Genomic DNA, 57,671 nt, shown 5'->3' with positions numbered 1-57,671 from the left:
TGGCCGTTGCCTCTTCCGTTACGCTTACCACGGTGTGGCCGTCGCTGGCCAGGCTGGATTTCACCTGCTCCGACGGGTCACCTGAGACGAACAGGAATTCCACTTCTTCACCCGAGCGGTGGTCGCGCAAGGCGTTGCGCGCCTTGATGTAGTGCAGCGGACAACCATAGCCGGTAAGGTCAATCACCGGCGCGGTGGCAGGGCCACCGGTGTCCAGGGTCGGCAGGGAGGCGGAAAGGTCCAGTTGCTGGTCCACCGCCTGGCAAGTGGCCGCGGCGTCCAGCATCCACTGGTCCATGCGGACGGACAGGGCTTTCATGGCGTGGTCCTCGAAATGCTGGCGCTGCGCGTTCAGGGCGGAGACGAGTTCGGCCAGCTGAGCACCCAGAGAGTTGTCGGGCAGGGCTTCGGCGAGCAAGGTGGCCATTTCCGCCAGGCTCCCGGGCGCTTCCCGGCCGGCCAAGAACAGCACCGACTGGGCCAGCAGGCGCAGCATCTGCTCGGCGCACTCGATAGCGTCCTCGGGCTGGCGCTGGAGGCGGAAGGCGTCGCGGTAGCTGCGCTCATGGGCGGCCTCGGCAAAATTGGCGGATACCAGGCTCTGCGCTGCGCCGGCACACTCGCCGCCACCCAGTTGCAGGACGCGGAACTGCTCTTCTTCGCCGTGATCGCGGGCCAGGACGGTGACCTCGCTCTCTGCCACGGTTTTGAGATCGGCCAGGAGTTCGGTCACGTGATCCATGCCGCGGCGGCGCAGCCAGTGATAGAAGCTTTCCTCACCGTTGCGGTCTTCGCGGTAGTGGCTGCTCAGGCGTGCCACGGCCTGCTCGATGCGCATGACCGGAATGGAGGGGCCCTTCAGCGCCAGCCCCCCTCCACTGCGGCCGTCGCCACCCAGGTACATTTGATAATGAGGGACGAGTTTGCCGTGCAGGCGTTTGCCCTCGCCGTAAATGCCGATGTCCCCGGTTTCCGGCTGGGCGCAGCCGTTTTGGCAGCCGCTGACGCGAATGCGCAAATCCAGGGGACCAGCGCTGAGTTTGGGGGCGATCACTTTCGACGACGTAATACCCAGACGGCAGGTGGACGTGCCGGGGCAGGCAACGATGTTGTCGCCCGTTTTCGGCTCGCCCAGACCCAGCGCGGTCAGGCCCTGGCGCAAGGGATCCAGTTTGATTTTCGCCACCCCCACCAGCATGAGCTGTTGGTCTTGGCTGGTGCGGATTTCCTTGATGCCGTGGTCCGTCATCAGTTGGGCAATGCCCCTGAGCTGCGGCGCCGTGATATCGCCGGTGGGCAGGCTGATGGGGAGCACGAACAGGCCCGCCTGCTTTTGCTCCAGAGTGTGGCGGGGCGCGCCGGGCAGGGGCAGCTCACCGGTGGTGGCGCCGGCCTGCCACTGGCCCTTGGGAGTATCGTAGTCGGCATAGGCCACCTTGGTACGGGCCAGTTCCTCGCGGTATTTCTCCAAAAAGCCTTCGGCGCCGAATTTGTCTACCAGGAATTTGATTCGGGCGCGGGCGCGGCGCTTGCGGTCGGAATATTTGTTGTGCAGGGTCAGCAGGGCTTCCATGGAGGCCAGCAGATCGCGCTCTTCGATGAATTCTTCCACGGTGATGGCGTGCCGGGGTTTGTGACCCAGGCCCCCTCCGGCGAGGATTTTGAAGCCGAAGCGGCCGTTGTTGTTCACTGCCACCACGCCCAGGTCGTGCATCAGGCCCTGGGCGCAATCGGTCTCGCAGCCGGAGAAGCTGATTTTGAACTTACGTGGCATCTGCTGGGTGAGGGGGTATCGCAAAAAGCGTTGCACAGCGCCCATGAGGTGGGTGGTGATGTCGGTGTGTTCCCTGGGGCACACCCCGGCCAGGGGACAGGCGGTGATGTTGCGGACGGTGTTGTTGCAGGCCTCGCGGGTGGTGAGCCCCGCTTCACCCAGGGCGCGCATGACCACTGCAGTCTCCCGTATGGGGACATGGTGGATTTGGATATCCTGGCGCGTGGTGACGTGGGCGCAGTCGTGTTGGGAGTAGCGCTCCAGGCAATCGCCGATCACGCCAAGCTGCGCCGCGTTCAGGCCACCGCCGGGCACTTTGATACGCACCATGTGCACGCCGTCCTGACGCTGGCCGTAAATGCCGTGCTGCAAACGGTAGGACATGAAACGGTCGCCGTCCATGCGCCCGTCCATAAATGCCTCGACCGACTCTTCATAGCGGCTGATTTCTTCGTCATCAACCAGGTTGGTGTTCGCGTTCATAATGTTGTTCACGCCCCAGGGGCGTTACTCTCCTTCATCTTCATCTGGATCTTGTTGCCACAACGCAGATTATTGACCCGGCAATCAAACAGCTCGTCCTGGGCTGTTTGATGGTCACCTGCGAATCCGCCCGCCGTTTGGCAACATGGCGGGTGTTTCGCGGGCTCCCAGTGGCTGGCCCCAATGGCGGCACCTCCCTGTGCCGCGACGTTCACCCGACAATGGTTGTGTTGCCGGCTTGAAAACGCCGCTGGACAGCGTGCGGGCCGTGGTGCGAGCCGGAAATTGTAATTCACAGGCGGCTGCTGCCCAAAGCCTCAGGCTTTGCCCCGCAAGGGAAAGCGGTCTGTCGGACATGCCGGAAAAGACAATACGCCCATTGAGCCGGTCACAGTAACAAGGCTTGTATAGTATGAAAAATAATATAATCTTATAGTTTAATCACAATTGGGTATATTTTGCCATGACCCTGCGCCAATTGCGTTACATCGTGGAAGTGGTCAAAAACGGCTTCAATGTATCCCAGGCCGCGGCCAGCCTGCACACCGCCCAGCCCGGCGTGAGCCATCAGATCCAGCTTCTTGAGGATGAACTCAAGGTGCAGATCTTCGAGCGCAAAGGCAAGCGTTTGATGGGGCTCACCCACCCCGGCCGGGCGGTGGTGGAGATTGCCGAACGGGTGCTGGGAGAGGTGGATAACATCAAGCGGGTGGGGGATGAGTTTTCCAGCGAGACCCGGGGCACCTTGTCCATTGCCACCACGCATACCCAGGCCCGCTATGCCCTGCCGGCGGTGATTCGAGCATTCACGCAGCGATACCCCGAAGTGCGCCTGGACATCCATCAGGGCAATCCGGCCCAGGTGTCGGAGATGGCCGCCACGGGCAGCGTTGATTTTGCCATCGCCACGGAGGCCATTGAGCAGTTTGCCGAGTTGGTGATGCTGCCCTGCTACCAGTGGAACCGCTGTGTGGTGGTACCACCGGGACATCCCCTGACGGAGGTGAAGCCGCTCACCTTGGAGGCCATCGCCCGCTATCCCGTCGTCACCTACGATTTCGCCTTCACCGGGCGATCAAAGATCAACAGCGCCTTCGAGGCCAGGGGTTTGCAGCCCAATGTGGTGCTGACGGCCATCGATTCCGATGTGATCAAAACTTATGTGGAACTGGGGCTGGGGGTGGGAATACTGGCGAAAATGGCCTACGACCCGAGCCGGGATGCCCACCTGGTGGCGCTGGATGCGGCCCACCTGTTCGAGCCCAGCACCACCCGTATCGGCATCCGCCGGGGGCGCTTCCTGCGTGCCTACGCCTTCGAGTTCATCCATCTTTTCGCGCCCCATCTGGATCGCGATGCCATAGTGGCGGCCTTGCAACAATAGGCCGGACGCGCTCAGCTTGCAGCGGCCTGCTCCGCATTTTCAGCGGGCACGGCATAATCGCATTCTTTTTGGGGGCAGACTTTCTCCGTGCCCCGCCGCTTGGTGGTTTTGATGGTGAGAATGGGCCAGTTGCATTTGGGGCAGGGCTCTTTCACCGGAAGATTCCACACGGCGTACTTGCACTCAGGGTAGGTGGAGCAGGAATAGAAAATCTTGCCGTAGCGGGATTTTCGCTGCAGCAGCGTGCCCTTGCCGCATGCCGGACAGGTCACGCCGGTGTCCTGGGGTTTTTCCAGTGGCTCGATGTGCTTGCATTTGGGATAGGCGCTGCAGCCGATGAATTTCCCGTAGCGCCCTGTGCGGATGTATAAATCGGCGCCGCATTTGGGGCACTCGCGTCCTTCCACTTTCTCAGGTTCAGAGGGACGCTCTTCGCCGCCCAGGCTGCGGGTATAGTTGCATTCGGGATAACCGCTGCAGCCGATGAAGCGTCCGCGCTTGCCCAGGCGGATACTCAAGGCTTTGCCACACTCGGGGCACTTCTCGTCCGTTATCTCCTGGGTGACGTCTTTGCGCGCGACGTTCTCGTCGATGTCTTTGACCTTGTCCCGGAACGGTTCCCAGAACTTGCGCAGTACCGGGTGCCAGTCCTCTTCACCGCGGGAAATGGCGTCCAGCTCGTCTTCCATGCGGGCGGTGAAGTCGTAGTCCACGTATTGGGTGAAGTAGGTGGTCAGAAAACGGTTGACCACCCGCCCCACATCGGTGGGATGGAAGCGGCGTTTTTCCAGGGTAACGTATTCGCGCTGCTGCAGCGTGGAAATGATGGCGGCATAGGTGGAGGGCCGGCCGATGCCGTGCTCTTCCAGGGCCCGCACCAGGGTGGCTTCGCTGAAGCGCGGTGGTGGCTCGGTGAAATGCTGTTCTGAACGCAGTTTCACCAGCTTCACTTTGTCGCCCTCTTGCAAAGGCGGCAGCATTTTCTCTTCGTCGCCGGTTTTGGCGTCGTCCACCCCTTCCTGGTAGACGGCCATGAAACCCGGCTCGGCAATGGTGGAACCGGTAGCCCGGAAAACGTGGGCGCCGTCGGTGCCGGGGTTTAGATCCACGCTCACCGTGTGCAAAGTGGCGTGGATCATCTGGCAGGCGACGGTGCGCTTCCAGATCAGATCGTAGAGTTTGAACTGATCGGCGCTCAAGTGGGCTTTGACCGAGTCCGGCGTCTGGCTGGCGGTGGTCGGCCGGATGGCTTCATGGGCCTCTTGCGCGTTTTTGGACTTGGTTTTGTAAACATTGGGTTTTTTCGGCACCGCTTTGGCGCCGTAGCGTCCGGCGATAAATTCCCGCAGCGCCGCCACGGCTTCTTGCGCCAGATTCACCGAGTCGGTCCGCATGTAGGTGATCAGGCCCACGGCGGCGCCATTGATGTCCACCCCTTCGTAGAGCTGCTGGGCGATGCGCATGGTGCGCTGGGCGGAAAAGCCCAGTTTGCGGGAGGCTTCCTGTTGCAAGGTGGAGGTGATAAAGGGCGGTGCGGGGTTGCGCTTGCGGGACTTCTTCTCCACCTTGGCGACGGTGAGCTGGCCCTTGGCGGCAGCAGTGAGGGTTTTTTCGATTTCAGCGGCCTGTTCGGCCCTGGTGACGCTGAACTGGGTCAGCTTCTTGCCCGCGTACTGCTGTAGTTTGGCGACGAACTTGTCTTTGCCCCTGGCCGAGTCCGCTTCGATGGTCCAGTACTCGCGCGGAGTGAATTTCTCGATCTCTTCCTCGCGCTCCACGATCAAGCGCAGAGCCGGGCTTTGCACGCGTCCGGCGGACAGGGACGGGCGGATTTTTTTCCATAGCAGGGGCGAAAGATTGAAGCCCACCAGGTAATCCAGAGCCCGGCGGGCCTGCTGGGCGTTGATCAGGGCCAGGCCCAAATCGCGGGGTTGGGCCATGGCCTCCTGGATGGCGCGCTTGGTGATCTCGTGAAACACCACCCGTTTGACCGGTTTGTCCCTGAGCACACCTTTTTCCCGCAGCAGTTCACACAGATGCCAGGAAATGGCTTCGCCTTCCCGGTCCGGGTCGGTGGCAAGGTAGAGGGCATCGGCCTTTTTCAGCGCCTTGGCAATGGCGGCCACATGCTTTTCATTTTTTTCTATGGGCTGATACTTCATGGCGAAATCGTGCTCGGGATCGACTGCGCCCTCCTTGGGCAGCAGGTCGCGCACATGCCCATAGGAAGCGAGTACTTCAAAGTCCTTGCCCAGGTATTTCTTGATGGTTTTCGCCTTGGCCGGCGATTCCACAATGACCAGATTTTTACTCATCAGCCTTAAGGGGTTGGTTAACGGGGTCAATAGGTGACGCGGTCAGGTGCCGTGCTGCAGCCGTCGCGCCGCAGCCCTGTATCGCCACGCCAGGAGAATTAGTTTAGTGCAGCGCGCCGGGGGTGCCTTCGAACACCAGGTCCTCCATCCAGGCGAAGGCCGCTTCCTTGCCGGGCTGGTTGAACAGCACCATGAGGATGACCCATTTGAGGTCGGTGAGGTCAGTGTCTTCCTCCCCCAGCGCCATGACGCGATCAATGACCATCTCGCGGTTGGCGGGATCCAGTACACCCAAGTGCTCGAGAAAGGTCAAAAAGCCGCGGCACTCCACGTCCAGCCTTTCGCACTCTTCCGCGGTATAGATCCTGACCGCATGGCGGGTGGTGAGGGGCGAGGTGGCGGCGCTCTCGCGCAGGCTGGCCAGTTCCTCCAGCCAGGCGAAGGCCTTGTCGATTTCCCCCCCGGGGAAACCCGCCCGCTGCAATTCTGCCTTCAGGGAGGCCTGGTCCGCCTCCTCGTCCATGTCTCCGTACATGTAGTTTTCAAGCAGATACATCAGGATGTCCAACACGTTTTCTTTCATTTTGAGGTCTCTGGTTCGAGCCGGGAATAGAATCCGCCGGGCGCTGCGGCAACGAGTCCATGCAATTCCAGTTCCAAAAGAATGGAGGAAACCCGCTCCGCCGTCAATCCACTGCGCTCCACCACCAGGTCCAGGGGCACAGGCTCATAACCCATGCAATCGAGCAAGTCCTGGTGGGGGATGGCGGCTGCCTGGGCGGCATCGGAGCGGGGCGCCGCCGCAGCCGCGTTCCGGACAAACTGGGCGATGCTGCCCAGTTCCCCGACGATGTCTTCAGCCGATTCGATGAGTTTTGCGCCCTGCCGGATGAGCGCGTGGCAGCCCCGCGCCAGGGGGTTGTGAATGGAGCCGGGAATGGCGAACACGTCCCGCCCTTGCTCCGCCGCCAGGCGCGCGGTAATCAGCGAACCGCTTTGCGGTGAGGCTTCCACCACCAAGGTGCCAAGACTCAGGCCGCTGATAAGCCGGTTGCGGCGGGGGAAGTGCGCGGGACGGGGCGGGGTGCCCAGTGGAAACTCCGACACCAGCGCGCCCTGCCGGGCGATGGCTTCGGCCAGCTCGCGGTGTGCCGAGGGATAGATCCGGTCGGGCCCCGTGCCGATGACGGCCAGGGTGATCCCGCCGCCTGCGAGGGCACCGGCGTGGGCGGCACCGTCTATACCCACGGCCAGCCCGCTGGTGATGGCCAGCCCCTGCCGGGCCAGCTCACGGCTGAAAGCGCGGGCATTGTCCAGCCCGGCGGGGCTGGGGTTGCGGCTGCCCACCACGGCCACCTGGGGATGGCTGAGGCAGGCGGGCTCGCCCTGCACGAACAGCACCGGCGGCGGGTCTTTGAGTTCTTTCAGCAGGGCGGGGTAGCGGGCGTCGTCCAGGGTGATCAAATGATGAGCGGGTTGTTCCGCCCAGCGCAGATCCTGGTCCACACCGGACCGATCGAAGCGCGTCAGCGCGGTCCGCACCCGTTCGGGGAGTTCCCCCGGCCGGGCGGCGGCGTCGAAAATGGCGATGGGGTTCCCACAGCGTTCCAGCAGGCGCTGAACACCCTGCGGCCCCAGGTGTGGGGTGCGCACCAGGGCCAGCCAGTGGGCGAGTTTGTTGTTATTGTCAGGACGCTGCGCCATCCCGGGTGCCTCCAGGTGGCCGCCGCGACGGCTGATAAGGTCAGGGGTTGCCGACGGTGTCGTGCAATCGGATGTCGCGGCTGGCCTGTGTGACCAGGCCATAGCTTACCCTGTCGAAGGTCCGAAATACCATGATAAGGCCGGAGCGGGCATCGGGCAGCGTGACGGTTTGGCCTTTTTTCCTGGCGGTGATCAAATCCCGCACCTTGTCGCCGGAGCGAAAGGCCGCAAACACGTGACCGGGCCGCACGCCGTCGGCGTGGCCGCGGTTGAGCACCACCACCTGGAATTGGCCCACCCTCGCGACGGCATCAAACATGGCGATGATGCGGCCGTGGATGTCCGTTTCCGGGGCGCGGGGGATGAAATGCGTATCGAGGGTTGAATTCTCCGGGAAGGGCAGCAGCCGGTCGCCGATCAGCACTTCCCGCGAGGAATCCAGGAAAGTCAGCGTGGTGGGGTCGCCAAAGGCCTCCACCCGGGCTGTCCCCACCCGGAGCGCTTCGTAGCCGATGATTTCATCATCCTCGGTGTCCGGATCCCGGTAAACCCGGCCGGTGCGGAAGGCCTGGTAGCGGGCGGTGGACTTGTCCATCATGCCGCGGGCATAGACAGTATCGTTGGCGGCGGCCACCAGATGGCCCTCTTCCATGGCGACAATATAGGGGGCGTGGTCGACTTCTTGTTTGCCCACCACATATACGTCCAGGAGAAACTGCTGGATGGCGTCCATGGGTAAAGTGGGGATGGCGCGCTCCAGCTTTTCGATGCGCACCTGGGGGGACAGTTTCTCGGTATTCAGGGCCGGTGACATTTTGAATGCCGGCCGGGCGTTTTCCGGCGCCCGTTCCAGCATCAACACCGGCTCGCCGTTGCGCATGACCAGGGAGATCACATCGCCGGGATAGATCAAATGGGGGTTTTCAATGGCGGGGTTGATATACCAGATGTCCGGCCATTTCCAGGGATTGCGGAGAAAGCGCGCCGCGATACCCCAAAGCGTATCACCCGGAACCACCACGTAGCGGCCGGGGTGATCAGGGTTGAGTACCACAGTGTCGGCCCGCGCCGGGCCCGCCAAAGCCGCCAACATCAGGGCCAGCAATGCGGGGCGGAGCACAAGGGCGAACGGAGAGCGTGGTGGTCTGTCCAAATGATGCCGCGGCACGGTATGACTCCCTGGGTAGCGTGGCGGATACCCCGGCGAGGATGCAGAAAAGCACGCCTGGCTTGGAGTACCGGTCCCTGATTCGATACTATTCGTCGGATTGGCTGCGCGTGCAATACGCGGCCATCCACCGCTAGCAGTATATACGGCAATTTACCCCAGACCTTGACGGAATTCACATGATCCTGCCCATTCTTCATTTTCCCGATCCCCGCCTGCGCTTGGTGTCCAAACCGGTGGCCGCGGTGGACGCTGACATCCGTGGCCTGCTGGACGATATGCTGGAGACCATGTACGCGGCCCCGGGCGTGGGTTTGGCGGCACCCCAGGTGAATGTGCCGAAGCGGGTGATTGTGGTGGATGTGAGCGAAGCCGGCAATGACCCCCACTACTTCGTCAACCCCGAAATCGCCTCCCGCGAGGACGTCTCGGATCTGGAAGAGGGTTGTCTTTCCGTGCCCGGTGTCTATGAAAAAGTGGAGCGGGCCGAACGCATCCGGGTGAAGGCGCTGGGACGCGACGGCAAGCCTTTTGAGATGGAGGCCGACGGCCTGCTGTCGGTATGTATCCAGCACGAGGTGGACCACCTGGACGGCAAGCTGTTTGTGGATTACCTCTCCCCGCTCAAGCGCCGCCGCATCGGGAAGAAAATGGAGAAGCTGCGCCGGCGGACCTTATGATGAGACCCGCTGCGCCGGCAGGGCACACAGGGCGGGGTCGGTGGCCACCCGTTCTTCCACCAGGGTGCGCAAATCCTGCAAACGGCGGTGGAAATAGTGGCAGGCGCCGTCCATAAACGCCACCTCCGGCGCCGGGTAAGTCCGGGCTGACCAGCGCAGCACTGCCTTTGCGGGCACCAACTCATCGTCGGTGCCCTGCACCACCAGCCAGGGGCAGCCGGGGGGCTCCAGGGTGGAGAAGTCGAACAGGTTGATGGGGGGCGCGACGGTAATGAGCCGGTCCACGGCAAAGGCCTGCGCCGCCCGCAAGGCGACGTAGGCGCCGAAAGAAAAACCCGCCACCCACAGCGCCCGGTCCGGATAACGCTCGCGCAGTTGTTCCAGAATACTCAGCAGATCGTCCACTTCACCCGCGCCACCGCCGTAGGATCCGGCGCTTTGGCCCACCCCGCGGAAGTTGAAACGCAGGGCGGGCACGCCCATCTGGCTCAAGGCCCGCGCCAGGGTCAGGGTGACTTTGTTGTGCAGGCTGCCCTGATGCAAGGGGTGGGGATGGCACACGACCGCGAGCGCCTGGGACGTGGCGCCCACCGGCGGATGGCTGAGCACCGCTTCCAGCTCGCCTGCCGGACCGTCCAGCACCAGGGCGCGCTCGCGGCGGGATCGTCCTGGCTCGATGAAGTGATCGGTGCCGAGTATATCCATGCAGTCTCCAGTGTCTGGCTGACGGGCGCTCCCGCGGGGCGGGCGGATCATAAGTGGCCCGCGCCCCCTTTGTCAAAAAAACAGGCCCTGTTCAGCCGAAGTGGTAGTGCTTGCGCACCGCTGCGCGAACATCCCAGGTGCAGCGCAGGCCGGCGCCAAAGGTGACCACATCGCCTGCCCCAAAACGGACCGCTTGGCCCTGTTCCGGGGTGACCACCACCTCACCTTCCAGCAGGTAGCAGGTCTCGCGGCTGTCGTATTCCCAGGGGAAGGTGGACACGTCTTTGGTCCAGATGGGCCAGTCCGCCACGCCCAGTTCCGCGAGCCGCCCAGGCGTTGCGCCCCGTTCGATTTTGATGTTCGCCATTTTGATCCCCCTACTCTTCCAAATACGTGTAGCCGCTCAGTCCCGCGTCCAGTTCCCGGCTGTATTGTTTGCGCGCTGCCCGGCTCACGCTTGCGGCGGCGAGCTTCTGGCGATAGGCCCGGCGCAGATCTTCCGGGGCATAATGCACATAGCGCAGCAGGGCGTCCACCGTGTCGCCCTGCTCGGGCTGGGTGAGGCGGTGGCCCTCGGCGGTGAGTTCCACATTCACCGAGGCCGTGTCGCCGAACAGGTTGTGCATGTCACCCAGGATTTCCTGGTAAGCACCCACCAGAAACAGGCCCAGCAAGTATTGTTCCCCGGCTTTCAGTTCATGCACCGGCAGGGTGGTCTCGACGCCGTCCTCGTCCACGTAGTGCTCGATCCGGCCGTCGGAATCGCAGGTCAGGTCTTCCAGGACGGCGCGCCGCAGCGGCGGCTTGTCCAGGCCCTGCAGAGGCAGGATGGGGAATATTTGTTCGATGGCCCACACATCCGGAGCGGATTGGAAGACGGAGAAATTGCAGAAATATTTATCCGCCATTTTCTCGCTGAGTTCGTCCAGCGCTTCCCGGTGGGCGCGGGTGGCGGGTTTCAGCGCCGCCCGCACTTTGCGGCAGATGGCAAAGTAGAGTTGCTCCGCGTGGGCCCGCTGCGCCAGATTCAACACGCCGTGGGTGTACATGCTTTGTGCCTCGCTGAGCCAGTGCACGGCATCGTGATAGACCTCCAGCACACTGCGTTCCCCCCAATGCTCCAGGGCCCGCCACAAATCGTGCAGGATCAAGGGCGCGTCCGCAGCGGGAGAACCGGGTTCGGCGGCAGGAAAAGGTTCGTGATCGACAACGTCCGTGATCAGCACCGCGTGGTGGGCGGTCATGGCGCGACCGGCCTCGGTGAAGAGGTCGGGGTGGGGCAGGCCGCTTTGCTCGCAGCACTCCCACAGGGTGTGCACCACGTTGTGGGCGTATTCGGGGACGCTGTAGTTCATGGAGCAAAAACTGCGCGAGCGGGTGCCTTCGTAATCCACCCCCAGGCCGCCACCCACGTCCATGACCTTGATGGGGGCGCCGGCAGTGTGCAGCTCAGCGTAGTAGCGGGCTGCTTCCCGCAGGCCCTTTTGGATGTCGCGGATATTGGCGATCTGTGACCCCAGGTGAAAATGCAACAGTTCCAGCGAGGCCGTCAGGCCAGCTTGCTTTAGGTGCGCGAGCGCCTCCAGCACCTGGCTGGCGGAAAGGCCGAATTTGGATTTCTCCCCGCCGGTGTTCTGCCACTTGCCGGCGCCGACGGAGGCCAGCCGCACCCGCAGGCCCAACAGCGGTGTGATGCCCAAATCCGCCGCCTCGTTGATGACGTGGTCCAGCTCCGAGAGTTTTTCGATGACGATGTAGACGCGCTGGCCCAGGGCCCGCCCGATCAGGGCCAGGCGCAGGTATTCGCGGTCTTTGTAGCCGTTGCAGACGATGACCCCCCCCGGCGGCGCCAGGGCCAGTACCGCCATCAGCTCCGGTTTGCTGCCCGCCTCCAGTCCCACCCGCGCACCGCCGTGGGACAAAATGGCCTCCACCACCGTGCGCTGTTGGTTGACTTTGATGGGATAGACCGCCGTGTAGCGGCCGCCGTAGCCGTGGCTGGCGGCGGCGGCATCGAAGGCCGCCACCAGGGTGTCCACCCGGTCGCGCAAAATATCGGTGAAGCGCACCAGTACCGGCAGGGCCAGGCCCGCCCGGTGGATCTCGGCGCTGAGTTCCACCAGGTCGATGGCCTGCCGGCCGGCACGGGGCTGCACGGTGACGTGGCCGTGGGCGTTCACGTCCACATAGCCGTAGCTCCAGTGGCTGATGTTGTAGCGGCGGCGGGCGCGGTCCAAATCCCAGGGCGGCGGCGGTGCATTCATCAGCGGCACTCAACGTGGCAAGGAGGCGGGATTATAGAAGATTTGTTTCGCCGGGGGACTGTCCCGCACAGCTCACCAGCACAGTCGGCGCCGGGCCAGGGCGGCTCAATTTGTCAACAGGCTGCGCAGACTGGCCATGTGGGCCTGGCCCTTTTTCCGGCGTTGGACCGGATCCGCCACCTGGCCCACGCCTTCCCACACCACATCGTCCTGCGGCAGTTCTTTGAGAAAACGGCTGGGCTCCCGTCCGATCCGCTCCCCGCCCCGTTTGCGCCTGGCCGCCAGGGTCAGCGCCAGGGTTTTCCGGGCCCGGGTCAGACCCACGTAACACAGGCGCCGTTCTTCCTCGATGGTGCCGGCTTCCAGGCTGTTGCGGTGGGGCAGCAGCTCTTCTTCCATGCCCACCAGAAACACGTGGGGGAATTCCAGGCCCTTGGCGGCGTGCAGGGTCATCAGGTGCACCCGGCCGCCGGTGTGTTCCTCTTCGCCCCGTTCCAGGATATCCATCAGGCTCATGTGGGCGACCAGATCCGCCAGGGTTTTGTCCGCTGCGTCCTTTTCGGTGAGGCGCTGCATCCAGGCGACCAGCTCCCACACGTTGTTAATGCGACGCTCTGCGACTTTGTCGTCTCTGGCGTTGTCACGCAGCCACAGTTCGTAGTCCGCACCGTGGATCATGTCTTTGACCACGGCGATGGGGTCGCCCCGCCTGCCGCGGTCGCCCAGGTCCACCAGCCATTGGGCAAAGCGGCCGAGCCGGGTCACGGCCCGCTCCGGCAGATGTTGTTTGAGCCCCAGTTCAAAGCAGGCGGCAAACAGCGAGATGTGGCGGCCGCCGGCGTACTCGGCCAGCTTTTCCAGGGTGGCCGGGCCGATTTCCCGCCGCGGGGTGTTCACCACCCGCAAAAAGGCCGCGTCGTCGTCGGGATTCACCAGCAGGCGCAAATAGGCCATCACGTCGCGCACCTCGGCGTGGCTGAAAAAGGAAGTGCCACCGCTCAGATAGTAGGGGATGCGCTGATCCCGCAGGGCCCGCTCGAACAGACGGGCCTGGTGGTTGCCGCGATACAAAATGGCGTAGTCGCCAAAGTCCGTGCGGTGGCGGAACTGGTGGGCGAGGATCTCTGCCACCACGCTCTCGGCCTCGTGCTCTTCGTCCCGGTACTGGATGACCCGCAGGGCGTCGCCGGGGCCGCGCCCGCTCCACAGGCGCTTGGTGAACACGTGGGGATTGTTGGCGATGAGCGCATTGGCCGCATTCAAAATCCGGCCGCTGGAGCGGTAGTTCTGTTCCAGCTTGATCACTTTGAGCTTTGGATAGTCCTGCTGCAGCTGGGCCAGATTCTCCGGCTGGGCGCCGCGCCAGGCGTAGATGGACTGGTCGTCGTCCCCCACCACCGTCAGCGCGCCGCGCACGCCACTCAGCAGCCGCACCAGTTGGTACTGCGCGCCGTTGGTGTCCTGGTACTCGTCCACCAGCAGATAGCGCAGGCGGTTCTGCCAGCGTTCGCGCAGCGCCACATCGTCCCGCAGGAGTTGCACCGGCAGGGCGATGAGATCGTCGAAATCCACCGCATTGTAAGCGCGCAGATGGCGCTGGTATCCGGCGTACAGGGTGGCGGCCAGCAGCTCCACGTCGGTGGCAGCCTCGTTCACCGCCCGGCCGGGATCGAGCAGGGCGCTCTTCCAGCGGGAAATCTGCCACTGCGCCTCTTTCACGCGGCCGTCGTCCAGGGATTCTTTGCGCAGCAGCTCTTTGATGAGCCCGGCACTGTCTTCGGCGTCGAAAATGGAAAAGCCCGCGCGCAACCCTGCCGTTTGCAGCTCCTGGCGCAACATGTTCAGCCCCAGGGTGTGAAAGGTGGAGATTTTCAGGCCCTTGGCCTCAGCCCCCAGCAACTCCCCCACCCGCGCCTTCATCTCCCGCGCCGCCTTGTTGGTAAAGGTTACCGCGGCGATGTGCCGCGGCGCTGTGCCGCATTCGCGAATCAGGTAGGCGATCTTGTGGGTGATCACCCGGGTCTTGCCGCTGCCGGCGCCGGCCAGCACCAGCAGGGGGCCGTCCAGATAGCGCACCGCCGCGCGTTGTTGGGGATTGAGTGGGGGCATGGGCAACCAAAGTGTGGGAAACAGCCAGCCGGCCGGTGCCGAAACCGGGTCCGGGAGCTTAAACGGGGCGGAACGGAAATGCAAAGCGGCCGGGCGCCGACGGACATTGCCGCCTCTTGCGAGGGGCTGTGAGCTGTTTTGCTATCATGGCCCTGGTGTCAAGTCACCGGTGTTTTGGAAATGCGCGCCCCGCCCCTGTCTTTCCGCAAAATGAAAAAAGCTGTTTCTTTGGACGCCGGCGGGCACCGGACCGGGATCTTCTCATGAGGGGCGGGGCGGCGCGTCACCGGAGTTTTGCCCTGGTCCTGGCCGGTGGTGGGGTCCGGGGCCTGGCCCATGCGGGGGCGCTGCGGGCGCTGGAGCACTATGGCTGGCGGCCCCAGGCCATTGTGGGGGTTTCCATGGGGGCCATTGTGGGGGCCACCTACAGTCTGAACGAGGGCTGGTACGGCGCGCTGGCCAATCTGAACACCAGCGGTTTTCCCAAGCCGGTGGCCCGCTCCCACCGCACCCTGCGCGGGCGAATCCGCAACCTGCTGGCCTCGGAACGCGCTTTTGCCGAAATGCTGCTCGGCTGGGGCGTGGGGAGTGCCAGCCTGGAGCAGGGGCGGCGCCTGCTCACAGCGCTGACGCAGGACAAGAATCTGGAGGACGGCCGCATCCCCGTGGTGGCGGTGGCCACTGATCTCATCTCCGGCCGGCGGATGGTGCTGGAGCATGGGCGGGCCGCCGATCTGGTCTATGCCAGCGCGGCGCTGGCGGGCGTGCTGCCCCCCTTTGTCTGCGGCCAGCACCTGCTGGCGGACGGCAGTTACGCCGGCGCCATTCCCGTGGATGTGGCACGCTCCTTCGGGACCGAGCGGGTGATGGTGATCTACCCCAGTCAGGTGCACCTGCCTCACAGTGTGCACAACGGCTTTGAGGCCATGCGGCGGGCTGAAGATATCAGCCTTTCGGCGCAGGCCCAGGTCCACCTCAAAGAGGCCGACTTCGTACTCGTTCCCAATTTTCCCTGCCTTATCGATGCGCTGGATTTTCGCCACAAGCGGCTGTGCGTGGCCAGGGGCGCGCGCGTCGTGCGGGACAATCTGCCGTCGCTGCGCCGCCTGCTTGACCACTGAGCTCCCCCCCCCCTCAAACGTACGCCGGACCGAGTCCTTAGGCCGGGTGTCACCGCCCCGGCAGCGTCAGGCTCAAGGCCGGCCAGTAGGTGATGATGAGTACGGCCAGCAACAGAATGACAAAAAAAGGCAGGGTGGCGCGGTACAGGGTGAGGATGGATTTTTCAAAGCGGTAGCTCGCGATAAACAAGTTCATGCCCACGGGGGGGGTGAAGTAGCCGATCTGCATATTGGCCAGAAAGATGACGCCGAGATGCACCGGGTCGATGCCGTAGCCCACAGCGACAGGCAACAGCAATGGCACCATGATCATCAGGGCCGAAAATATATCCAGCATCATCCCCAGTACCAGCAGAAACACATTCAGCAGCAGCAGAAAGGTCAAAGGACTGCTGATGTGTGCCTTGATGGTTTCAAACAGGCGGGTGGGCACCTCGGCGTCGATGAGGTAATTGGTGGAAGCCAGGGACACGCCCAGTATCACCAACACGGCACCCACCAGGATCATGGACTGGCGAATGATGTGGGGCAGGCGCTTCAGCGGAATGTCCCGGTAGACCAGGAATTCCACCACCAGCACGTAAAGGGCGGTCACGGCCGCCGCTTCCGAGACGGCGAAATAACCGCTGTAGATGCCGCCGAGCACAATGAACGGGAGAGGCAGTTCCCAGCGCGCCTCGATGACGGCTTCTTTGGCTTCCAGCAGGGACCGGTCCGGCAGGGGCAGGCGCCGGCCCTGCCAGTAGCTCCAGGCGCTGAGCAGGGCAATCATCAAGATGCCCGGCAACAGGCCCGCGAGAAACAAATCGTCGATGGTGAAAGGCTCGCCGGTGCCCAGTTGCTGCGCCACCACCCCGTAGAGAATCAAGGGCAGGGACGGTGCGAACAGCACACCCAGGCTGCCCGAGGTGGTGATCAAACCCAGGCTGAAGCGTTCGCGGTAGCCGGTCTGCATCAAGGCGGGAAAGAGCAGCGCGCCCAAGGCGACGATGGTGACGCCGGAAGCGCCGGTAAAGGCGGTGAACAAGGCGCAGGCCACCAGGGCCACCATGGCCAGCCCTCCCGGCAGCCAGCCGAGCAGAGCCTGGGTGAGCCGCACCAGGCGGTGCGGCGCACCGCTTTCGCTCAGCACATAGCCGGCGAAGGTGAACAAGGGAATGGCCAGCAACACCGGCATCTCCGCCAGGCGGTAGATTTCGATGGCGACCACGGAAAGGTCGATACCGGCGGAATAAAAACCCAGCAGGGCACTGGCGCCGATCACGGCAAACAAGGGCGCGCCCAACAGGGCCGCCACCAGCAGGGCGAGCGAAGCGATCAGCATGTCAGTGTTCACCGGCGCTGACCGTCACCACCCTGACCGGCCTCGCGGTCCGCCGCTTCCACGTTCTGGCAGTGGACAGGGCAGCACACACCCAACAGGAAAAACCCCGCGTAGCGCACCCCCATGAGGGCGAAGCCGATGGGAATGATGGCTTCGCACACCCAGGCGGGCACGCCGGCAAAGGCGATAACGCCGTCGGCCTTTTCCATGAACACGAAGCGGGCCGCGTGCCAGGCGATCAGGCCGCAGACCAGGGCGCTGAACAAGTTGGTGATCAAGACGGCGGCGCGTTTGCCGCCATCCGGCAGGAAGCGGGACAAAACGTCGATACGGATGTGGTTTCCGCCGCGGGTGGCCGCCAGGGCGCCGATCATTCCCAACCACAACACGGTGACGCGCAGGAAGGGTTCGCTCCAGGCCGTGCCCGCATCCCAGGCGTTTCGCATCACGATTTGCCCGGTGGCGACCACAATGACGGCGATCAGCAGCAGTGTGATCAGCGCGTTTTCCAGCCAGGTGCTGAGGCGGGTGAGGCGGCTCAGGCGGCGCTGCCTAACGCTGGCCATGGCGGTAAGCGTTCAGATAGCTGTAAAAGGTGTCAGTGATACGTCTGCTGATCGTGCCCTGACGCACCAGCTTGTCCACCGCAGCGCCGACGGCCTCTCGCCAGGCCTGCCGGGCTTGCGGCGTGGGCTCCACGAAGGTGATGCCCTGCGCTTTCAGGGCCGCCAGGGCCCGGCCGTTGTCCTCCCGGTTGAGACGGTCCAGGCGTCTGAACACCTTGCTCATCACCTCCCGCACCACCATTTGGTCGGCCGGGCTGAGGCGGTCGAAATCCCTGCGCTTGAGCACGATGGTGCCAATCAGATACATCAGGGGCATGTCCGTGGCGTACTTCACCTTGGTGTGCCATTGCAGCGCAAGGGCGCCAATGGGGGAGGACGCCACGGTGTCGATCAGGCCGGTCTGCAGGCCGGTAAGCACATCGGCCAGGGGCAGGGGGATGGGTGAGACGTGAACCGCCTCGAAGGCGGCCTGGCTGAACACATCACCCTCAGGTACCCACACCTTGTGGCCGGCCAGATCGGCGATGGTGGTCAGCGGCGCGTTGGACATGAGGTAGGCGAAACCGCCGTCGCTGAAGCCGAAACTGACATAGCCGGCCTGATACAGGGCATCGATGAGCCGGGCATCCATTTTGCCGCGCACATAGTCCACTTCCTCGTGCGAGGTGAAAGCCATGGGCAGGCTGTACACCTGGGCGTCGGGATAAATCAGCGCCAGCCCGCCGCCGGTGAGGGCCCCGCCGCTAAGCTGACCCACCCGCATTTTGCGCACCACGGCCTTGTCGTTGCCCATGACGCCGCCGGGATAGAAGCGAAACCTGACCCGGCCATGGGTGCGCATTTTGATGTCCTCCGCCCCAGCCTTCATTTCCTTCATCCAGCGGGTGCCGTCCGGGACAATGGTGGCGATTTTGAAGGTTTTGGCCTGCACGGCGCCCAGGGGCAGCAGCAGACAGCACAAGGCAACAGCGAACGTTCTCATGGTTGTTTTTGTCCTTTGCGGGTTAGTCCTCGAAATAGTCCGCCGAACCTGCCAGCAGCGACCGGGCTGCGCGCTGCGCCAACACGTTGCTGAGTACCAGGTCGGGGCTGTGGGGATCGGCGGCGAGTACTTCTTGCAGCAGCCGGTCGTGCAGGGCCTGATCGAACATCAGGCGGGCATAGCGGCGGGCGTATTCCACTTTGGCAATCAGATCTTTGCCCTGGGAAATCGAAATGGCCAGGCGGAAGTGGGCGCGGGCCTTGTCCGGCCGGCCGCCCAGGCTGGGGGGGAGCTGGCTGTTGATCACGGCAAGATAAAGATGCGCCCGGCCCCATTCGAAGTCCTCGTCCAGTTCGATGACCCGCTCCATGACCGCCTCGATTTTCGCCAGGTCGGCCACCGCGTTCCAATCATCACTGTGGGTGTCCACCCAGGCCGCCCAGGCGGCGCCGTAAGTATACAGAGTGGCCACATCGTCTTCGTCGATCCGGGCCAGGGTGGGGACGTAGTCCTCGAAAGCGCCGTGTTCCTTTGCGCACACCTCGGGATAATCTTCGCACAGGGCGCGGCGGCCGTAGTCCCGCGCTTTTTCCGTCAGGCGCGCCGCCCGCTCGGAATCTTCGGCAAAGGCGGTGGCGTAGGCGCCGTTCAGGTCGGCCCCGGCGCGCAGCAGGGCCACGTCATCGGGCGCGTCCATCACCAGGGAGTCCAGCAGCAGCAAAAAAGCGGGGGCGCCGCTGCGCACGGTTTCGGGGTCGTCTTCATTGAGAATGGCCGCCCCCAGATTGTGGGCCAGGCGTTCCGACAGGGACGTGCACGCCCCCACCGACAGCAGCACGGCTGCGATCAAAAGGATTTTCACTCTGCCCATAGAGGCCGTTCGGTCAGCGTTGCGGTCGGGCAGTCATCACACCGGGCCCCACGTCTTTGAAGCTGGCGCCTGGCTGCCCCATGTCCACCTTAATGTCGAAAGCAAAGAGGCGATATTACAGCAAATGAGGGCTTGCTGTGAGACAGGCATCCTCAAAAAAAGGCCGTGCAGGTTCAGTCCCGCGCAAGTGCCGCCACGATGGCCTTGACCAGCGGTTTCATGAAGAAGCTGGACTGTGGCATCATCGCAACCGTCACGCCCCTGCTCTCAAGCGCCCGGGCCACCACCGGCCCCACCGCCGCCACCCGGGTTCTGGCCATGCCGCTGGCCAGTGCGTCCTGCAAACCCGCCTCTTGCGCCAGCTGCCATACCCGCTTGACCTGGGGGCCGCTGGTAAAGGCGATGACGTCGATGTTTCCGGCACCCAGGGCTTCGATGAGGTGGATGACCTGCCGGTCTTCCGCCTCGGACGCATAGACATAAGGCGCCACCGGGTCACACTGGGCACCCGCCTCCGACAAAAACGTCATCAGCGCCGGGTTCGGATCGCTGCCGTAGCACTGCACACCGATCCGGCGGCTGCGGAGATCGTCCTGCCGCAGCGCCTCGATCACCCCGGCAGTGGTGGGGGCGGTGGCGCTGAGAGCAGGCTTCAGGCCCAGTTTGCGCAACTCGCGCGCAGGCTTGGGACCGCGGGTGATGGTGCGCACCCGGGCCAGGCGCTCAACAAATGCCTCCTTCGCGCCCAAGCGTTCCGCAAAGCCCAGCAGGCGCCGCAGCCCCTCACCGGTGAGCAGAATCAAATCGTCCATTCCGCCGGCATTGAAGCGCTCCAGCCAGGCATTGACGGGCGCAGCGTCGGGGGCGTCGTGAATGCTGATCAAAGGGCAGCGCAGCGTGGTGGCCCCCCGCTCCTCCAGCATGCGGGCGAACAAATCCAGCTCGCGCTTTTCCGGCAGCGCAATGGTGCGCCCCCGCAGGGGCAGTGGCTTGGCGGCGTTCATGAACGGATACGCTAACCCCTGTCGCGGGGAACGGCAAGCGCCGGGCGGCAATTCCCCTAACATATCCGCCGTTGACGCCGAAACCAATTAGTACCAAAATAGTCCGAAATATGCCATAGGGCTCTTAAGTAAATGTTGCGCGTAGGTAAATTGACAGATTACGCCACGGTGGTGATGACGCATCTCGCGTGCGATCCTGCGCGCCTGCAAAGCGCCGCCGAGATTGCCACCGAGCTGGGGCTGGCCCTGCCCACGGTGAGCAAGATCCTAAAAGCCCTGTTGCAACACGGTCTGTTGGTGTCGCACCGCGGCGCCAAGGGCGGCTACACCCTGGCGCGGCCCCCGGCGGAGATTTCCGTGGCCGCCATCATCGCCGCCATCGAAGGCCCCATCGCCCTTACCGAATGCAGCGACAGTGACGGCCTGTGCGACCAGGAGCGTGGCTGTTCCGTGCGCGGCAACTGGCAGCGCATCAACCGTGCCGTCAGCGCGGCATTGGAAGGGGTGACGCTGGCCGAACTGGCGGAGCCCGGGGTGCAACCGCTGCGTTTCATGCGCCCAGGCGGAAGCCCGGTTTGAACCTTGATTCCACGCGACGTACAGGTTAACCCATGACCAAAAACCAACCCATCGACGCCCTGGTGGGGCGTGAATATGACGCCGGTTTTGTCACCGACATCGAGTCCGACACCTTCCCCCCCGGCCTCGATGAAGACGTGATCCGCGCCCTCTCGGCCAAGAAAAATGAACCGGAATTTTTGCTGCAGTGGCGGCTGAAGGCTTATCACCACTGGCTGGAAATGCGCGAACCCCACTGGGCCCACCTGCACTATCCGCCCATCGACTATCAGGCGCTGAGCTATTACTCCGCACCCAAAAGCAAAAAAGACGGTCCCAAAAGCCTGGACGAAGTGGACCCTGAGTTGCTCAAAACCTATGAGAAACTGGGCATTCCCCTGCACGAACGCGAACGCCTGGCGGGGGTGGCGGTGGATGCGGTGTTCGACTCCGTATCCGTGGCAACCACATTCAAAGACAAGCTGGCGGAAAAAGGCGTGATTTTCTGCCCCTTCTCCGAGGCCGTGCGCCACTACCCTGAGCTGATCGAGAAATACCTGGGCACAGTGGTGCCCCCGGGTGACAATTTCTTCGCTGCGCTCAATTCCGCGGTGTTCTCCGACGGTTCGTTTGTGTACGTCCCCAAGGGCGTGCGCTGTCCCATGGAGTTGTCCACTTATTTTCGCATCAACGCTGCCAGCACGGGCCAGTTTGAACGCACTTTGATCGTGGCCGACGAGGGCAGCTATGTGAGTTATCTCGAAGGCTGCACCGCACCCATGCGCGATGAAAACCAGTTGCATGCCGCGGTGGTGGAGCTGGTGGCCATGGCAGGGGCGCAGATCAAATATTCCACGGTGCAAAACTGGTATCCCGGCGACGAAAACGGCCGCGGCGGCATTTACAACTTCGTCACCAAACGCGGCCACTGCAAAGGCGCGCGCGCCAAAATTTCCTGGACCCAGGTGGAGACCGGCTCCGCCATCACCTGGAAATACCCCAGTTGCATTTTGGAAGGCGACGGCTCCGTGGGCGAATTCTACTCGGTGGCCCTGGCCAACAATTATCAGCAGGCCGACACCGGCACCAAGATGATTCACATCGGCAGGAACACCCGCTCGACCATTGTCTCCAAAGGTATCTCCGCCGGCCACGGCCAGAACGCTTATCGCGGTTTGGTGAAAATCCTGCCCTCTGCGGCGGGTGCACGCAATCACACCCAGTGCGACTCTCTGCTCATGGGCGACCAATGCGGCGCCCACACCTTTCCCTACGTGGAAGTGAAAAACCCCACGGCGAAAGTGGAGCACGAAGCCACCACCTCCAAAATCAGCGCAGACCAGTTGTTCTACTGCAGGCAGCGGGGCTTGTCCGCGGAAGACGCCGTGTCCCTGATCGTCAACGGCTTTTGCAAGGAAGTCATCAAAGAACTGCCCATGGAATTCGCGGTGGAAGCGCAGAACCTCTTGGGAGTGAGTCTGGAAGGCAGCGTGGGATGACAACAAGCCGCGTCGCAAGCCGCAGGCCTCGGGCCCCCTTTCCCGAAGGGGGAGGCCGAGGACGCGCGCCCTTTCAAACCGCATCAATTACTAGCACGAGCAAATATCATGTTGAGCATTAAAGATCTTCACGCCGCGGTAGACGGCAAGCCCATACTCAAAGGCATCAATCTGGAAGTAAACGCCGGCGAGGTGCACGCCATCATGGGACCCAACGGCTCTGGCAAAAGCACACTGTCCAATGTGCTGGCGGGGCGTGAGGGCTATGAGATCACCGCCGGCGAAGTCATTTACAAAGGTGCGAATCTGTTGGACCTGGCACCGGAAGAGCGGGCGCGGGAAGGGATTTTTCTGGCCTTCCAATATCCCGTGGAGATTCCCGGGGTAAGCAACATTTATTTGCTCAAGGCCGCGGTCAACGCCGTGCGCAAACACCGGGGGGAGGCGGAGCTGGACGCCATGGATTTTCTTGCTCTGGTGCGGGAGAAGATCAAACTGGTGGAAATGAACGAGCAATTTTTGCACCGCGCGGTGAACGAAGGCTTCTCCGGCGGCGAAAAAAAACGCAACGAGATCCTGCAAATGGCCCTGCTGGAGCCATCCCTGGCGATTCTGGACGAGACCGATTCGGGGCTGGACATCGACGCCTTGAAAATCGTCTCCGAGGGCATCAACGCCCTGCGCAGCCCCGGACGTGCCTTTGTGCTGGTCACCCACTACCAACGCCTGCTCAGTTACATCGAGCCCGATCACGTGCACGTTTTGGCGGGCGGCCGCATCGTTAAGTCCGGTGGTGCCGACCTCGCCCATGAACTGGAGCAAAACGGTTACGGCTGGATCGAGTCCGGGGCTGCCGCATGAATGCCCTAGACCAGGCCGCTGACCATTTCACGGCAGAATACCACCGCGTCGCCGCCGGCTTGCCGGGCGCAAGCCTGCCATGGCTGGTGCGGCTGCGCGAAGAAGGTCTGGCCGCTTTTCGTTTTCCCACACCGCAGGATGAAGACTGGAAGTACACCCGCACCCAGGTCTTGGCGCGGCGCGGTTTCGTGTTTGATCCCGAGGCCGGCGGTACTTTGGACGTGGCGCGGCTGGACTCGCTGTTGCCAGCGGAGATGCCGTGCCACCGGGTGGTTTTCGTCAACGGCCGCTGGCGTCCCGAGCTGTCTGATCTCAGCGGCCTGTCCGGAGGGGTGAGCGTGTGCGGCCTGGCCGAGGCTCTGGCGACCCGGCCGGACCAGGTGGCAGCAACCCTGGGATGCATCGCTGACGCCCGGCGCCATCCTTTCGTGGCGCTGAACAATGCCTTTAACGCCGACGGTGTTGTCATACAAGTGGCACCGGGCGTTGTGCTCGGCATGGCCATCCATGTGCTGTTGCTTGTCACCCCCGAGCACGGCGGCAAAGTGAGTCATCCGCGCATTGTTGTGGACGCAGGCACGCGCAGCGAAGCCACGTTGATCGAAACATACGCTGCCGACAGCACCGTGGCGAGCTGGACCAACACCGTCACCGAAATCCGCTTGCAGGACAAGGCCTGCTTGAAACACTACCGGTTCGAAGATGAAAGCGCCAAGGCCTTTCACACGGCCGGCGTGCATGTGGACCAGGCCCGCGACAGCCGCTACGACGCCTGCACCTTCACCGCCGGCGGCCTGCTGGCCCGCAGCGATGTGGATGTGCGCCTGAATGCTCCCGGCGCCGAATGTACTTTGAACGGTTTGTATCTGGCGGGCGGCCGCCAGCACATGGATCATCACACCCGGGTCGATCATTTGCAGCCCCATTGCCGCAGCAATGAGTTGTACAAAGGTGTGCTGGACGGCCATGGCCGCGGCGTGTTCAACGGCAAGACCATTGTTCATCCGCAGGCGCAAAAAAGCGATGCGCGTCAGGCCAACCACAACCTGCTTTTGTCCGAGCACGCCGAAGCGGACACCAGGCCCGAGCTGGAAATCTACGCCGACGATGTGAAATGCGCCCACGGTGCCACCGTCGGTCAGCTGAACGGCGACGCTTTGTTTTATTTGCGCGCCCGCGGCCTGTCACTGGACGATGCCCGCGCCGCGCTGACCTACGGGTTCTGCCGCGAGATTGTCGATACCGTGGAATTGCCGGCCCTGCGCGACCACTGGCGCAAAATCGTCCTGGCCCGCCTGCCGGGTGAGGCCCGCATCGAGGAAGAATCATGAGCAGCGCATCCACCCGCCCCCTGGCCGGACACACTTATGACGTGACGCGCCTGCGCGAGGATTTTCCCATTCTGCACCAATCCGTGCACGGCCAGCCGCTGGTGTATCTGGACAACGGGGCAACCACGCAAAAACCCGTGGCGGTGATTGAAGCGATGGCCGAGTACTATCGCAAAGACAACGCCAACATCCACCGCGGCGTGCACACCTTGAGCCAGCGTGCCACCGACGCCTTCGAGGATGCGCGGGAGAAAGTGCGGCGTTTTATCAATGCCGAGAGTGACAAAGAAATCATCTTCGTGCGCAGCGCTACCGAGGCCATCAATTTGGTGGCGCAAAGCTATGCCCGGCCGCGGCTGCAAGCAGGCGATGAAATCCTCATCACCGAAATGGAACACCACGCCAACATCGTGCCCTGGCAAATGGTGTGCGAGCAGACCGGTGCCCGTTTGCAGGTGGTGCCCATCAATGACAAGGGCGAGCTGGTGCTGGACGACTTTCACCGCCTGCTGTCGCCGCGCACCAGGCTCGTTGCCGTGGTGCAGGTGTCCAATTCCCTGGGCACCGTCAACCCCGTGGCGGAGATCATCGAGGCTGCGCACGCGATGGCTGTGCCGGTGCTGGTCGATGGCGCCCAGGCGGTGCCGCACACCATGGTGGACGTGCAGGCCCTGGGCTGCGATTTTTACACTTTTTCCGGTCACAAGATGTATGGCCCCACTGGCATCGGCGTGCTCTATGGCAAAACCGGCTTGCTGGAGGCCATGCCCCCTTACCAGGGGGGCGGCGACATGATCCGGCTGGTCACGTTCGAGAAAACCGAATACAACAGCCTGCCCTATAAATTCGAAGCGGGCACGCCCCACATCAGCGGTGCCATCGGCTTAGGGGTGGCCATCGACTATCTGGACAACATCGGCCTGAGCAACATCGCCGCTCACGAAGACGAGTTGCTCTGCTACGCCACCGGGCAGGCGCGGGAAATTCCCGGTTTGAAACTTATTGGCACGGCGGCGCAAAAAGCGGGGATTTTGTCTTTCGTGCTGGAGACAGTGCATCCCCACGACATCGGCACCATCCTCGACCACGAAGGGGTGGCCATCCGTACCGGCCATCACTGTGCCATGCCGGTGATGCAGCATTTCCAGGTGCCCGCCACCGCCCGCGCCTCGTTCGGCTTGTACAACACCCGCGCGGACGTGGACCGATTGTTTGCCGCCGTGCGCAAGGTCATCAAGGTGTTTGGCTGATGTCCGACTTGCGCGAACTCTACCAGGAGGTCATCTTCGACCACAACCGCAACCCCCGCAACCGCGGCCGCATGGAGGACGCCAATCGCCGCGCCGTGGGTCACAACCCCCTGTGTGGCGACGACATTGTTTTGTATCTCAAGGTGGACGGCGATGTGATTGAAGACGTGAAGTTCGAAGGGCAGGGCTGCGCCATTTCCACCGCCTCGGCCTCGCTCATGAGCGAACGCCTCAAGGGCATGAACATCAAAGACGCCGAAGCCCTGTTTCATCGTTTCCACCGGGCCGTGACCCAGGACGGGGATGTGGGCGGGCTGGGCAAGCTCAGCGTGCTGGCCGGCGTGCGTGACTACCCGGCGCGGGTCAAATGCGCCACCCTGGCCTGGCACACTCTGGAAGCGGCGCTGAAAAACACCGGTGAGACGGTGACGACGGAATGACCACCATGCGTAGCAATGAAATCGTCACTCTCAGCCGCGACTGCAAGGCGGTGTTGATACCCTTTGGCAATGAAATCACCCTGCCCGCCGGGCAGGCCGTGACCATCACCCAATCCCTGGGCGGCAGCTACACCTGCTATGTGGAAGGCAGTCTGGTGCGCATCGCCGCCCAGGACGCCGACGCCCTGGGCAAGCAGGCCGGCGCCGCACCGGAAAAACCGGCGCCCGCCCATGCAGGGCCACCCGATGAGAACGCCATCTGGGACCAGCTCAAGACCTGCTATGACCCGGAAATCCCCATCAACATTGTCGAGCTGGGTTTGATTTACGGGCTGCAAATCAGCCCCCGCGACGAGGGCGGCTACCGGGTGGACATCCAGATGACCCTCACCGCCCCCGGCTGCGGCATGGGCCCCATCCTGCAGCAGGAAGTGGAAGAAAAAGCCCGCGCTGTGCCCGGGGTGAGTGAAGTGCGGGTGGAGCTGGTGTTCGAGCCGGCCTGGGACCAAAGCCGCATGTCGGAGGCGGCCAAATTGCAATCGGGTTTATTGTAAATGTCAGACTGGATCGATGTGTGCCCGGCGGCCGAGCTTCCACCTGGTGGCCACCGCGTGGTGGCCCTGGAGGACACCCGGGTGGCGGTATACGGGCTGGACGGCGGGTACTACGCCATCGAAGACATGTGTACCCACGATTACGCTGAGATCGCCTGCGGCAGGTTAGAAGGTGACCAGATCATCTGCCCCCGCCACGGCGCGCGCTTTTCCATCAAAACCGGCGCCGCCCTGACGCCCCCCGCCTTCGAGCCCATCCACACGTTTCCCGTGCGGGTGGAAAACGGCGTGGTGCAGTTGCGCGATGACCGCTGGGATGATTGAGGCGGCCGCCTTCAGTTGTTGAAAGAACCCACAGTCTGCAGGTCGGTCCGGCGCGCTTGGCGGGGAATCAAAGCGGCGCAGGCCCGCTTCTGGCCAGCGTTGCTGCCAGCTTGTGCAGCAGTGTTTCGCAGTGTTCCCGGGGCGCGCTGCTGTCGCGCTGGAAGCGGCTGAGGGGATCCCAGTGGCACACCGGCCGGGTGGTGTCTTGCAGGTCGCGGATGCTCAACTCCAGGCCCCAGGGGTCGTACCAGGCATACAGGACATCGCCGATGTAATAGGCATAGCTGCGCTCGCCATTGTCCCACTGGGTCAGGCGGTGGAGGCGGATCGCTTCGCCCACGCCCCGGGCGAGACCGAAACGGCCGCTGAACCAGCTGGGCTGGGGGGGTATCCGTGAAGAAGGCATGCCGTGACTGTAAGTGTGGTCGAAACTGTAGTGCCAGCTCCGTCCGTCATTTTGATCGTCCGGCGCCCCAATAGCCATTGCCGGCAGGCTTGATACCAGTGCCGCCAAGGCCAGTCCCAGGGTGTTATTGTTCAGTCGCATCGTTCCCGGCTCCCTTCCCCCAACAAGCAGCGCCCAAGTATAGAGGCTTTTCCAGGCGGGGCCCAGCGGTGGCCCCACCTGGCTCAGCCCTGGGAGCCTGCCGGGTCCACAGCCCACCCATGGCCAGCAGGAGCAGGCCGAAGAGACCAAGCGCGCCACCGCCGGTGCGGCCCGTTGCGGCGGCGTCGGGGCGGTTGTCTTGGGCCGGGGTATTGTCACTCCCGGTGCCCCCGGTGCCCCCGGTGCCCCCGGTGCCCCCAGTGCCATTGTCCACTGCACTGTTGTCATCTGCGGCGAGCGGTCCTGCGTCCTCCGTCACGGCTTTGAGGGCCAGTTCGCCCGGATCAGCAATGACGTAGTTGGCCGCGCCGTCGGCGTCGTTGGGGCCGCCATCCTGAAGGGTGAGCTGCAGACAGTAGTGGCCGCTGCCGAGGCCGCTGGTGTAGGCCGCATCCCCCGGCAGGGGGCAGGCACCGGGAGCGCCGGGGGCGGAGGCCACGGCGTTGGCGCTGTCCACGGTGAAGTCCGCCCAGCCGGTGACCGGGTCGTATTTGCGGTACGTGCCCCCTTCGGGAATGGCCGCCAGCAGGGGAATGACCACCCGCGCCGACTGCCCCGCCTGGGTCAGGCCGCCGATTTCGAAGTCGAAATAACCGCCCACATTGGCCACCGTGTCGGTGGCCGGGGCGCTGCCCGGCTGGCCTTCACCGCCACCGTAGCTGGCGATATCGGTGCTGCTCACCTCGGCCCCGTCGGCGGCTGCCGCAAAGGACACCTCGCCGAGGCGCAGGCTCAGGCCCGGCTCCGTGCGCATGACGTAGCTGGCCGCCTCGCCGGACAGCACCTGCAGCTCGTGGGAGGCCAATGTGGCGGCGTCCAGGTAATCGGGGATGCCGTCGCCGTCGCTGTCGTCGAAGGATTCGGCGTCGTCCATGATGCCGTCGCCGTCGCTGTCGGTGCCGGCAGACAAGGCCGGTGCGCTGGCCGCCACTTGCAGCAGCAGCTCTGCCTGGCCGGTCTGGGCAGGGGAGCCGTCGTCGGTCACGTCCACCCGCACGGCGTAAAAGCCCGGGGAGAGACTGGTGGGGTCGAATACAAAAGTGGCCGGATCACCGTCGGTAATGTCCACCAGATTGTTGTTGCTGCGGCTCCAGTCGTAGCTGTGGCTGTCCGCCGGGTTGGGATCGCTCACCGTGGCGGTGACGGTCACATTGCCGCCGCCGCTGACCACCAGCCGCGTGCCCGCCCCGCCCTGGGCGGCGGCCAGCTTCACCTTGGGGGCCACATTGAGTTCCGTCAGGGTGACGGTGTGGGTGGTGCGCCCGCCGGCGGCGGCATTGGTGGGTGTGCCCATGGTGAAAATGACCGTTTCGTCGGCTTCCCCGGCGCCGTCGTCCACCACGGTGAAGCTGGTGCTGCCACTGAGTCCCGAACTGATGGTGATGCTGCCGTTGGCCGCGTCGTGGTCAGCGGGGTTGGTGGCCGTGCCGCCGACGGTGTAGGGCACCGTCACCGGATAGGCCAGGGCCGGGCCGCTGAGCACGGCGGTGACGGTGGCAGTGGTGCCTTCCGCCACGGTTTGATCCAGCCCGAAGTTCACCACCGGGGGAGTGTTCTGTTCGTCGTCCACCAGCGTCACGGTGGCCGATGCCGGTTTACCCACCAGGTAGGCGGCGGCGCTGCTTAAGCTGAGCACCACCGTTTCATTGCCTTCGACCGTACCGTCGTCCAGGGGCGTCAGGGTGAGGGTGGCGCTGTCGTTGCCGGCGCCCAGGGTCACGCTGCCGCTTAAGGCGGTGTAATCGCCACCGGAGGTGGCCGTGCCGCCGGTGCTGTAGTTTACCGTCAGGGCGGCGCCGGTATCGCCGCTGCGGCTCACGACGAAGGCCACCGCTGGCGCTCCCGCTTCGGCCAGACTGGCGGTGGCGGCGGTGACGCTCACGGTGTTGATGGCCTCGTTGTCCAGATTGGTCAGCGCCACATCGGCGGGGTTCAGACCGTTGTAGACGCTCACCGTGCTCACCGCGGCGCCGGTGTAGACCGTATAGGCCACGTCGCCGTCCAAACCGGTGTCGTCCACGCCCACCACGGTGACAGTCTGGGCCACGTTCCAGTTGGCCGGGGTGAACGTAAGGGAAGTGGGCACCACCGCGCCTTCGGTGGTATCGGAACTCTGCAAGGCCAGAGTCACGTCGGCCGCGGGCGGCTGGTCCAACACCACCGTGAAGGTGGCCGTGCCACCGCTTTCATGGGTTTGCAGGCCGGAAGTGGGGGTGACGGTGATACCGCCGGTCTCGTCATCGGTGATGGTGACCTTGGTGCTCCAGGTGCTGCCCCGGGCATAGGCGGCGGCGGTGCTGATGTTGAGCCACACGTCCTCGCTGCCTTCGGCGATGGCGTCGTCCAGGGGCGTGACGGTCACGGTGGCCGAGGCGCTCCCGGCCGGGATGGTGACGCTGCCGCCCAAGGCCACATAATCGCTCCCTGGGGTGGCATCGCCGCCCACGGTGTAATTCACCGTCAGCGGCGCGCTGGTGGGGCCGGTGCGGGAAAGGGTGAAGGTGGCAGTGCTCAAATCCTCTTCGGCCGCGCTTCCGTCGGTGGCGCTCACGCTGACGACGGCCTGCTCGTCGTCGCTGTTGGTCACCGCCACGTCGCTGGGGTTGATGCCGTTGTAGCGGGTGTCGGTGCTGCTGGCGGCGGCGGTGACGATAGTGTAGGCCACAGCATCGTCGAAAGCGCTGTCATCCACGCCGGTGACGGTGACCGTCTGGGGCAGATACCAGTCGGTGGGGGTAAAGGTGAGCGCGCCGGGGGAGACCGTGCCTTCGCCGGTGTCGGAGCTGGACAAGCCGATGGTGACATCGCCCGTGGGCGGCAGGTTCAGGGCCACGGTAAAGGTGGCGCTGGTGCCGCTCTCCGAGGTTTGCAGACCGGAGGTGGGGGTGACGGTGATGGCGGGTGACTGGGGTTTGCTCAGGTAGACAAAGACGGCCCCTTCATTGCTCTCGGCGCTGGTGGACTCCCATTGGTATGCACTCACGAAAACATCGTCCTGGCCGTCGCTGTTGAGATCGCCCAGGCCACCGAGGGCGTAGCCCATGAGCGCACTGGCCTGCTCACCGGCAACGGTCCAGGAGGCGCTGCCGGCCAGGCCCGACGCGGCGCCCAGGTAAACGGCGGCACGGCCCTCGTCGATATTGACGCTGGCGTAGCTTTCATCGTAGTCGGGGGTGGCCACGATGACGTCGCTGTAGCCGTCGCCGTTGAAGTCGCCGACGGTGGCCACGGCGCGGCCCAGTTCAGCATAGAGTTGGCTGCTGCTGGCGGACCAGTTGGCATCGCTGAACCTGGCCAGGCCATCGCCATCGCCGTCGGGCAGGCCGCTGGCGGAACCGTGGAAGACGAAGGCCCCGCCCTCATTGGTGGTACCGGCATCCCAGAGATATGCTCCCACGATAATGTCGTCGTAGTTGTCGCCGTTGACATCACCAGCGCCGGCCACGGCATAACCGAAGTAGGCGCTGGTTTGGTCGATTTCCGCCGCCCAGTCGGCATCGCTCATGCGGGCGGTACCATCGCTGTCAGCGTCCGCGAGGCCGGTGGCGCTGCCATAGAAGACCACAGCGCGGCCCTCGTAGGTCTGGCCGTTGCTGTAGCGTTGAATGCCGATGATGATATCGGCCTTGCCGTCGTTGTTGAGATCGCCAGCGCCGGCAAGGGCGGCGCCGGCATAGCCGTTGGCATAGTCGCTCTCAAAGGTCCAGTTGGCGTCGCCGGGGCGAGCGATGCCGTCGCTGTCGGCATCGGCCGGACCGGTGGCGCTGCCATAGAAGAAAAAGGCGGCGCCTTCGTTGGATTCGCCGTTGTCGTAGTACTGGGCCCCGATGAGGATGTCGTCGTAGCCGTCGCCGTTGACATCCCCCGCTCCCGCAACCGCGGCGCCGGCGTTGGCACCGGTCTGGTCGCTTTCGAAGGCCCAGGCGGCGTCGGACAATTGGGCAGTGCCGTCGCTGTCTGCATCAGGCAGGCCGGCGGCGGATCCGAGGAACAGAAAAGCGGCGCCTTCGGTGGACTGGCCGTTGTAATATTGCAGCGCGCCCACCAGCAGATCGTCATAGCCGTCATTATTGATGTCCCCGGCGCTGGCCACGGCATAACCGAAACTGCCGCTGCCCACCGCCTTCCAGTCGGGGGTCAGGGAATAACCGCTGGGAGAGCCCAGGTACGCATAAACGGTATTGCTGCCGTAAGCCCCGACCAGCAGATCCTGATAACCGTCGCCGTTGACATCAGCGGCCGCCGCGCTGTAGCCAAACAACGCGCCGTACTGGTTGCCTTCCAGCCGAATGAGGTCGCGGGCATTGTCCAGGTTGGTGACCGTCACATCGGCGCCGTCCAGGCCGTTGAAATTGCTGTCGGCGCTGACCGCGGGGGCGGTGATCACCGAGTAGCTTTGGTCACCGTCGGTCTGGGCGTCATTTACGCCGATGACTTTCACCGGCTTGCCCCGGCTGACGATATCGCTGGGGCTGAAGGTGATGGACGACGGGGTGACATAGCCTTCGCTGGTATCGCTGCTGCTGAGGTTGATGGTTACATCCGCCGTGGGCTGGGTGCCCAGGGCGATTTTAAATTCCGCGCTGCCGCCGTTCTCGGTGGTGACCAGGCCCGAACTGGGGGTGACGATGATGGAATACGTATCGTCGTCGGTGTTGGTGACGGTGATGTCGGCGGGGTTGACGCCGTTGAAGTTGCTGTCAGCGCTGGTGAAGGCGGAGGTGACAATGGCGAAAGTCTGGTCGCCGTCTGTCAGTTGGTCGTTTACCCCGAACACCGTCGCCGTCTGGGGTGTGTTCCAGTTGCTGGGGGTGAAGGTCATGGCAAAGGGCAGCACCATGCCCTCGCTGCTGTCGGAGCTGGACAGCATCATGGTGACATTGGCCGTGGGCTGGCTGGTGAGGGTCACCGTGAAAGGGGCGAAGGCGCCCGCCTCGCTCACCGTCAGCGTGGCGGGGCTCACGGTGACGGCGGCGGTGTCGTCATCGCTGTTGGTCACGGCCACGTCAGCAGCGTTGAAGCCGCTGTATTGGCTGTCGCCGCTGGTGGCGGCGGCAGTGACGACAGTATAGGCCTGATCGCCGTCAATGACGTTTTCATCCACCCCGGTGACGGTAACGGTCTGGGGCGTGCTCCAGTCGGCCGGGGTGAAGGTCAGCGAGCCGGGCGCAACCGTGCCCTCGGCCGTGTTGGAGCTGGACAGGGCCAGGGTCACGTCCGCCGTGGGCTGGGTGTTCAGCACCACGGTGAAGCTGGCGCTGGCCCCGGCTTCCGTCGTGATTAGACCCGAGGTGGGGGAGACATTGATGCCGGCAGTGTCGTTGTCCACGTTGCTGATGCTGACATCGGCGGCGTTGATGTCGTCGAACGCGGGGTCGCTGCTGACGCTGGCGGCGGTGACGATGGAATAGGCAACGTCGCCATCGTCGAAAAAGTCGTCGACTCCGGTGATGGTAACGGTCTGGGGTGTGCTCCAGTCGGCCGGGGTGAACGTCAGCGAAGAGGGCGCGACCGTGCCCTCGGTGGTGTCGCTGCTGTACATGCCGAGGGTGACATCGGCACCGGGGGCGCTGTCCAGCACCACGGTGAAACTGGCTGTGCCCCCGCTTTCCGAGGTGGCCAGGCCGCCGGTGGGGGTCACCGTGATGCCGCTGCTGCCGCTGCTGCCGTAGCTGCTGGTGAGGCTGGCCAGGGTGGGGGTGGCGCTGCCATCGGAAGTGAGCGTGACGCGGTACTGAAACCACTGGTCCGCCAGGCCGTCCCGCTGGCTGTCGGCCATGACCGTGCAGACCACGCTGCCGCTGCCACTGCAGCCGCCGGCACTGGTGTTGCCGGAGTTCCAGTAGCTGCCGGCGGCATCATCGGGACCCAGCCAGGCGCTCCAGGTGCCGGGGGCGCCGCTGCTGTCAGGGGTGGTACGCAGCTCGATGCGTACATCGGTGCCTGGGGGCAGCGTTTCGGTCCAGACCAGGCCGTCCAGCAGATTGCCGGCAGCAGTGGTGTTGAAGGGCGAGGAAATGAGGCTGGCACTGTAAGCGTAGTGGTTGAAGTTCAGCGCCATGGCATCCAGCGACGGTGTGACGCTGGTGTCGCTCGTGGCGAAGTTGGCGCGGTACTGGATGTAGCGGAGGGTGCCCAGGGCGGAAATATCGCCACCGTCCGCCACGCCGGTGATCCACGCTGTCCAGCTGCCGTCGGGAGTGGCGCTGGCGCCGGCGCGCACATCGTAGCTCAAGCTGGTGCCTGCCGGCACCGCGGCGGTGGCGGACAGGGTGGTCCAGCCCAGATGCTGGCCGGCGTCCAGTATTTGGGACGTGAATGATCCCGAGTTGCTGTACGGGCCCAGGGACATGGCGTGGATGCCGGCGCTGGCCGCAGAGGCATAGGCCTGATTCCCCACCACGTACACATCGTTGATATACGTCACGGCGGTACTGCTTACCTGGGTGGGGGTGGTGGGTTCGCTGATGTCAAACACCCGCAAATAGTTGGTGTCCGCCATGTAGGCATAATCCCCCGCCACGATCACCCCCTGGCCGGCGCTGGCCCCCCCCGCCGTTCCCACCAGCGTGGGGGAGGCCGGGTTGGAAATGTCCAGCACCTTGAAGCCGGTGCCGGTGATGTAGGCGTAGTTGCCTTTGACGTAGACGCCGTTGACGGTATCGGAATAAGTGGCCACCAGGGTGGGGTTGGCCTTGTCCGACACGTCGATGATTTGCAAACCGGAGCTGCCGTCGGTGAGATAGGCATAGTTGCCGGAAACATGAATCCGGTGTGCGTCTCCCGGCGTGTCCAGGCTGCCGACAATGGTGGGGTTGGCCGGGTCGCTGACATCAATGATCTGCAGGCCGCCGGTGGTGTAATCCCCCACATAAGCATAACTGCCTTCCACGTAGACCCCCCAGGCCCAGCCCGGAGTATCCACGGTGCCCACCGTTACCGGGGCACTGGGGGTGGAGATATCCACCACTGCCAGGCCCTTGTCGGTGGCAGCCACGTAGGCGTAGCTGCCGGCCACGAACACATCCCAGATGCGCGCGCCGTGCTGAGTGTAGGCCACCTGGACGGGGCTGGCGGGGTCGGAGATATCCACGATGCGGTGAGCCGAGAACGAGTTGCCGGAATCATCGGCGATGAAGGCGTAATTGCCGGAGACATGAACGCTGACCACCGAATAGGGGCTGTTGTAGGTGCCGGTGATGGACGGCGCGAAATTGATTCCCAGCGTCACGGCCGCCGCGCTGCCGGCCCCCGAGCGGGCCACGGCACTGGCCAGGGGATAGTTGGCGTAGTTGAAGGTAATGTCCTTGAGGGTTGGGGTGGCGCTGCTGTCGGTGGTGGCGAACACAGCCCGGTACTGCACATAGCGCCGCGTCCCCAGCGTGGAAATGTCGCCACCGTTGGCGACGCCCGTCAGCCAGGCGGTCCAGCTCCCGTCGGGGGTGGCCGTATCCCCGGCGCGCACATCCAGGCTCAGGGTGGTGTTGGCGGGCACAGTGGCGCTGTAATCCAGCGTGGTGAAGCCCAGCTGGCTGACAGTGTCGATCACCGGGGAGGTCATCGTGCCTGAAGCGGCATAAGTGCTGCTGCCGTCGTTGCGGTAGCCGGTGGCGTTACCCCCTATGTTGCCGGCGAGGAAGTCCAGATCGCCGTCGGCGTCCAGATCCGCCAGGGCGGGATACACGTAACTGCCGGCATCGGGAGTGTCCCAGGCGGTGTTGGCCGTCCAGGTGTTGTCGCCGTTGTTGGCATAGCCGTAGCTGATCCCGCCGGAGCTGCCGATGATCAGGTCGACGTCGCCGTCACCGTCCAGATCGGCCGCGGCAGGGCCGGAATAGCCGCCGATGTCGGGGGCGTTCCAGGCGGTCTTGGCGGTCCACACGGGCGCCGAGGCGTTGCCCGTGTTTTCAAAAGCATAGCTCACCCCGTCGACGTTGCCCACCAGCAAATCGAAATCCCCGTCAGCGTCCAGATCCGCCAGGGCAGGGGCGGCCCAGCTCCCCACATCGGTGCTGAGATTCCATTCCGGTTTGGCGCTCCACACCGGGTTGCTGAGGGTGCCGGTATTTTCGTAGGCGAAGGTCAGCCCCGCCGATTCGCCGATCATCAGGTCGAGATCGCCGTCACCGTCCAGGTCCGCCAGGGCCGGTGCCACGTAGCTGCCGATGTCCGGCGCGTTCCAGCTGCTCTGGGAAGTCCAGCTGGGCGTGGCATCAGTGCCGGTGTTGCGGTAGCCGTACACAATGCCGTTGGAGGAACCCAGCATCAGATCGTAGTCACCGTCGTTGTCCAGATCGGCCAAGGCCGGTTTGCTGTAGCTGCCCACGTCGGGCGCGTTCCAGGCGCTGTTGGCGACCCAGGAGGGCGTGTGCCCCGTTTCGCTCAAGCGCACGGCGCCGCTGCGGACCGTGGTGGCGGAGAGCGTGCCGCCTACGGAAAAATCGTAATTGCTGGTGTGCTGCGCTGCGGTGTTGCGGCTGAAAGTGAAATCGCTTTCACTTCCATCCTGCACCTTGTCACCGGTGGTTCCCAGCTGCAAATCGGCGCCGCCGCCCGTCACATTGAGCAGGCTGTCCTTGGTGCTGTAGGCACTCCAGCCCGTCTGATTGCCCGGATGCACGGCGGCGCATTCGCTGCCCGTCCACGTGCCACCGGCAGCGCTGCAGGCCGTGGTGTCGGTGGGGATACCAGCAGACCAGTCGCTTTGAACAAAATCGCCGGCGCGCACGGCGGCGCTGCTCCAAAGCAAGAGCAGGCACAGCAGGGCCGGCGCAACAATCCGGAGGGTGCCGGAGGTGGAGGAGGCGGGGCAGGGGGAAGGCGGGTCTTGGATCGACAGTGTACGGAATCGAAGCGCGCCACGCGTCATTAACTTCACCTCGGTGTCAGCGACTGGGAAATCAACCCTCCGTGGCGACAGGCAAACGCGCCAGGGGGCGCGGCCGGTACCGAGAATATCGGACGGCATCTATAAAAATTTAGAGAAAATTCAAAAGCTGAAGAGGGGTTCTTAAAGGGATTGCATAAATTGCCGATAACCCAGTCGTTGCACTCGGCCATGGGCAAGCCCCCTCATATGAAGACATGCACTGCGCTTTTTCCCTGTTGTACCTGTCTGGTGGTCACACTGACCTGTCTCCCACCCGCCGCGGCGGAATTTACCCTGAACTTCATGCCCGACAATACCGGCGCTTTTATCGACAGTGACGGCACCCGTTTTTTATACGACACCGTGACGGTGACACCGGAAGTGGTAACGGACCCTGACACCGGGTTGAATTACTATCACCTGATCGTCGGCGATCCCGCCGAAGGCTTCATCCAGGAGGTGTACATCCAAAACGGCTTTGGCAGCTTTCAGGGAGGATCCGGTTCCGCAGTGGGCGGTGACGGGGGGGGCAGCGGCGGCAATGGCACAGACCCGCTGGATATCAGCACCGGCGTGAACACCGCCAACGCCGAAGGCAACCCGCAGCGGGTGTTGATCCGGCAGATTCTCAACGACGGCGAGGTGGCGATGGAGTTTTACAAAGGGAAATTCGATGCCAAACCCCGTATCAGCCAAATGCTCAATGCACCAGACGTGACGGCCCTGTTCGAAATCGACATGAGCAACAGCAGCTACAGCGACATGAGCACCGCCGGCACCGTCACCAACACCATGAGTCTGCCCGACGGTTCGGCCAGCTTCGACATGGCCAGCGATGTCCAGAACTCCACCGTCACCGGTGGCCGCTACACCTACACCGCAGGCAGCGGGCCCGGCGGCTCGGATGGCACCTACACCTATTTCGACGGTGGCTTCGACGCCAAGGCCGTGCGTTGGGAAGATTATTTCGACGCCACGCAGGGCAACCCCTGGACGTACAACACCAACAGGCCGCCATAGTCACCTGCTGTCTCCCGCGCCTTAGATCTACCGCGCCCTCATCCCCATCTCCCCAGCGTGCGCACTTCCCTCACCGCCCTGCGCGATGGTCCAGCCCCCGGGGGGCGCTTGATTTCCTTTCGCAATAAAAGTTAAGTTCCCCCTGAGTGTTCAAGGGCAGCGCCGCTGGCATCAGCCGTGGTGTGACTCCGACCCATGCGTCCAGGCGGCACGGAGCGCGCACATCGTGGGACCATTCACAAAACGACTTCCCCTTTTGGTTGCCTTCGCCTTGCCATGCATGTTGACGGCGTGTGCTGTGACCAAACTCGTGCCCATACAAATCGCACGCGTGTCGCAGACCGAGTCTTACAAGCAGGTGTTTTTGTTTCTCGAGCCCCCCCGCGATGAAGCGGGCCCGGTCAGTCCGGATCTGCCGCTGCCCAGCATCGCCCAACAAAACGCCCGCATGGACGAGGTGTTTTCCCGCATGATGGGGGCGCAGAACTGGCAACAGCTGAAAGATCTGTACGGCGTCAACGAGCTGCGCGAGGAACTGATCCAGCAGCGCATCTATATCAAAGGCTTCATCAACTTCACCATTTACATTGATCCCGTGCAACAGGACCTGTTTGTGCTGGAGGGCTTTGGCCGTTATTTCCTCATTCGGGAGAAAACCGGGGCCATACTGCTGTCCGGCGATTTTTGGGTGCCCGCGGACCCGCACACCTTGTCCGAGCTGGATCAGGGTCATATCGTCGTGCGCGTTGACTTGTTTGTGAGCCGCATGCCCAATCAGGTGACCCATCTCAGCGAGTCCGCCGTCAAATACAAAATCTTTGTGGACACCAGCATGAGAGAACACGCGGTTTATTCGGTGGACTACGACAAGAACCACTTTGTCTATCTTGCGCAAGCCACCGAGAAAGCCAACGAAGTCAGCACCCAGCCGGTTGCCTACATGCTGCTGGACAGGCACGGCCATGAGGCCAAGCTGCTGGATTTGCGCGGCATCGGATACTTGAAAAACGACTACGACGCCATCGTGCACGAGGGGCGCCGGCGCGCCTTGAGCCGCTGACGGAATGCGTCCCATGGAGTGCCCCGACTGCCACGCGGAAATCAGCGCCACCCAGCGCTACTGCAGCCAGTGCGGTGCAGCCCTGCCCGCCACGGCCGGCCAGCTTGCAAACCCGGGTGCCGCGGCCAAGCTGGCCGATGAGCTTGCCCGCCAGGCCACAGACCAGTTCAAACGGGAGGCCCGCCTGGTCGCGGCCGAAACCCAGGAAACCATCCAGGTCAAGATCATGGCCTGGGCCAAGCGCCAGCTTTGGCTGCTGGGTGTGGGCATGGCCTTGCTGGCGTTTTTCGGCATCCGGCAGGCGGGCGACTTTAAAGCAGGGATGCAGAGCCTGCAAAACAAAGTGGCGGCAGTGGCGCAAGAGGCGGAAACCTCCGTGGCCGATGTCAAAGCAAAAACGGAACAGTTCGAACGGGATTTTGAGCGGTTCAGACAGCAAGCCGAAGACGTGAACAAGGCGCTGCGCCAGGAGAAAGAAAACCTCGAAGCGCTGCGCGATGCGCTGCGCCGCCTGAACCCCGAAAGTGCGCAAGAGGAACTGGCGCAAATGAAACAAAGCCTGGAAGCCGGCCTGGCGCAGGCCCGGCAGCTCATCGTGCAAGCCTCTGCGGCGCGCAACGACGCCAGGCGTCTGCAAAACTCGTTGTTCAAACTCACCATCCACCTGGATCCGGCCGCGACAGCCTGGTCGCGGGACCGCGACTGGATTGTGCGCACCCTGGCTGAAAGCGGTTTTACGCTGGGCGGCGTGGACGTGGCCAATGTCAGCGTGAACACCACTGAGATTATCTACTATCACCCCGAGGCCCGGTTTCAGGCCCGGTTCATCGCGGACCAACTGAGCCCCCGCTTCGGCACCATTGCGCAACGGGAACTGTTCCGCCCGGAGCGCAATCCGCGGGAACTGTTGATCAAACTGGTGGGGTCGGGGCGGCCGTGATGTCACACCCGGCCACATATTGATTGGACGAGTCAATAAAAAAGGGCGGCCCGAAGGCCGCCCAAGCGGGGCTATACGCACCAGGCCTGTCAGGACCCGGCCGGTGCCCGCAGACGCACCATCAGGCGGTTGGCACTGAAGGTCACGCTGCTATCGTCAAAAGTCCCCTTCCCGTGGGTGGCCGCCACCAGACCGCCGGCGCTCAAGCGGTTCTCCAGCTCCGCCTCAAAGCTGGCGAAGTCGGTGAACACCTGGGCCGTGCCGTCCTGCAACAGCCCGTAAAGGCCCCGGCCGCTTGTCGCTTTGGGGGTGATACCCGGTGCGGTGGGCTGGAAGTCCAGCAGGTCGGTGAGAACCCCGCGGCGCCAGATGTGATGGCGGCTGCCCAGAGGCTGGGTGAGGTCCAGCATGAGCAGATCGCTGCTGGTGCTGACAAAGGCCTCATTGGTGGCGGGCCGCCAGGTCACGCCCAGGTGGGCCGGCGCCTTGTCCAGGTCGATGACGGTGCGGGCACTGAAATCCGGCGGCGCCATACCGAAGGCGGTGACGAAGCCGCGCACTTTCACCGCGCTGCCCACTGCGATGGTGCTGACATCATCGCTGTCGCTGAGGTCCAAAGTGCCGGTATCGACTTCATAGCTGGCCGGATCGGCATCCTGCGCCGACGTCAGGCCGGTGCCGCTGAAGTCGAACAGGCTAAGCGGCCGGCCACCGATGTGTTGCAGCTCCAGGGTGAGCAGGCCGTCGGCCACGGCCACCACTTCGCCGCTCATCTGGGTCCACAGCAGCCGGGCATGACCGCCGCAAGCATCCAGGGACAGATTGCCGGCGGAGGCGTCCTCGCTCAGGGTGCCCCCTAAGCGGATGCGCTGGCCCACGGAGATGGCGTCGATATCCAGTGTTTCGCTGCCGCCACCCTGCTTGGTGACCTTGGTGGGCTGCGCCGACTGGCTGTCGCACACCGTCACCGCCACCGTGTCGTGAAAGATGACGCTGCCGTCTTTGCGCACCACCGTGGCGCCGCGCACGCTGAGTTCATCCCCACTGCGGGCGATGACGTGGCCCTGCACCACGTCAACGGTGTTGGCCGCCACCGAGGTACCACCATAGACTTCGCTGGCGTTGAATTTGCGGTCCGCATCCAGCTCGCCGATGGCGACGACAATGGAGGTGGGATCCTGCAAAGCCAGGGCGGCCAGACCGGCGGCACCAGTGTAGCTTTCCCCGTCCACTTCGTACACGGTGCTGTCGCTGACATAGGCCTTGAAGCGGCCGAACTCGTGATCACCGACATGGAACACCGGGCGGATCTGAATGGTGATGACCTCATTGGCCTGATCCACTTCCGCTAGGCGGCCCCGCAAGCGGTGGGGCTTGGGCTCGTCCAGATCCACATCCGCCACCAGGAAAGGCTGCACGGTGACCACGGGGTTGGCCGGGTCGCTCAAATCCACGCTGTGGGAGGCGGCCAGGTCAAAATCCAGGGTCATGTGGGCGGGCACTCCGGGGGCGACGATCAACGGCCGGTCGTTTTCCAGCTGCACGTCCACGCTCAGTTCGGTGGCGGGATTGCCGTCTTCGTCCAGGATGGTGGTGGCGGCCACAGCCTTGCCGTCAGCGTCCTCCACCTGAATATCAGCGGGCGGATCGCCGTCATATTTCAGTTTCATTGTGGCCTTGACGTAGCGCCCGTTGGGGATGGTGGCAGCGGTCAGAAACTCCGTCATCTCCGTGTACTGGGCGAAGTCGATGCGGGTGGTGGCCGGCAGGGTATTCACCTCCGTGCCGTCGGCACGGGTCAGGGACAAGGACAGCACGTCCACGCCGTAGGCCAGGAAATCGCCCGCGGCGTCGGTGAGGCCGATGACCACCTCGCCTTCGCTCTGGCTGGTCAGAGTGCGGTCATTGCTGTCGGAACCCCCGCCGCAGGCCCCCAGCAGCAATGCCGGCACCAGCAGCAAGCCCGCGGCACCCCGGCGCAAAGCGCGCCATGTAAATGAATCCGGTGCAAATGGTGTCATGGTTCTCCTCCAGTTTTGTTTCAGTGTTGTCAAACCCGGTGCAAGCCGGTGTCGTGTGTAGGTGTCTGGTTCAACGTGCCGCAGCCGGGATCGGTTGACACGGCTTCGGCGCCGCCGCCGGCAATGCTTTATAATGCCTGCCCTTTGACGGCACTGGGTTCGATCGGGCGCGTCCGCGGGGGGCGCCGCTCCGCTTTCAGGAACGCCACACCATGGCTTTGAGTTTCACCCTGTTTTTAAGCGCCGCCCTGGCCGCCGCGGCCGGGCCGCGGCCTGCTGATCATCTGCACAGCGAGCAGGGCTGCATCCGCTGCCACAGCGAGGGCATGGACACGGCCAGACTCATTGCTGACAGTCGGGCCGGCTGTCAGCGCTGCCACCGCGCCGGCGGGGCCGCGCCGGCGGTATCCGTCGCCCCCGGCGAAGAGCCGGAAATGGAGGCGGGCACCCTGGCGGCCGACGCCGGCATGTCCCTGCCCCTCTACTACGAGGACAGCCGCCTGGGGGCAGAGCCCAATTCCATGGTCCGCATCCCTGCCGGGCCCTTCATCATGGGCACCGACGAGCGCCTGTCCGACGAAGGCCCCCAGCACGTGGTGGACCTGCCGGCGTTTTGGATCGACCGCTATGAGGTCACCAACCTCCAATACAAAAAATACATCGACGAAGCCGGCCGCCGCTCGCCGCGCCACTTCGTCAACCGCACCTACCCCCGCGGCAAGGCCGATCATCCCGTCACCTTCGTCAACTGGTACGACGCCAGGAACTATTGCCAATGGGCCGGCAAGCGCCTGCCCACCGATGCGGAATGGGAAAAAGCCGCCCGCGGCACTGACGGCCGCCGCTTCCCCTGGGGTAATGAATTCGGCCTTCCCCGCGCCAACACCCCCGTGCGCTGGGCCGCCATCGGCCAGCCCGGGGACACCACCCCCGTGGGTGCCTTCGAAAGCGGCCAGAGCCCCTACGGTGTCTACGACATGGCCGGCAATGTGTGGGAATGGACGGCGAGCTGGTATGAAGCCTATCCCGGCAACCACACCCCCTCGGAAAATTACGGCAAGCGCTACAAGACGCTGAAAGGCGGCTCCTGGTTCGACTGTTCGTTCTACAAATGCGGCATCTCCGCGCCGGTGTACAACCGCGCCTTCTTCTCCCGCAAAACCAAAAACGATACCTTCGGTTTCCGCTGCGCCAAAGACGCCGCAGCAGAGCATGCCCTCTCATCCACCCCGTCGGCAAAAAGGAGTCAGGGAGAAAAAAAATAACCGGCCCCTTTTGCATGATGAGAGAAAGCGACACCCATTGCCAGAGACTGCAACCTTGATACCGCTCTTTCCGAAAAAACGCATTCCGCTGCTGGTTGGTGCCCTCACCGCGCTGCTCACCGCCTGTGACAAAAACAGCGGCGCCGCGGCCCCCCCCTCCCCGCCCCCAGCCGCCCCCGATACAGTCACCGAAGAAATGGTCCTCGTTTCCGCCGGCGACTTCATCATGGGCAGCAACAAAGAGGACAAGGAGAATTTGAGCAGCCGCTACGGTTTTCCCGCCCCTTTGTACCTGGACGAACACCCCCGGCACCGCGTCACCCTGCCCGCCTTTTACATCGACAAATACGAAGTCAGCAACGCTGAGTTCAAGGCCTTCATCTTCAAAACCGAGCGCCCCCTGCCCGTGCCCTGGAACTACAACGGCTACGGCCTCACCATGGAAGAAGCGGCACGCCTGGACATGAAAATCCTGCGCATCATCGCCGCCGAGCATTTCCGCTTCGACATGGACACCCGCACCATGAGCCGCAAAGCCCTGATGACCGCCATGGAGGCGGCGCAAAAAGCGATGGACCCCTACCCCGCCACCGGCATGACCTGGGCCGAAGCCCAGGCCTATTGCCAATGGCGCGGCAAACGCCTGCCCACGGAAGCGGAATGGGAAAAAGCCGCCCGCGGTCCCGCTGGCCTGGAATATCCCTGGGGCAACGAGTGGGATCCCACCGTCACCAACACCGGCGACAACGAAGACTGGGAAGAAGGCATCGCCCCCGTGGGCGCCTATCCCGGCAACCGGTCCCCCTACGGCGCCTACGACATGGCCGGCAATGTGTGGGAGTGGACCGCCGACTGGTACCAGCCCTATCCCGGCAGTGACTACAGCAGCGCCAACTTTGGTGAAAAATACAAAGTGATCCGCGGCGGTGGCGGCGGCATAGGCCACTATGCCTTGAGCCTGTTCTTCCGCGGCGCCGCCCGCCAGTACGCGGAGCCGGAGCTGCGTTCGGAAGACGTCGGCTTTCGCTGTGCGCGGGACGCGGGCTGAGGGCGGTTCAAGCCCGCTGGCGGCTTATTCCCCCGCGATGCCGGGCGACAATGTGTGCGGCGCGCGGCGGTTCAGGCAGAGCGCCGTGCACCACCAAACGCTTGGATCAGAGCGCAATCCCGCGGCAACATCCCCACCCCTTGCAGGAACACCCCCACGTCCGCCCCTCGCCACCGCAGTCCGGGGAGTAGCGCCAGTCACAGCGCTACGCGCCAAGCCTGGCGCAGCCACGAAATCAGCGCCGCCCGGGGGGCGGCGTCTGGGCGGGCGGCTTAATGAGCGTCGGCTGAGGTGCTGTCCCGGTCACCGGAAGGGTCATCCTCCGCCTCGTCTCCGCGGTCGAAACGATCATCCCGCGCGCCATCGCGGGCGCTGGAACGGTCATCGGACGCGCTGCCGGCGCTGCTGGAATGGTCGTCTCCCGCCTTGTCACTGGCACCGGCCCGGTCGTCCGGCGATGAACTGTCGTCGGTCCGGGAGCGCTGACGGTCACCGTCGCTGGAACCCTCGTCGCTGGTGGCTGTACCGTGCCCGTCATCGGCCGCCCCCACGCCGCAGCCACTTTCCACCTTGACTGCGCGGGCGACGAAGGCCCCGTTTTCCACTGCGCCCTTGAATTCGGCGTGCGCACCGACGGTAAGGCAGCGCCGCTCCCCCCGCTTGAACCAGGCGCTGCTGATGTCCACGTCCATCTCGGCGCCCACCGGGACAGCAAAATGCTCCGCCTTCCCCACGGTGACGGTGAGCCGGTCGCCGTCCTGCGCTTTGATCCGGCCGCTCAGCTCGGCGTATTCCACCTCAAAGGGGCGCTGGCTGGAGGGAGCCGCCGCCCCGTCTATTTCCACCGTGTCCGCCAACAGCAGGCTGCCGTCCCGGCTCCCTTTGATCACCACCTCCTGGCCGCTTTGCAGCAGCTCCATCCGGCCTTTGGTGAAACGGGCGTTGCTGACATTGGCCACGGTGAGAAAGTCGGCGGGGGGCACGAAGCTGGCCTCTTTGACATCCAGCACCAGGCTGCTGCCGTCGAAGCTGACGACCCGGCCCTCGGCTTCGTCGCGGGTGTTCAGGTCATCGCCAGCGGCGGCCTTGATCGTCACGCGCAGCGCCTCCATGGTCAGCGCCGTGGGATCGTAGTTGCCGTAGATCTCCACCCGCCGGCCGCTGGCCAGGGCAGCGGTGTCGTTCTTCACCGCGTCGCTGGCGCGGTCCACCACCACTGCCTGGGCGGCCAGGGTCACGGCCACGGCGCCGGCGCTGTGCGCGGGCGAGACGGTGAAGTGTTGGCTGTCGGTGACCGCCGTCACCTGCCCGGACAACTCGGCCCTGAGGGCCGGAAGGGTGCGCAGGCTGCGCTCGTCGCGATAGACAATGGTCGCCGTGGCCAGGCCGGTGGCGGGGTCATAGTTGAATTGCTTGAGGTCGAAGTCCAGGGCAAAGCTGGCCGGCTGGCCGTCCCGGACCGAAAGATCCGCCGCCACGGTCAGCACTTTCGGACCACCGCCCGGAGTGAAACGGGCCTGCAGCACCTGGCCCCGGGGATCCACCAGGGTGAGATCGCCACCCAAAGTCACCCGGAGTTGCGGGTAATGACCGGCGGGCAGGTCTGCGGTATCCAGCAAAGTGGCCACATCGGCCAGCTCACGCAGATTGAAGACCGCGCCGTCAGGGGCGTCAAACAACACATATTCCCCACCGTCGCCACTCACAGCGGTGACCTGAATCACGGTGACCCACACTTCGTCGTAGGCGGTGCTCAGATCGTCGGTGATCATCGCCGACACTGGTGCCGACGAGGCCGCGGTGGAAGCGGGCTGCCCGGACGCATTGTTTCCGGGCTTGCCGGGGGGGGATGATACGTTTCCGCTGTTGCAAGCGCCCAGCATGATGACGGCGCCGGCAAGTACAATGGTTCGAATGGTCATGATCGTGCCTCCTTTTCCTGGAACCTGCCATGGCAACATCCATGGTTTGGGGCACAATATCCCGTCAAGCTGAACTGTTCCTTAACAGGATGTTGGAAAAGGCTTTTCTGGCCTTTTTCAAGTCTGGCCGCTGCCCACGCGGTATCCGGCTGTCTTATATCATTTGATGAATGACGGTGCTTCCGTGCACCGGGCACAGCTTGTTGCTGAGCAAGCGGTATCTGCATTAGGTGCTTGATTTTGGTTCGAGCGGGCCGTCAAAGCCCGATTACGGAGAGAGGCGCATCTGGTGCACGGAGGGTTTTCCGTTACAGCGTTCAGGACTGAAACTGCATCAGTTGCGTTTTCCAGTCATTCGCTGGGCTGTGAAGCCCTTCCTCAAGCGTGCAGTGCGGGAAATCCGCACGCTGCATTCTGTGGCGGCGGGGGTGATCCTGGTTCCTGCCCGATCAAAACTGAGCGGGACTATCGGATTTTCAATGCCGGGGAGGCTATACTGCTAATCGGTTTGTCGCAAACTAAGGAAAAGACCGTGGGACCTATCATCTTTCAAATCGTAATTCTGATTCTCGTGGTCGGCGTTCTGGCGCTCTTTGCCTGGGACGATCTGCGTCATCGCCGAATGGACGCCGCGCGGGCACGTCAGCACATTGAGCGGGACTGACACCGCTCAGGCGTGATACCCCAGCCCCACCTCTGCGGGAATTTCCAGCTCCATGGCAATGGGCAGGTGATCTGAAATCACATGATTGAGCACCTGCATGCGGGTGACGGGCAGGCTGGGGGTGACCAGGATATGGTCGATATTGCGCATCGGCCGCCAGCTTGGGAACGTGTGCAGTTGTTCCGCCGGCGCGCACAGTTCTGTTTGATCCAAAAACGCCTCCATCTCGGGGCTGTGTGAGGGGCAGTTGAAGTCTCCCATCACCACGGCATGACGGTAATCCCCCAGCAGCTCGGCGATATAAGCCAACTGCTGTTGCCGCGCGCGCCGGCCCAGGGCCAGATGGACCAGTATCAGGGCGAGCCGGGTGTGCCGGTGACCATAGTTCACCACCATGGCGCCGCGGCCGGGGATCAGGCCGGGCAGACGGTGTTGGGAGATATTTCCCGGAGGCAGTTTGCTGAGCAGCCCGTTACTTTGCTGGGCGAGCTTGCCGAAGTCCCGGTTGGTCTGGTGAAACCAGTGCGCGAACTGCCCCCGCCGGGCCAGGTATTCCACCTGGTTGATGAAGTAACTGCGCAAACTGCCGGCATCGGCTTCCTGCAGCGCGACAATGTCGTACTGGCCGATCAGTCTGGCAATGCGGTCCAGGTTGTCGAAGGTGGACGAATGCGGCAGCACATGCTTCCAGCCCCGGGTCAGATAGTGGTGGGGGCGGACCGAGGCCACGGCCGTCTGAATGTTGTAGCTCAGCAGGCGCAAGCGGGTGGGCGCCGTGGATGAATCATGGGCGCACCGGCGGCGCGGCGCGATGCGGGCATCCAGGGCCAGTGATGCGGATGGAGTCATAGCTGAAAAATCGCCTCTCCAAGTTTGGCGGTCAGTTTGAGATTTTCCGTGTAATCGACGGGACAGTCGATAATGCTTACTGTGTCGTCCGCGAGGGCCTTTTTCAAGAGGGGCAACAGCTCCCCGGCCTCGCCCACCCGGTAGCCCCGGGCGCCGAAGGCCCCGGCCAGCTTGACGAAATCGGGGTTGCCGAAGCGGCAAAACCCCGTCCGGCCGAAGGTGGTCATCTGTTTCCACTCGATCAGGCCGTAGCCGCCATCGTTCCACACCAGCACCACCAGCGGCAGCCCCAGGCGCACGGCGGTTTCCACCTCCTGCACGTTCATCAAAAAACCGGCATCACCGGTCACGGCCACCACTTTGCGCTCCGGCCGCGCCAGTTTGGCGGCGATGGCGCCGGGCAGGGCAATGCCCATGCTGGCGAAGCCGTTGGAAATGAGGCAGGTGTTGGGGTGTTCACAGCGGAACATGCGCGCCATCCACATTTTGTGGGCGCCCACATCGCAGATCACGATGTCTTCCAGGTCCATGGCGGTGCGCAGATCCCAGATGATTTTTTGCGGCCTGATGGGAAAATGGCGGTCGTCCTTGTGCTGGTCCATGTCCCGTACCAGGGCCTCGCGCAGGGGCCGCAGGGTGTGACCGTCCTTGGGCCCGCACAAGTCGGCGATGCGCGCCAGGCTGTGACCGATGTCCCCCACCACGCCCACGTCCACCTCGTAGCAGGCATCCACCTCGGCCGGGGTGGCGTCGATGTGGATGAGGTGACGGTCCCGGGTGGGGTGCCACAAGCGGGGATGGTACTCCACCAGGTCGTAGCCCACGCACAAGATCACATCGGCCCGGTCGAAGCCCACATTCACATAATCGTGAGCCTGCAGACCCACGCTGCCCAGGGCCATGGGATGCCTGAAGGGGATCACCCCCTTGGCCATGAAGGTGTTGGCCACGGGAATGTTAAGCCGGCCGGCAAACTCGGCCAGTTGCTTCCAGGCCCGGGCCCGGATCACGCCGTTGCCCGCCAGGATGATGGGATGGCGGGCCCCGTTGATGAGCGCTGCGGCGGCGGCCACCCGCTCCGCCGCCGGTTCGGGCAGGGTGCTTTGGCGGGGGGCGAGGGGGCTCGCGCGGGTCTCGAAACCGGCGATGTTTTCGGGAAACTCAATGAAACAGGCGCCGGATTTTTCCGTCTGGGCCAGCTTGAAGGCCTTGCGCACCACCTCTGGCACCACGTCCGCTTCCAGAATGCGCGAGGAATACTTGGTGATGGGCGCAAACAGGGCGGTCAAATCCAGCACCTGGTGGGACTCTTTGTGCAAGCGGCTGGTGTCGGCCTGGCCGGCGACGGCCACCAGGGGGGCATGATCCATATTGGCGTCGGCCACCCCGGTGACCAGATTGGTGGCCCCCGGCCCCAGGGTGGCCAGGCACACCCCCGCCCGGGCGGTGAGCCGGCCGTAGACATCGGCCATAAAAGCCGCCCCCTGCTCGTGGCGGGTGGTGACGAACCGGATGGGGGAGTCCAGCAGGGCATCCATCACGGCGAGATTTTCCTCGCCGGGGATGCCGAACAGGTATTGCACCCCTTCTGCTTCGAGACAGCGCAGAAACAGCTGGGCGGCGTTCACAGTGGCGGGCTTCTAAGCGCCGCCCGCCCGGGCATTGAGTTCTTCTTTGACCAGCTTGTCCATGATCCGCAGCATGCCGTTGAAGCCGCCGGGAACCTCGCTGTTGAGGATGTATTTGCCGTTGATGACCACCGAGGGGGTGGCGTGAACCTGGTAGCGGCGGCTCATTTCCTGGGCGCGCCGGAACTGGGTCTCCACGGTGAAGGAATGAAACACCTTCTTGAACTCTTCCTTGTCCACCCCGTGTTCCGCGTAAAAACCGGCCAGACGCTCCTCAGTGTCCAGGCGCCGCTTGTGGATATGAATGGCATCGAACAGGGCCCGGTGGGTTTGCTCCAGCGCGCCCAGGGCCTGGGCCGTATAATAAGCACGGGCGTGGATGGCCCAGTGGGGCGCCAAAATGGCGGGCATGCGCCGGTAGCTGATTTTGCCGCCCTGCCTTTTCACCCAGCGCTCCATGTACGGCTGGAAGCGATGGCAATGGGGACAGCCGTACCAGAACAGCTCCACCACTTCCACCTTGCCGGGGGGGCTGTCGGTAGGCTGGGCCGGGATGATCCGCTGATAGTCGCGGCCTTCCAGCAAGGGCGCGGCTGTTGCCGCCAGGGGAAGCAGACACAGTAGGAAACACCAACGCGCGAAGCTTTTCATAAATCTCCTCTTTCACATTGCTTTGCTTGAAAGTTGCAGGAGCCGCGGCGGGCACTTGCTCCGCTCCGGTAAACAAGGATAATGACGTGCCGGCGGGCCAATGGTTCTGTTTTCACTAAGCCTATGCAAGTCCCGCGCCCAGCGCAACACCCGCCGGCCGTGATTCCCAATGCAAGGAGTGTCCCCGTGACCACCGAAGAACAAAAAGCCAAGCTGGTTCAGTTTCTGAGCCAACAGTATTTGTGTGAGTCTCTCACCGTCAAAGAAGTGGAAACCTTGCTGGAGTACACCGAAGTGGTGGAATTCGGCAAGGACGAGATCATTGCCGATATCGGCGAAGTGGGGGAGGCGCTGTTTTTCGTGGTCAGCGGTGCAGCGACCCTGTACCACGATGACAACGGTCGCGAGATCGAGGTGGGTCACATGGACCAGGGTGAGCTGATGGGCGAGATGTCCTTTTTTGACCGCCGCCCCCGCTCACTGCGCATGCGTGCCCGGAGCAACGCCACCCGGTTGCTGAAACTCACCCGCGCCATGTACAAGCGCCTGCGGGTTGAGCACCCCTACATCGCCGTGAACCTGCTCGAACACGCCATCGTCAGCCTGGATCATCTGGTGCGCCAGGTCAGTGAGCAGGAAGCCACCCTGGCGCGCTACATTTACGGCCCCGGCAAGAAATAGCGCCTTGGCCGCCTCCACCGCGGCTGCGCCGCGCCTCAATCCTGCCTACCAGCGGGCGGCCTTTCTCCTGGGCGCGGCCGCGCCGTGGCAGTTTCCGCCTGATGAAGGCATGGAAGTGGCTTTCGCCGGCCGCTCCAACGCCGGCAAATCCAGCGTGCTCAACGCCCTCAGCGGCCGCCGCGCCCTGGCGCGGGTGAGCAAAACACCGGGGCGCACGCGGGAAATCAATTTCTTCCAAATTGACGCCGGACGACGTTTCGCGGACCTGCCCGGCTACGGATTCGCCCAAGTCCCCGCCGCCGTCAAGGCGGCCTGGGGGCGTCTGATGGAAAGTTATTTTCACCAGCGCCGCAGCCTGCGGGGGGTGGTGTTGGTGATGGACATCCGCCACCCCCTCACCGAGTTCGACCAACACATGCTGGCCTGGTCCCGCGAACGCGCACTGGCGGTGCACATCCTGCTCACCAAAGCCGACAAACTCAGCCGCAGCCGCGCCCAGGCCAGCCTTCACCAGATCCAGGCCCAACTTAAGAAACAAGACCTGCCCAACACAGTGCAAATCTTCTCGGCCCTGAAACGCACCGGCGTGGAAGACTTGCACGCGCGGTTGGACAATTGGTTCGGCTGTCAGGGAGCGTAACTGTTCAGGCTGCCCCTGATTCTGACGCCATGCCCGGGCGGATCAGCAGTGTACGGGAGAGGCACAGGCGCGAAAAAAGGCCCCGGTCATTAAGAGGGAGGAGAGACCGGGGCCTGGACAGACCCGGCTTGGGGAAGCCAGGCTTAGAGGGGTTCCCGCTCAGGGAGGAGAGCGGGATGAGCACGGGCCAGAAAGCTAAAATCCGCACTCATCGGATAAGAGTATAGTCTGCCGAAAAAGTTCGGCCGGAATTCAATAAATTTTTGCAGCGCTCCGGCATTCTGATTCCCGCCGTGACCGTCGCAAGGGGGCGCGCCGCCCGGCCGCCATTGCAAGTGAGGGCGCAGAGTATGCCTCTGCCCAAACAACTCCCTGCCTTGTCCTCAGATCAACACTCACTCCGCCAAGGCCGCCCGCTGCTTTTCAATGAGTTCGGTGATGCCGCCGCGGGCCAGTTCCAGCATAGCGTTGAGTTCGTCCATGCGGAAGGCGTGACCCTCGGCGGTACCCTGGATTTCAACGAAAGCCCCGGCGTCGTTCATCACCACATTCATGTCCGTTTCGGCGTTGGAATCCTCGGCGTAGTCCAGGTCCAGCACGGGCACGCCTTTGTAGATGCCCACGGAAACCGAAGCAACCGCGCCGTAGATGGGGTTTTTTTTCAGCGTGCCGTGGCGCAGCAGGTGCTGCACCGCGTCAGCCAGGGCAACGAAGCCGCCGGTAATGGAGGCCGTGCGGGTGCCGCCGTCTGCCTGAATCACGTCGCAGTCCACCGTCACCATGCGCTCGCCCAGGGCGGCGAGATCCACCACAGCGCGCAGGGAACGGCCGATCAAGCGCTGGATTTCCTGGGTGCGCCCGCCCTGGCGGCCCTGGGCCGCCTCCCGCGTCATGCGCTCGCCGGTGGAACGCGGCAGCATGCCGTATTCCGCCGTGACCCAGCCCTTGCCCGAGCCCTTCAGCCAGCGCGGCACGCGCTCGTCCACCGTGGCGTTGCATAGCACACGGGTGTCGCCGAACTCCACCAGCACCGAGCCTTCGGCGTGTTTGGTGTAGTGGCGGTCGAGGGAGATGTCACGAAGCTCGTCAGGCTGGCGGCCGCTGGGGCGCATAGGCGTTATCCTTTTGTAATAATTGGAATAATATTGGCTTCGGCGGTTGCGGCGAGACCGGCCGCCGGGCCAAAAACTGCGTGGATTATAGCCTTTTTGCCTCACCTTGGGATTGTTGTGCATGTGCGGCACATGTGCTATAAAGGCGGGTGTCAATTTACGCAGGGTGTCAGCATGAAGATCCAGGCCGAAAAAATCGCCGCGCTGGATGAACGGATGGAGCGCAAGCCTGTCTTGATGCCGCCTGATCTCATTCGCAAAACCGAGCGCCTGGCCCAAGAGGCCAAAGTTTCCTTCGCGGAAATTGTGCGGCGGGCTCTGTGGGATTACGATCCCGGCAAGCAGGCGGAGAATGACAGCACGCTGGAAGCCCTGGCGGACGCGCTGCTGCAATCCATCCGCGAGACCGGCGACTACCTGGACAAACTGGAGCAAAAGCTGGACACCACCCACCGCGAACTGGAAAAGCACCGTCATGGCGCTGAGTGAAAAACTGCTCAAAGCCCTGCAATCCGGCATTGTGCTCAACGAGCGGGTGCTGGCCCTGGCGCAGCGCATCGAACGCCTGGATGACGATGTGCGCCAGATCGACCGCCGCCTGGTGCGCATAGAAACATTTGTGGAAGTGGCGGAAAAGCAAAAACAACTTACCTCGTAACGGGCCGGCAGGGGCACCCCACCAGCATGATCCGCAGCATGACCGCCTTCGCGCGGGAGGAGAAAGACACCTCTTTCGGTGCCATCATCTGGGAGCTGCGCTCCGTGAATCACCGCTATCTGGACGTGTCTTTGCGCCTGCCCGAAGACTTCCGTTTTATTGAAGCTCAACTGCGCGCGCGCGCCGGCGCCAAACTGGCCCGCGGAAAAGTGGAATGCACCCTGAAATTTCAAGCTGCTGCCGGGACGGCCGACTCGTTTTCTGTCAATGCGCAACTGGTGGGCGAGCTGCTGGCCGCCGCCGAAGAGGTGGCGGCACGCGCCGGGCAGGCCGCGCCGGTTAACCCCCTGGATGTGCTGCGCTGGCCGGGCGTGATGGAGTCCGCCAGACCCGATCAGGAGGCGCTGGCCCGGGAGATTCTCGACGCCTTCGATGTTGTGCTCGCCCGGCTTGTGGCGGCGCGGGAACGGGAGGGGGCCGCACTGCGCGAGATGGTGGAACAACGCTGCGTGTCCTTGGTGGCTGAGGTGGCGAAGGTGAAACGGCGCCTGCCCGAGGTGGCGGCGCGGGTGCGGGAAAAGCTTTTAAGCCGCCTGGCCGAACTGACCGAACAGGCCGATCCCGGCCGCCTCGAACAGGAGCTCGCCCTGATCGCCCAACGCGTGGACGTGGCAGAAGAGATGGACCGCCTTGCCGCCCACATCGACGAAGTCCGGCGGGTGCTGGCCGAAGGTGGCGCCGCGGGCCGGCGTCTGGATTTTTTGATGCAGGAACTGAACCGCGAGGCCAACACCCTGGCGTCCAAATCAGCCGACGTGGACACCACCCGCAGCGCGGTTGACATGAAAGTGCTGATCGAGCAAATGCGGGAACAGGTTCAAAACATTGAGTGATGCAGCGATGAGCCAAGGCACGCTCTACATCGTCTCCGCGCCGTCCGGGGCAGGCAAAACGTCGCTGTTGGCGCGAGTGCTGGCGGACACGCCGGAGCTGGTCTTGTCCGTGTCCCACACCACCCGGGCACCGCGTCCCGGCGAGCGCAGCGGGACACACTATTATTTCGTCGATCATGCCCGCTTTGAGGCGATGATCGCCGAGGGGGCATTCCTGGAATACGCCCGGGTGTTCGACAACTACTATGGCACCTCCCGTGCCGCAGTACTGCGGCAGTTGGAGCAAGGCCGTGACGTGGTGCTGGAAATCGACTGGCAGGGCGCTCAACAGGTGCGGGCGGCTTTCCCCGGGGTGGTGAGCATTTTCATTCTGCCCCCTTCCCGTACGGCGTTGGAACAACGCCTGCGTTCCCGCGCCCAGGACAGCGAGGCGGTGATTCAGCGCCGCCTGGCCGGGGCGGTGACCGAGATGTCCCACTACGGCGAATACGATTATCTGGTGGTCAACGACGATTTTGACACCGCCGTGGCGGACTTGCGGGCCATTGTCCGCAGCGGCCGCCTGGCCGCCCACCGGCAGATCGTCCACTTGCGGGAACTGCTGGCGGGCCTGACTCAACGCGATTGAGCGTTGTCTGGCATTCCGCCCGGCCGCCTGTCGGTAGTATACTTTTCCTCTGGTCTTTTTCTTTACTCCAGGAGCACTGCATCATGGCGCGCGTAACCGTCGAAGACTGCCTCAACAAAATCGATAACCGTTTTCAACTCGTGCTGGTGGCGTCGCGCCGTGCCCGTTATCTGGAGCGCAGCGGCGAAGAGCCCACCGTGCCGAGGGAAAATGACAAACCCACCGTCATCGCGTTGCGGGAAATCGCAGCGGGGACCATCGACGAATCGGTGCTCGACCAGGTGGAGCCCGGCACCCCCCCCAGCCCGGAAGAAGAAGCCGCAGCGGCGATGGAAATGATGGAAGAGGCCGCCATCGTTGCAGAAGAAGGCAAAGCAGCGGGAACGGCTGCCGAAGAGTAATCATGTCGCGGCGGATACCCTTTTGAACGCCTCAGACCTTGCCGTCTTACCCACCGCGCCCGACAATGACGCCACCCGCGCGCTGATCTCCGACCTTTGCGCCGAACTTTACGGCTACCTCAGCCCCGAGCAGGTGGGCGAGGTGGAGCACGCCTGTGAGTTTGGCGCTCTTGCCCACCAGGGTCAGCGCCGCGTCTCCGGCGAACCCTACTTTCACCATCCCCTGGCGGTGGCCCGCATTCTGGCTGACATGCGCATGGACCACCACAGCATCATGGCGGCGGTGCTCCACGATGTGATCGAAGACACCGCCACCGGCAAGGACCAGCTGGCCGCCGAGTTTGGCGGCGAAGTGGCCGAACTGGTGGACGGGGTCAGCAAACTCACCCAGATCAAATTCTCCAGCAAAGCCGAAGCCCAGGCGGAAAATTTCCGCAAAATGATGCTGGCCATGGTGCGCGACATCCGCGTGATTCTGGTGAAGCTGGCGGACCGTCTCCACAATATGCGCACCTGTCAGGTACTTGACCCTCCCCGGCGGCGGCGCATTTCCCGCGAAACCCTGGACATCTACGTGCCCATCGCCAACCGGCTGGGCATGAACACGGTACGTGCCGAGCTGGAAGACCTGGGTTTCGCCGGCCTCTACCCCGGGCGCCACAAGATTCTGTCCGCCGCTGTCAAAAAAGCGCGCGGCAACCGCAAGGAAGTGCTGAACAAAATCCAGGGGGCCATCGAACAGCGCCTGTACGACGAGGCGCTGCCCAGCCGCGTCATGGGGCGGGAAAAGCACCTCTACAGCATATACTGCAAGATGAAGCAGAAGGGCCTGTCCTTTAACGACGTGTTCGACGTCTACGCCTTCCGCATCGTGGTGGACAAGGTGGACAGCTGCTACCGGGTGCTGGGGGCGGTGCACAACCTCTACAAGCCCGTACCCGGCCGGTTCAAAGACTACATCGCCATTCCCAAAGCCAACGGCTATCAGTCCCTGCACACGGTCTTGTTTGGCCCCTACGGCGGCATGCCCATCGAAGTACAGATTCGCACCGAGGAAATGGACCGGGTGGCGGAAGCGGGCATTGCCGCCCACTGGCTCTACAAATCCGGGGAGGAAGGCGGCCCCAGCGCCTCGGTGCGCGCCCGCGAGTGGTTGCGGGGTTTGCTGGAAATGCAAAAAAGCGCTGGCAACTCATTGGAATTTCTGGAAAACGTTAAAATAGACCTGTTCCCGGACGAGGTTTATGTGTTTACGCCCAAAGGGGAAATCATGAAACTGCCGCGGGGCGCCACGGCGGTGGATTTCGCCTACGCCGTGCACACCGATATCGGCAACACCTGCGTGGCGGTGAAAATCGACCGTTACCTGGCACCCCTGCGCACCGCCTTGGCCAATGGTCAGACGGTGGAAATCATCACCGCGCCGGGATCCAAACCCAATCCCGCCTGGCTGAGCTTTGTAATGACCGGCAAAGCACGGGCCAATATCCGTCACTATTTGAAAAACATGAAGCACGACGAGGCGGTAAACCTGGGCCGTCGCCTGTTGGAGCGCGCTTTGGCCGCACATTCTTCCAGCCTGGAGCGCGTGCCCGCCGAACGCATTTTGGCGTTGCTGGAAGAGCTGAAACTCAGCGACCTCAACCAGTTGCTGGAACAAATCGGCCTGGGCAACCGCATGGCCACCTTGGTGGCGCGGCGCCTGGCCAGCGTGGATCCGGACCGAACCCCAGGTGGTTTCAAAAAAGCCTTGACCCGCTACGTGCCCGCCTGGCTGCGCGGCGGTGGAAAAGACGGATCCAGCAGGCAGCCGCTGGTCATCAAAGGCACCGAAGGCATGGTGGTCAACTTTGCCCGCTGCTGCCGTCCCATTCCCGGCGATCCCATCGTCGGTTTTATCAGCGCCGGCAGAGGCCTGGTCATCCACGGCGTCAACTGCAAAAACCTCAGCGAATACCGCGACCGTCCGGAAAAATGGATCGACGTGGACTGGGAGAGCGAAATCAAAGGCGAGTTCCCGGTGGAAATCCGGGTGGAGGTGGCCAACCAGCGGGGCGCCCTGGCCACCGTGGCTGCCGCCATCGCTGAAATGGGCGCCAACATCGACAACGTTAACATGGACGAGCGCGATGGCCGCTACAGCACCCTGACCTTCCTGGTGGAAGTAGAGGACCGCGGCCATCTTGCCCGCATCATGCGCCGCATCCGCGCCCTGGACATGGTGGCGCGCATCGCCAGAACGAAAGGATAAGCATGGCCCGCCAGATCATTCACACCGACCAGGCCCCGCAAGCCATCGGCACCTATTCCCAAGCCGTGCGCGTGGACGGTACCGTTTACCTCTCCGGCCAAATCCCCCTCGATCCCGCCACCATGAGTCTGGTGGATGGCGACATGGCGGCCCAAATCCGCCAAGTCTTCGACAATCTCAATGCCGTTGCCGAAGCCGCCGGCGGGAGCTTGAACGACATCGTCAAACTCAACCTCTTTCTCACCGACCTCGCGCATTTCCCGCTGGTGAATGAAATCATGGCCGAATACTTCAGTGAACCGTATCCGGCGCGCGCGGCGATAGGTGTGGCGGCCTTGCCCAAGGGGGCTTCGATTGAGGCGGACGGGGTAATGGCTTTGGCGTCAGCATGAAACAGCATCGCGGCCACCGGCCGCTTCCGTTCTTATTAACCCGGCAATTAGGATTGTCGGGTTAACAGCGCGGCACAGGGATGTGCCGCCATTGGCGCAAGTCAATGCGAGCCCGCGAAATACCAGCCATTTCGCACAATGGCGCCCGTATTTCGCGGGCGGCAATCAAACAGGTCAGGACGACCTGTTTGATTGCCGGG

Annotated in this window: 46 protein-coding genes and 1 pseudogene; 25 read left to right on the top strand and 22 right to left on the bottom strand. The window is 63.5% G+C overall.

Annotation, left to right across the window (positions count from 1 at the left end):
* Positions 1-220 precede the first annotated feature (220 nt).
* Positions 221-2,257: pseudogene (locus tag ENJ19_01560) on the bottom strand (nitrite/sulfite reductase).
* Between the two features lie 463 nt (positions 2,258-2,720).
* On the opposite strand from ENJ19_01560, the gene cysB reads away from it, so the two are divergent.
* Positions 2,721-3,641: an HTH-type transcriptional regulator CysB gene (cysB, locus tag ENJ19_01555; GenBank protein HHM04415.1), complete on the top strand. Its 921-nt coding sequence runs from the start codon at positions 2,721-2,723 to the stop codon at positions 3,639-3,641.
* Between the two features lie 11 nt (positions 3,642-3,652).
* Here cysB and topA read toward each other — a convergent pair whose 3' ends face one another.
* The 4 genes from topA to ENJ19_01535 form a co-directional block, all read right to left on the bottom strand.
* Complete coding sequence (topA, locus tag ENJ19_01550) at positions 3,653-5,956, bottom strand: type I DNA topoisomerase (GenBank protein HHM04414.1); 2,304 nt, start codon at positions 5,954-5,956, stop codon at positions 3,653-3,655.
* A gap of 103 nt (positions 5,957-6,059) precedes the next feature.
* The gene (locus ENJ19_01545) at positions 6,060-6,539 is read right to left on the bottom strand and encodes a DUF494 domain-containing protein (protein HHM04413.1); all 480 of its coding nucleotides are present in this window, start codon (positions 6,537-6,539) and stop codon (positions 6,060-6,062) included.
* Positions 6,536-7,660 carry a DNA-protecting protein DprA gene (gene dprA, locus ENJ19_01540; GenBank protein HHM04412.1) on the bottom strand — a complete coding sequence of 375 codons (1,125 nt, stop codon included), beginning with the start codon at positions 7,658-7,660 and terminating at the stop codon, positions 6,536-6,538. Before dprA ends, ENJ19_01545 begins: the two co-directional genes overlap by 4 nt.
* Positions 7,661-7,700: 40 nt before the next feature.
* Positions 7,701-8,753: a LysM peptidoglycan-binding domain-containing protein gene (locus ENJ19_01535; protein HHM04411.1), complete on the bottom strand. Its 1,053-nt coding sequence runs from the start codon at positions 8,751-8,753 to the stop codon at positions 7,701-7,703.
* Between the two features lie 254 nt (positions 8,754-9,007).
* Between ENJ19_01535 and ENJ19_01530 the strand changes: the two genes are divergently transcribed.
* The gene (locus ENJ19_01530; protein HHM04410.1) at positions 9,008-9,508 is read left to right on the top strand and encodes a peptide deformylase; all 501 of its coding nucleotides are present in this window, start codon (positions 9,008-9,010) and stop codon (positions 9,506-9,508) included.
* On the opposite strand, the gene ENJ19_01525 is transcribed toward ENJ19_01530, so the two are convergent.
* The 4 genes from ENJ19_01525 to rep form a co-directional block, all read right to left on the bottom strand.
* A complete protein-coding gene (locus ENJ19_01525) occupies positions 9,503-10,213 on the bottom strand; it encodes an alpha/beta fold hydrolase (GenBank protein ID HHM04409.1) in 711 nt (236 codons plus the stop codon). The genes ENJ19_01530 and ENJ19_01525 overlap by 6 nt on opposite strands.
* Before the next feature lie 91 nt (positions 10,214-10,304).
* A complete protein-coding gene (locus ENJ19_01520) occupies positions 10,305-10,580 on the bottom strand; it encodes a DUF861 domain-containing protein (protein ID HHM04408.1) in 276 nt (91 codons plus the stop codon).
* Positions 10,581-10,590: 10 nt separating this feature from the next.
* Positions 10,591-12,477, bottom strand: coding sequence for a biosynthetic arginine decarboxylase (speA, locus tag ENJ19_01515; protein HHM04407.1), 1,887 nt, complete (start codon positions 12,475-12,477; stop codon positions 10,591-10,593).
* A gap of 105 nt (positions 12,478-12,582) precedes the next feature.
* Complete coding sequence (gene rep, locus ENJ19_01510) at positions 12,583-14,586, bottom strand: DNA helicase Rep (GenBank protein HHM04406.1); 2,004 nt, start codon at positions 14,584-14,586, stop codon at positions 12,583-12,585.
* Positions 14,587-14,732: 146 nt separating this feature from the next.
* Here rep and ENJ19_01505 point away from each other — a divergent pair, with 146 nt between their 5' ends.
* Positions 14,733-15,707, top strand: a complete 975-nt coding sequence (locus ENJ19_01505) for a hypothetical protein (protein ID HHM04405.1) — start codon at positions 14,733-14,735, stop codon at positions 15,705-15,707.
* Positions 15,708-15,756: 49 nt separating this feature from the next.
* On the opposite strand, the gene ENJ19_01500 is transcribed toward ENJ19_01505, so the two are convergent.
* The 5 genes from ENJ19_01500 to ENJ19_01480 all read right to left on the bottom strand — a co-directional run bounded on the left by ENJ19_01500 (position 15,757) and on the right by ENJ19_01480 (position 20,454).
* A complete protein-coding gene (locus ENJ19_01500; protein HHM04404.1) occupies positions 15,757-17,031 on the bottom strand; it encodes a TRAP transporter large permease subunit in 1,275 nt (424 codons plus the stop codon).
* An 8-nt stretch (positions 17,032-17,039) separates the two neighbouring features.
* A complete protein-coding gene (locus tag ENJ19_01495) occupies positions 17,040-17,573 on the bottom strand; it encodes a TRAP transporter small permease (GenBank protein ID HHM04403.1) in 534 nt (177 codons plus the stop codon).
* Between the two features lie 10 nt (positions 17,574-17,583).
* Entirely contained in the window at positions 17,584-18,579 is a 996-nt protein-coding gene (locus tag ENJ19_01490; GenBank protein ID HHM04402.1) for a C4-dicarboxylate ABC transporter, read from the bottom strand.
* Positions 18,580-18,601: 22 nt separating this feature from the next.
* Positions 18,602-19,450: a hypothetical protein gene (locus tag ENJ19_01485; GenBank protein ID HHM04401.1), complete on the bottom strand. Its 849-nt coding sequence runs from the start codon at positions 19,448-19,450 to the stop codon at positions 18,602-18,604.
* A 173-nt stretch (positions 19,451-19,623) separates the two neighbouring features.
* Positions 19,624-20,454 carry a uroporphyrinogen-III synthase gene (locus tag ENJ19_01480; protein HHM04400.1) on the bottom strand — a complete coding sequence of 277 codons (831 nt, stop codon included), beginning with the start codon at positions 20,452-20,454 and terminating at the stop codon, positions 19,624-19,626.
* A 132-nt stretch (positions 20,455-20,586) separates the two neighbouring features.
* Between ENJ19_01480 and ENJ19_01475 the strand changes: the two genes are divergently transcribed.
* The 8 genes from ENJ19_01475 to ENJ19_01440 all read left to right on the top strand — a co-directional run bounded on the left by ENJ19_01475 (position 20,587) and on the right by ENJ19_01440 (position 27,271).
* On the top strand, positions 20,587-21,033 hold the full coding sequence (locus ENJ19_01475; GenBank protein ID HHM04399.1) for an SUF system Fe-S cluster assembly regulator: 447 nt from the start codon (positions 20,587-20,589) through the stop codon (positions 21,031-21,033).
* A gap of 32 nt (positions 21,034-21,065) precedes the next feature.
* Positions 21,066-22,511 carry a Fe-S cluster assembly protein SufB gene (gene sufB, locus ENJ19_01470; protein HHM04398.1) on the top strand — a complete coding sequence of 482 codons (1,446 nt, stop codon included), beginning with the start codon at positions 21,066-21,068 and terminating at the stop codon, positions 22,509-22,511.
* A gap of 108 nt (positions 22,512-22,619) precedes the next feature.
* Complete coding sequence (sufC, locus tag ENJ19_01465; protein ID HHM04397.1) at positions 22,620-23,372, top strand: Fe-S cluster assembly ATPase SufC; 753 nt, start codon at positions 22,620-22,622, stop codon at positions 23,370-23,372.
* The gene (sufD, locus tag ENJ19_01460) at positions 23,369-24,703 is read left to right on the top strand and encodes a Fe-S cluster assembly protein SufD (protein HHM04396.1); all 1,335 of its coding nucleotides are present in this window, start codon (positions 23,369-23,371) and stop codon (positions 24,701-24,703) included. Before sufC ends, sufD begins: the two co-directional genes overlap by 4 nt.
* Positions 24,700-25,953: a cysteine desulfurase gene (locus ENJ19_01455; protein HHM04395.1), complete on the top strand. Its 1,254-nt coding sequence runs from the start codon at positions 24,700-24,702 to the stop codon at positions 25,951-25,953. Before sufD ends, ENJ19_01455 begins: the two co-directional genes overlap by 4 nt.
* Positions 25,950-26,393 (top strand): SUF system NifU family Fe-S cluster assembly protein, encoded by a 444-nt coding sequence (locus ENJ19_01450; protein ID HHM04394.1) that lies wholly within the window; start codon positions 25,950-25,952, stop codon positions 26,391-26,393. The genes ENJ19_01455 and ENJ19_01450 overlap by 4 nt, the downstream gene beginning before the upstream one ends.
* Positions 26,394-26,398: 5 nt before the next feature.
* Positions 26,399-26,947: a putative Fe-S cluster assembly protein SufT gene (gene sufT / locus ENJ19_01445; protein ID HHM04393.1), complete on the top strand. Its 549-nt coding sequence runs from the start codon at positions 26,399-26,401 to the stop codon at positions 26,945-26,947.
* The gene (locus tag ENJ19_01440; GenBank protein ID HHM04392.1) at positions 26,948-27,271 is read left to right on the top strand and encodes a non-heme iron oxygenase ferredoxin subunit; all 324 of its coding nucleotides are present in this window, start codon (positions 26,948-26,950) and stop codon (positions 27,269-27,271) included.
* 67 nt (positions 27,272-27,338) lie between these two features.
* On the opposite strand, the gene ENJ19_01435 is transcribed toward ENJ19_01440, so the two are convergent.
* Positions 27,339-27,818: a hypothetical protein gene (locus ENJ19_01435; protein ID HHM04391.1), complete on the bottom strand. Its 480-nt coding sequence runs from the start codon at positions 27,816-27,818 to the stop codon at positions 27,339-27,341.
* The gene (locus ENJ19_01430) at positions 27,802-36,846 is read right to left on the bottom strand and encodes a hypothetical protein (GenBank protein HHM04390.1); all 9,045 of its coding nucleotides are present in this window, start codon (positions 36,844-36,846) and stop codon (positions 27,802-27,804) included. Before ENJ19_01430 ends, ENJ19_01435 begins: the two co-directional genes overlap by 17 nt.
* Before the next feature lie 108 nt (positions 36,847-36,954).
* Between ENJ19_01430 and ENJ19_01425 the strand changes: the two genes are divergently transcribed.
* The 3 genes from ENJ19_01425 (at position 36,955) to ENJ19_01415 (ending at position 39,767) form a co-directional block, all read left to right on the top strand.
* Complete coding sequence (locus ENJ19_01425) at positions 36,955-37,767, top strand: hypothetical protein (protein ID HHM04389.1); 813 nt, start codon at positions 36,955-36,957, stop codon at positions 37,765-37,767.
* A gap of 298 nt (positions 37,768-38,065) precedes the next feature.
* The gene (locus tag ENJ19_01420; protein ID HHM04388.1) at positions 38,066-38,827 is read left to right on the top strand and encodes a hypothetical protein; all 762 of its coding nucleotides are present in this window, start codon (positions 38,066-38,068) and stop codon (positions 38,825-38,827) included.
* A 4-nt stretch (positions 38,828-38,831) separates the two neighbouring features.
* A complete protein-coding gene (locus tag ENJ19_01415) occupies positions 38,832-39,767 on the top strand; it encodes a zinc-ribbon domain-containing protein (protein ID HHM04387.1) in 936 nt (311 codons plus the stop codon).
* An 89-nt stretch (positions 39,768-39,856) separates the two neighbouring features.
* Here the strand turns inward: ENJ19_01415 and ENJ19_01410 are convergent, their stop codons facing one another.
* Positions 39,857-41,788, bottom strand: coding sequence for a DUF4382 domain-containing protein (locus ENJ19_01410; protein ID HHM04386.1), 1,932 nt, complete (start codon positions 41,786-41,788; stop codon positions 39,857-39,859).
* 212 nt (positions 41,789-42,000) lie between these two features.
* On the opposite strand from ENJ19_01410, the gene ENJ19_01405 reads away from it, so the two are divergent.
* A complete protein-coding gene (locus ENJ19_01405; GenBank protein ID HHM04385.1) occupies positions 42,001-43,053 on the top strand; it encodes a formylglycine-generating enzyme family protein in 1,053 nt (350 codons plus the stop codon).
* 196 nt (positions 43,054-43,249) lie between these two features.
* The gene (locus tag ENJ19_01400) at positions 43,250-44,101 is read left to right on the top strand and encodes a formylglycine-generating enzyme family protein (GenBank protein ID HHM04384.1); all 852 of its coding nucleotides are present in this window, start codon (positions 43,250-43,252) and stop codon (positions 44,099-44,101) included.
* A gap of 272 nt (positions 44,102-44,373) precedes the next feature.
* Here the strand turns inward: ENJ19_01400 and ENJ19_01395 are convergent, their stop codons facing one another.
* The 4 genes from ENJ19_01395 to ENJ19_01380 all read right to left on the bottom strand — a co-directional run bounded on the left by ENJ19_01395 (position 44,374) and on the right by ENJ19_01380 (position 49,815).
* A complete protein-coding gene (locus ENJ19_01395; protein HHM04383.1) occupies positions 44,374-46,062 on the bottom strand; it encodes a DUF4382 domain-containing protein in 1,689 nt (562 codons plus the stop codon).
* A 631-nt stretch (positions 46,063-46,693) separates the two neighbouring features.
* Positions 46,694-47,440 carry an EEP domain-containing protein gene (locus tag ENJ19_01390; protein ID HHM04382.1) on the bottom strand — a complete coding sequence of 249 codons (747 nt, stop codon included), beginning with the start codon at positions 47,438-47,440 and terminating at the stop codon, positions 46,694-46,696.
* A gap of 92 nt (positions 47,441-47,532) precedes the next feature.
* Positions 47,533-49,164: an acetolactate synthase large subunit gene (locus ENJ19_01385; protein ID HHM04381.1), complete on the bottom strand. Its 1,632-nt coding sequence runs from the start codon at positions 49,162-49,164 to the stop codon at positions 47,533-47,535.
* 12 nt (positions 49,165-49,176) lie between these two features.
* Entirely contained in the window at positions 49,177-49,815 is a 639-nt protein-coding gene (locus tag ENJ19_01380; protein ID HHM04380.1) for a thiol:disulfide interchange protein DsbA/DsbL, read from the bottom strand.
* A 123-nt stretch (positions 49,816-49,938) separates the two neighbouring features.
* On the opposite strand from ENJ19_01380, the gene ENJ19_01375 reads away from it, so the two are divergent.
* Together ENJ19_01375 and ENJ19_01370 are read left to right on the top strand one after the other, a co-directional pair.
* The gene (locus ENJ19_01375; protein ID HHM04379.1) at positions 49,939-50,496 is read left to right on the top strand and encodes a cyclic nucleotide-binding domain-containing protein; all 558 of its coding nucleotides are present in this window, start codon (positions 49,939-49,941) and stop codon (positions 50,494-50,496) included.
* A gap of 4 nt (positions 50,497-50,500) precedes the next feature.
* Positions 50,501-51,136: a YihA family ribosome biogenesis GTP-binding protein gene (locus ENJ19_01370; protein HHM04378.1), complete on the top strand. Its 636-nt coding sequence runs from the start codon at positions 50,501-50,503 to the stop codon at positions 51,134-51,136.
* 395 nt (positions 51,137-51,531) lie between these two features.
* Here the strand turns inward: ENJ19_01370 and ENJ19_01365 are convergent, their stop codons facing one another.
* The gene (locus ENJ19_01365; GenBank protein ID HHM04377.1) at positions 51,532-52,248 is read right to left on the bottom strand and encodes a ribonuclease PH; all 717 of its coding nucleotides are present in this window, start codon (positions 52,246-52,248) and stop codon (positions 51,532-51,534) included.
* Positions 52,249-52,422: 174 nt separating this feature from the next.
* Between ENJ19_01365 and ENJ19_01360 the strand changes: the two genes are divergently transcribed.
* The 7 genes from ENJ19_01360 to ENJ19_01330 all read left to right on the top strand — a co-directional run bounded on the left by ENJ19_01360 (position 52,423) and on the right by ENJ19_01330 (position 57,471).
* A complete protein-coding gene (locus tag ENJ19_01360; GenBank protein HHM04376.1) occupies positions 52,423-52,737 on the top strand; it encodes a hypothetical protein in 315 nt (104 codons plus the stop codon).
* Positions 52,724-52,906, top strand: coding sequence for a hypothetical protein (locus ENJ19_01355; GenBank protein HHM04375.1), 183 nt, complete (start codon positions 52,724-52,726; stop codon positions 52,904-52,906). The genes ENJ19_01360 and ENJ19_01355 overlap by 14 nt, the downstream gene beginning before the upstream one ends.
* A 26-nt stretch (positions 52,907-52,932) precedes the next feature.
* Positions 52,933-53,799, top strand: coding sequence for a YicC family protein (locus ENJ19_01350; protein ID HHM04374.1), 867 nt, complete (start codon positions 52,933-52,935; stop codon positions 53,797-53,799).
* Positions 53,800-53,806: 7 nt separating this feature from the next.
* Positions 53,807-54,427, top strand: a complete 621-nt coding sequence (locus tag ENJ19_01345; GenBank protein HHM04373.1) for a guanylate kinase — start codon at positions 53,807-53,809, stop codon at positions 54,425-54,427.
* An 83-nt stretch (positions 54,428-54,510) separates the two neighbouring features.
* Entirely contained in the window at positions 54,511-54,828 is a 318-nt protein-coding gene (locus tag ENJ19_01340; GenBank protein ID HHM04372.1) for a DNA-directed RNA polymerase subunit omega, read from the top strand.
* Positions 54,829-54,910: 82 nt separating this feature from the next.
* Positions 54,911-57,079, top strand: a complete 2,169-nt coding sequence (spoT, locus tag ENJ19_01335; GenBank protein HHM04371.1) for a bifunctional GTP diphosphokinase/guanosine-3',5'-bis pyrophosphate 3'-pyrophosphohydrolase — start codon at positions 54,911-54,913, stop codon at positions 57,077-57,079.
* Positions 57,080-57,081: 2 nt separating this feature from the next.
* A complete protein-coding gene (locus ENJ19_01330) occupies positions 57,082-57,471 on the top strand; it encodes a RidA family protein (protein ID HHM04370.1) in 390 nt (129 codons plus the stop codon).
* The last annotated feature ends 200 nt before the right edge of the window (positions 57,472-57,671 follow it).

This window comes from Gammaproteobacteria bacterium, from assembly GCA_011375345.1.
Taxonomy (GTDB): Bacteria; Pseudomonadota; Gammaproteobacteria; order DRLM01; family DRLM01; genus DRLM01.
This window is presented reverse-complemented; position numbering and strand designations above follow the sequence as displayed.

Excerpts from the sequence above, each read along its gene's own strand:
- cysB (HHM04415.1), top strand. The coding sequence starts at position 2,721 with ATGACCCTGCGCCAATTGCGTTACATCGTGGAAGTGGTCAAAAACGGC.
- topA (HHM04414.1), bottom strand. The coding sequence starts at position 5,956 with ATGAGTAAAAATCTGGTCATTGTGGAATCGCCGGCCAAGGCGAAAACC.
- ENJ19_01545 (HHM04413.1), bottom strand. The coding sequence starts at position 6,539 with ATGAAAGAAAACGTGTTGGACATCCTGATGTATCTGCTTGAAAACTAC.
- dprA (HHM04412.1), bottom strand. The coding sequence starts at position 7,660 with ATGGCGCAGCGTCCTGACAATAACAACAAACTCGCCCACTGGCTGGCC.
- ENJ19_01535 (HHM04411.1), bottom strand. The coding sequence starts at position 8,753 with ATGTTGGCGGCTTTGGCGGGCCCGGCGCGGGCCGACACTGTGGTACTC.
- ENJ19_01530 (HHM04410.1), top strand. The coding sequence starts at position 9,008 with ATGATCCTGCCCATTCTTCATTTTCCCGATCCCCGCCTGCGCTTGGTG.
- ENJ19_01525 (HHM04409.1), bottom strand. The coding sequence starts at position 10,213 with ATGGATATACTCGGCACCGATCACTTCATCGAGCCAGGACGATCCCGC.
- ENJ19_01520 (HHM04408.1), bottom strand. The coding sequence starts at position 10,580 with ATGGCGAACATCAAAATCGAACGGGGCGCAACGCCTGGGCGGCTCGCG.
- speA (HHM04407.1), bottom strand. The coding sequence starts at position 12,477 with ATGAATGCACCGCCGCCGCCCTGGGATTTGGACCGCGCCCGCCGCCGC.
- rep (HHM04406.1), bottom strand. The coding sequence starts at position 14,586 with ATGCCCCCACTCAATCCCCAACAACGCGCGGCGGTGCGCTATCTGGAC.
- ENJ19_01505 (HHM04405.1), top strand. The coding sequence starts at position 14,733 with ATGGCCCTGGTGTCAAGTCACCGGTGTTTTGGAAATGCGCGCCCCGCC.
- ENJ19_01500 (HHM04404.1), bottom strand. The coding sequence starts at position 17,031 with ATGCTGATCGCTTCGCTCGCCCTGCTGGTGGCGGCCCTGTTGGGCGCG.
- ENJ19_01490 (HHM04402.1), bottom strand. The coding sequence starts at position 18,579 with ATGAGAACGTTCGCTGTTGCCTTGTGCTGTCTGCTGCTGCCCCTGGGC.
- ENJ19_01485 (HHM04401.1), bottom strand. The coding sequence starts at position 19,450 with ATGGGCAGAGTGAAAATCCTTTTGATCGCAGCCGTGCTGCTGTCGGTG.
- ENJ19_01480 (HHM04400.1), bottom strand. The coding sequence starts at position 20,454 with ATGAACGCCGCCAAGCCACTGCCCCTGCGGGGGCGCACCATTGCGCTG.
- ENJ19_01475 (HHM04399.1), top strand. The coding sequence starts at position 20,587 with ATGTTGCGCGTAGGTAAATTGACAGATTACGCCACGGTGGTGATGACG.
- sufB (HHM04398.1), top strand. The coding sequence starts at position 21,066 with ATGACCAAAAACCAACCCATCGACGCCCTGGTGGGGCGTGAATATGAC.
- sufC (HHM04397.1), top strand. The coding sequence starts at position 22,620 with ATGTTGAGCATTAAAGATCTTCACGCCGCGGTAGACGGCAAGCCCATA.
- sufD (HHM04396.1), top strand. The coding sequence starts at position 23,369 with ATGAATGCCCTAGACCAGGCCGCTGACCATTTCACGGCAGAATACCAC.
- ENJ19_01455 (HHM04395.1), top strand. The coding sequence starts at position 24,700 with ATGAGCAGCGCATCCACCCGCCCCCTGGCCGGACACACTTATGACGTG.
- sufT (HHM04393.1), top strand. The coding sequence starts at position 26,399 with ATGCGTAGCAATGAAATCGTCACTCTCAGCCGCGACTGCAAGGCGGTG.
- ENJ19_01440 (HHM04392.1), top strand. The coding sequence starts at position 26,948 with ATGTCAGACTGGATCGATGTGTGCCCGGCGGCCGAGCTTCCACCTGGT.
- ENJ19_01435 (HHM04391.1), bottom strand. The coding sequence starts at position 27,818 with ATGCGACTGAACAATAACACCCTGGGACTGGCCTTGGCGGCACTGGTA.
- ENJ19_01430 (HHM04390.1), bottom strand. The coding sequence starts at position 36,846 with ATGCCGTCCGATATTCTCGGTACCGGCCGCGCCCCCTGGCGCGTTTGC.
- ENJ19_01425 (HHM04389.1), top strand. The coding sequence starts at position 36,955 with ATGAAGACATGCACTGCGCTTTTTCCCTGTTGTACCTGTCTGGTGGTC.
- ENJ19_01415 (HHM04387.1), top strand. The coding sequence starts at position 38,832 with ATGCGTCCCATGGAGTGCCCCGACTGCCACGCGGAAATCAGCGCCACC.
- ENJ19_01410 (HHM04386.1), bottom strand. The coding sequence starts at position 41,788 with ATGACACCATTTGCACCGGATTCATTTACATGGCGCGCTTTGCGCCGG.
- ENJ19_01405 (HHM04385.1), top strand. The coding sequence starts at position 42,001 with ATGGCTTTGAGTTTCACCCTGTTTTTAAGCGCCGCCCTGGCCGCCGCG.
- ENJ19_01400 (HHM04384.1), top strand. The coding sequence starts at position 43,250 with ATGGTCCTCGTTTCCGCCGGCGACTTCATCATGGGCAGCAACAAAGAG.
- ENJ19_01395 (HHM04383.1), bottom strand. The coding sequence starts at position 46,062 with ATGTTGCCATGGCAGGTTCCAGGAAAAGGAGGCACGATCATGACCATT.
- ENJ19_01380 (HHM04380.1), bottom strand. The coding sequence starts at position 49,815 with ATGAAAAGCTTCGCGCGTTGGTGTTTCCTACTGTGTCTGCTTCCCCTG.
- ENJ19_01375 (HHM04379.1), top strand. The coding sequence starts at position 49,939 with ATGCAAGTCCCGCGCCCAGCGCAACACCCGCCGGCCGTGATTCCCAAT.
- ENJ19_01365 (HHM04377.1), bottom strand. The coding sequence starts at position 52,248 with ATGCGCCCCAGCGGCCGCCAGCCTGACGAGCTTCGTGACATCTCCCTC.
- ENJ19_01360 (HHM04376.1), top strand. The coding sequence starts at position 52,423 with ATGAAGATCCAGGCCGAAAAAATCGCCGCGCTGGATGAACGGATGGAG.
- ENJ19_01355 (HHM04375.1), top strand. The coding sequence starts at position 52,724 with ATGGCGCTGAGTGAAAAACTGCTCAAAGCCCTGCAATCCGGCATTGTG.
- ENJ19_01350 (HHM04374.1), top strand. The coding sequence starts at position 52,933 with ATGATCCGCAGCATGACCGCCTTCGCGCGGGAGGAGAAAGACACCTCT.
- ENJ19_01345 (HHM04373.1), top strand. The coding sequence starts at position 53,807 with ATGAGCCAAGGCACGCTCTACATCGTCTCCGCGCCGTCCGGGGCAGGC.
- ENJ19_01340 (HHM04372.1), top strand. The coding sequence starts at position 54,511 with ATGGCGCGCGTAACCGTCGAAGACTGCCTCAACAAAATCGATAACCGT.
- ENJ19_01330 (HHM04370.1), top strand. The coding sequence starts at position 57,082 with ATGGCCCGCCAGATCATTCACACCGACCAGGCCCCGCAAGCCATCGGC.